Origin of the sequence: Streptomyces spiramyceticus (assembly GCF_028807635.1) — a bacterium.
GTDB lineage: Bacteria > Actinomycetota > Actinomycetes > Streptomycetales > Streptomycetaceae > Streptomyces > Streptomyces spiramyceticus.
Genome location: NZ_JARBAX010000001.1, coordinates 2,090,680 through 2,148,350 on the forward strand (window position 1 = coordinate 2,090,680; position 57,671 = coordinate 2,148,350).

Sequence of the window (57,671 nt, forward strand, 5' to 3'; positions counted from 1 at the left end):
TGGGACGCCACCTGGAAGCACGTGTCGGACGTCGCCGAACTCACCAGGGCCATGGGCGCGGAGCATCTCGTCGTCATCCCGTCCTTCTGGCGCGACGACAAGACCGGCGAGGTACTGGAGGACCGCACCCTCACGCCCGCGCAGTGGCGCACGCTCGCCGCCCAGACGGAGCGCCTCGGGCGGGAGGTGCGCGAGCGGTACGGGCTGAAGATCGTCGTACACCCGCACGCGGACACGCACATCGACAGCGAGAAGAACGTCACCCGCTTCCTGGACGCGACCGACTCCGGCCTGGTCTCGCTCTGTCTGGACACCGGGCATTACGCGTACTGCGGCGGGGACAGCGTCAAGCTCATCGAGACGTACGGCGAACGGATCGGCTACCTGCACCTCAAGCAGGTGGACCCGGAGATCCTCGCCGACGTCGTCGCGAACGAGGTGCCGTTCGGGCCCGCCGTCGGGCGGGGTGTGATGTGCGAGCCGCCCGGCGGGGTGCCGGCGCTGGAGCCCGTACTGGCGGCGGCGCGGCGGCTGGACGTCGACCTGTTCGCGATCGTCGAGCAGGACATGTATCCCTGCCCGCCGGACAAGCCGCTGCCGATCGCACAGCGCACCCGCAACTTCCTCCGTTCCTGCGGCGCATAAAACGTCGCAGAACATAGAAGTCGCGTCACACATGTCTCTGTTACGCGGGGCTTCCGTCACAGATCTTCTACAGCCCCTCTCCCGCCATCACTCAGTGTCGTTCAACGGGCACAGGCTGATTGATCGCCAGCGTTCGCGCCTCAGCCCCCCCGACAGCCTCTCCGGCTGCCGCTGCGGCGCACGCAGGGAGGTGCCATCGATGACTGACCGAAGGCTCTGGTCCTACAAGGAGATTGCAGCGCACATCCGGGTCCAGCCGGACACGGTGCGTTCGTACCGCAAGCACGGACTGCTCCCCACGCCCGACCACGTGGAGAGCGGCAAGCCGTACTGGTTCGCGGACACCATCCGTACCTGGGTTTCACTCCGACCAGGCAACAGAGGCGCCCGGAGAGAGTGAGCGGGCCACAGGGCCCTGTGACTGACGGGCAGGTACGGGGCCCTGACCGTAATGGAGTTGTCCGTGCGGATTCGGCGTGCCGAGAATCGCCGGATGACCGAACAGCCGACCGCAGACTTCTCCGTCAAGCCCACCCTCACCGGCGACAAGGTGCTGCTGCGCCCCTTCACGGCGGACGACGTTCCGGCGATGGGAGCCGTTCTCGACGACCCCGAGGTGTGCAAGTACACCGGCTCACCGGCCGGGGACCTGACCCCCGAGCAGCTGCGCTCCTGGTACACGACCCGCAACGACAAGGACGACCGGCTCGACCTGGCCGTGGTCGACCTGGCCATGGGCGCGTGCGTCGGCGAAGTGGTGCTGTACGAGTGGGACGCACCCAACCGCAGTTGCAACTTCCGCACCCTGATCGGCCCGAACGGCCGCGACCGCGGCCTCGGCACCGAGGCGTGCCGCCTGATCGTCCGGCACGGATTCGAACAGCTCGGCCTGAACCGGATCGCACTGGGCGTCTACAACTTCAATCCCCGGGCCCGCCGGGCGTACGAGAAGGTCGGCTTCGTTTCCGAAGGCATCGAGCGCGAGGCGCTGGTTCACGAGGGCGAGTGGGTCGACGCGACGTACATGTCGATCCTGGCCAGGGAGTGGGCGGTCCACCGCGGCCGACCCGTGGCCGACGACGCTCGCATTCATACCCCCTAGGGGTATAGTGTCTTCAGTATCAGAAAGTCACGGCATCCCCGTGGCTTTCCGGGGCACCACGACTGCGTACGCCTTCGAGAGGGAGAACGACATGACCGCCGAGACCGAGACGAAGACCGAGGCCACCGCGACCGGCTCCTGCTGCTCGCCGTCCGGCTCATGCCACGACAGCTCGGCGCCGGAGGCCGGATCGGGCACCGTCACCACCGTCTACCAGGTGAGCGGGATGACCTGCGGCCACTGCGAAGGCGCCGTCTCCGGCGAGGTCTCCGAGATCGCCGGCGTCACCTCGGTGAAGGCCGTGGCCTCCACCGGCCGGGTAACCGTGATCTCCGAGGGCCCGCTGGACGACGAAGCGGTACGCGCCGCCGTGGACGAGGCCGGGTACGAGCTGGTCGGCCGCGCCGCCTGAGCCGCGCCCGGCAGTACGCCTCACCACCCTCGCCACCCTTCGTACTCTCGCACTCCTCGCACCCCTTCGGCCGGGCCGTACCTGACCAGCCCATACTGGTCTCCGTACGGCCCGGCCTGCTGAACGTCGCGGCGGCGTCGGCCACCGCCGATCTCGGGCTCGCGATGGGCACGGGCACGGACGCCGCGATCGAGGCCGGCGGTCTCACACTCGTACGTGGAGATCTGAGGGTGGCGGCGGATGCGATCCGGCTGTCGCGCAGAACCCTGGCCACCATCAGGGGCAACCTCTTCTGGGCCTTCGGCTACAACGTCGCGGCCGTTCCGCCGGCGACCGCCGGGCTGCTCAACCCCATGATCGCGGGATGTGCGATGGCGTTTCCCTCCGTCTTCGTAGTGACAAACAGCCTCCGGCTGCGTACCTTCACAGGACGCACACAAAGTGACTCAGGTCACTGAGATTTGAGGGTAACCATTTGGCCGGCTCGCGAGTCTAAGTGGGCGATGCCAGAACGTCTTGGGGGACGTTCAGGGAATGTCTTGGGGGACATTTCCGGGCAAGCGTTGGCCGGGGCACGTGCACCGGGGAGCTTTGAGCGGCCCTCCCGTACGTACGCGTCCCGGCAGACCGCGTGGAGCTTCTGTGCAGCCAGCAGACGCCCGGCCGGATCCCGTGGGGGGAATCCGCTCCGGGAAACGGGAAGCGCCCCGTATCGTCGACCCGTGGGGGGATCGGCGGCGGGGCGCTTTCTTTTCAGCTGCGGAAGCTGTGGGTGAGGGTCAGCGGCCCTCGACCGGGACGAAGTCGCGCAGGACCTCGCCCGTGGCTGTGTCGGCCCGGGGGATGACCCCCGGACCCCCAGCAGTGGGTCAGCGGCCCTCGACCGGGACGAAGTCGCGCAGGACCTCGCCCGTGTAGATCTGGCGCGGGCGGCCGATGCGGGAACCCGGCTCCTTGATCATCTCGTGCCACTGGGCGATCCAGCCCGGGAGACGGCCCAGCGCGAAGAGCACCGTGAACATCTCGGTCGGGAAGCCCATGGCCCGGTAGATCAGGCCGGTGTAGAAGTCGACGTTCGGGTAGAGCTTGCGCTCCACGAAGTAGTCGTCCGCCAGCGCGTGCTCTTCGAGCTTGAGCGCGATGTCGAGCAGCTTGTCGTCCTTGCCCAGGGCGGAGAGAACGTCGTGCGCCGCAGCCTTGATGATCTTCGCCCGGGGGTCGAAGTTCTTGTAGACGCGGTGCCCGAAGCCCATGAGCTTCACGCCGTCTTCCTTGTTCTTCACCTTGCGGATGAAGTTGGTGACGTCGCCGCCGTCGGCCTGGATGCCTTCCAGCATCTCCAGCACCGACTGGTTGGCACCGCCGTGCAGCGGGCCCCACAGCGCGCTGATGCCGGCGGAGATCGAGGCGAACATGTTCGCCTGCGAGGAGCCGACCAGACGCACGGTGGAGGTCGAGCAGTTCTGCTCGTGGTCCGCGTGCAGGATCAGCAGCTTGTCGAGCGCGGAAACGACGACCGGGTCCAGGTCGTACTCCTGCGCGGGGACCGAGAAGGTCATGCGCAGGAAGTTCTCGACGTACCCGAGGTCGTTGCGCGGGTAGACGAAGGGGTGACCGATCGACTTCTTGTAGGCGTACGCCGCGATCGTCGGAAGCTTGGCGAGCAGGCGGATCGTCGAAAGGTGACGCTGCTTCTCGTCGAACGGGTTGTGGCTGTCCTGGTAGAACGTGGACAGCGCGCTGACCACCGACGACAGCATGGCCATCGGGTGCGCGTCACGCGGGAAGCCGTCGAAGAACCGCTTGACGTCCTCGTGCAGCAGCGTGTGCTGGGTGATCTCATTCTTGAAGGACGACAGCTCGTCGACCTTGGGGAGCTCACCATTGATCAGAAGGTAGGCCACCTCAGCGAAGGTGGAGTGCTCGGCCAGCTGCTCGATGGGGTAACCGCGGTAGCGCAGGATGCCCTGCTCACCGTCGAGGTAGGTGATAGCGGATTTATAGGCGGCTGTATTGCCATATCCGCTGTCGAGAGTCACAAGACCGGTCTGAGACCGGAGCTTCCCGATATCGAAGCCCTTGTCGCCGACGGTGCTGTCGATCACCGGGTAGGTGTACTCGCCATCGCCGTACCGCAGTACTACAGAGTTGTCGCTCACGTCATCCCTCACCGACGTAGTGCCTCTTCTTCGAGGTGCCCTGACTGTCTCTACCATCCCCCATTTGGCTCAGCAGAGTGCACTCGGGGTCGGCCATTAGGCCCATTCACGGCACTCAGTGCCGCCAACCTGCTCATCCTGCCCCCTTCGCCCCAGTTACCGGAAGTCCAGGATGATCTTTGCCCCCGATGGTCCCCTTATGAGCCGTTTTGTAATCCGCCTGTCAGCCGGTGATCGAGCGCAGTACACCGTCTGCCCGCCGAAACCGTGCGGACCGCCTGGCCGATCGCCTTGCGGGAGCCGACCAGGACGACGAGCTTCTTGGCCCGGGTGACCGCCGTGTAGAGCAGATTCCGCTGGAGCATCATCCAGGCCCCGGTTGTCACCGGAATCACCACCGCCGGATACTCGCTGCCCTGCGAGCGGTGGATGGTCACGGCGTACGCGTGCGCCAGCTCGTCGAGCTCGTCGAAGTCGTACGGAACCTCCTCGTCCTCGTCCGTCAGCACCGTCAGGCGCTGGTCGTCCAGGTTGAGCGAGGTGACCACGCCCACGGTGCCGTTGAAGACCCCGTTCTGTCCCTTCTCGTAATTGTTGCGAATCTGCGTCACCTTGTCTCCGACGCGGAAGACCCTGCCGCCGAACCTCTTCTCCGGAAGATCGGGCCTCGCGGGGGTGATCGCCTGCTGGAGCAGCCCATTGAGCGTGCCCGCGCCCGCCGGGCCGCGGTGCATGGGGGCCAGCACCTGGATGTCGCGGCGCGGATCGAGGCCGAACTTCGCGGGGATGCGGCGGGCCGCCACGTCCACCGTGACCCGCCCGGCGTCCTCCGTCTCGTCCTCGACGAAGAGGAAGAAGTCCGGCAGGCCCTGAGTGATCGGCTGCACACCGGAGTTGATGCGGTGCGCGTTGGTGACGACGCCCGACTGCTGGGCCTGGCGGAAGATCCTGGTGAGACGGACCGATGGAACCGGGCCGCCGTCCGCCAGCAGGTCACGCAGCACCTCGCCCGCGCCGACCGAAGGCAGCTGGTCCACGTCCCCGACGAGCAGCAGATGCGCGCCCGGCGCGACCGCCTTCACCAGTTTGTTGGCGAGGAGCAGGTCCAGCATCGACGCCTCGTCGACGACCACCAGATCCGCGTCGAGCGGCCTGTCCCTGTCGTACGCCGCGTCGCCGCCGGGCCTGAGCTCCAGCAGGCGGTGCACGGTGGACGCCTCGGCCCCGGTCAGCTCCGCGAGGCGCTTGGCGGCCCTTCCGGTGGGTGCGGCGAGCACCACCTTGGCCTGCTTGGCGCGGGCCAGCTCGACCACCGAGCGGACGGTGAACGACTTGCCGCAGCCCGGACCCCCGGTGAGCACCGCGACCTTCTCGGTGAGCGCCAGCTTGACCGCCGCCTGCTGCTCGGGCGCCAGCTCCGCCCCCGTACGGTCCGCGAGCCAGGCCAGCGCCTTGTCCCAGGCCACGTTCCGGAAGGCCGGCATCCGGTCCTCCTCGGTGCGCAGCAGGCGCAGCACCTGTGCGGCCAGGGAGATTTCGGCGCGGTGGAACGGCACGAGGTAGACGGCGGTGACGGGGTCGCCGCCGTCCGCGGCCGGGACCTTTTCCCGTACGACGCCTTCCTCCGCGGCCAGTTCGGCCAGGCAGTCGATGACCAGGCCCGTGTCGACCTGGAGCAGCTTCACCGCGTCGCTGATCAGCTGCTCCTCGGGGAGGTAGCAGTGGCCCTGGTCGGTGGACTGCGACAGCGCGTACTGCAGCCCGGCCTTCACCCGCTCCGGGCTGTCGTGCGGGATGCCGACGGCCTGGGCGATGCGGTCGGCGGTGAGGAAGCCGATGCCCCAGACATCGGCGGCCAGGCGGTAGGGCTCGTTCTTTACTATCGAGATCGAAGCGTCGCCGTACTTCTTGTAGATGCGCACCGCGATGGAGGTCGACACCCCCACACCCTGGAGGAAGATCATGACCTCCTTGATGGCCTTCTGTTCCTCCCACGCCGCACCGATCAGCTTCGTACGCTTGGGGCCGAGTCCCGGGACTTCGACCAGGCGCTTCGGCTCCTGCTCGATCACGTCGAGCGTGTCGGTGCCGAAGTGCTCGACGATGCGGTCCGCGATCTTCGGGCCGATGCCCTTGATCAGGCCGGAGCCGAGGTACCGGCGGATGCCCTGGATCGTGGCGGGCAGCACGGTCGTGTAGTTCTCCACGGTGAACTGCTTGCCGTACTGGGGGTGCGAGGCCCAGCGGCCCGCCATGCGCAGCGACTCGCCGGGCTGCGCGCCGAGCAGCGAACCGACGACCGTGAGGAGATCGCCTCCGCCGCGGCCCGTGTCGACACGGGCGACCGTGTACCCGGTCTCCTCGTTGGCGTACGTGATCCGCTCCAGGACTCCCTCGACCACCGCGGAGGAGGTGGAGGCCTGTGCTGGGACCGCTGTTGGACTCGACATGTTCTGAACGCTACCGCCGGGGTCCGACACAGCGGGCTGCCTGTGGACAACTCCGCTCCGGCCGTCCGGTCCGGAAGCCAAGGAGGCCCGGTCCGTCGACCGGGCCCCTCAGATCCCCCTCCGTCTCAGGCCTCCCCGAAATCCCCCCGGATCCCACCCCGGAAGCCCTGATGCCAAGTACGACACTCACCGTGGCCGGAGGGTTGCACGCCGGATGCAAGTATTTTCAGATACGCGTCAGATAGCGGTCGGCGACCTCCGCCAGGACGTCGGCGCCGTCCCTCGCCCACAGGCCCTCGTTGAAGATCTCGACCTCGATCGGACCTTCGTAACCCGCCGCGTCCACCTGGTCGCGGAACCAGCCGAAGTCGACCGCCCCGTCCCCCAGCTGCCCCCGGCCCAGCAGCACGCCCGCCGGCAACGGCGTGATCCAGTCCGCCAGTTGGAACGCCGCGATACGGCCCCCGGCGCCCGCCCGCGCGATGTCGCCGCCGACACGGTCGTCCCACCACAGGTGGTAGGTGTCCACGACCACCCCCACCCGGTCCGCCGGAAAGCGTTCAGCCAGTTCGAGCGCCTGGCCCAGCGTCGAGACCACGCAGCGGTCCGAGGCGAACATGGGATGCAGCGGCTCGATGGCCAGCCGTACGCCGCGGTCGGCGGCGTACGGCGCCAGTTCGGCCAGCCCCTGTGCGATGCGTTCGCGGGCGCCGTGCAGGTCGCGGCTGCCCGGCGGCAGGCCGCCGGAGACCAGGACCAGGGTGTCGGTGCCGAGGGTGGCCGCCTCGTCGACGGCCCGGCGGTTGTCGGCCAGCGCCGGGGCCCGGTCGTCGCCCGTGAGGAAGCCGCCCCGGCACAGGCTGGTCACCTTCAGGCCGGCGTCCCGCACGAGACGTGCGGCGCGCTCCACGCCGTACTCCTGGACGGGCGCACGCCACAGACCCACGCCAGGTACGCCCGCCTTTACGCAGCCCTCGGCCAGCTCGGGCAGCGACCACTGCCTGATGGTCTCCTGGTTGAGACTGAGCCTGGAAAGGTCCTTCACTGTTCCACTCCGTACGTGCTGAGCAGGGATTTCATGCGGGCCTCGGCGAGTGCCGGGTCCGGGAACAGGCCCAGGCCGTCCGCCAGTTCGTACGCCCGCGCCAGGTGCGGCAGCGACCGCGCCGACTGGAGGCCTCCCAGCATCGTGAAGTGCGACTGGTGGCCGGCCAGCCACGCCAGGAGAACGACGCCGGTCTTGTAGAAGCGCGTCGGCGGCTGGAAGAGATGGCGCGACAGCTCGACGGTCGGGTCGAGCAGCTCGCGGAATGCCGAGGCGTCGCCCATGTCCAGGACACGGACCGCCTCGGCCGCCAGCGGGGCGAGGGGGTCGAAGATGCCCAGCAGCGCGTGGCTGAAGCCGTGGTCGTCGCCCGCGATCAGCTCCGGGTAGTTGAAGTCGTCGCCCGTGTAGCAGCGCACGCCCTTCGGCAGGCGGCGGCGCAGGTCGATCTCGCGCCGGCCGTCCAGGAGCGAGATCTTGATGCCGTCCACCTTGTCGGGATGGGACGTGATGACCTCCAGGAAGGTCTCGGTGGCGGCGTCCAGGTCCGCGCTCCCCCAGTAGCCCTCCAGCGCCGGGTCGAACATCGGGCCCAGCCAGTGCAGTACGACCGGCTCGCTCGCCTGGTGCAGGAGGTGGCCGTACGTCGCCAGGTAGTCCTCGGGGCCCTTGGCGGCCGCCGCCAGCGCGCGTGATGCCATGAGGACTGCGCGGGCGCCGGTCGACTCCACGAGCGCCAGCTGTTCCTCGTACGCCGCCGTGACTTCCGCGAGGGTGTGCGGGCCCTGCGTGAGCTGGTCGGTTCCTGCGCCGCACGCGATCGCCCCGCCTACCGTCGCCGCCTCCGCCGCCGAACGCCGGATCAGCTCCGCCGCGCCCGCCCAGTCCAGGCCCATCCCCCGCTGTGCGGTGTCCATGGCCTCGGCCACCCCGAGGCCGTGCGACCACAGGTGCCTGCGGAAGGCGAGCGTGGCGTCCCAGTCGACGGTGGCGGGCCCGTCGGGCGACGCGTCGGCGTGCGGGTCGGCGACGACGTGCGCGGCCGAGTAGACCGTGCGGGAGGCGAGGGGGGCGCCGTGGGGCGGGAGGGCCAGGGGCGTTGTGCGCGGTTCGTACGTACCGTGCGGGAGCCTGATCGTCACAGCGACAGCTCCGGTACGTCGTAACGGCGGCCCTCTGCGGAGGACTTGAGGCCGAGCTCGGCCAGCTGTACGCCGCGTGCGCCCGCGAGGAGGTCCCAGGTGTACGGCTCGTCCAGTGCGACGTGGCGCAGGAAGAGCTCCCACTGGGCCTTGAAGCCGTTGTCGAAGGTGTCGTTGTCGGGGACTTCCTGCCACTGGTCACGGAAGGAGTGCGTGACCGGGAGGTCGGGGTTCCAGACCGGCTTGGGGGTCGTACTGCGGTGCTGCACACGGCAGTTGCGCAGGCCGGCCACTGCGGAGCCGTGCGTTCCGTCGACCTGGAACTCGACGAGCTCGTCGCGGTTGACCCGTACCGCCCAGGAGGAGTTGATCTGCGCCACCGCGCCGCCCTCCAGCTGGAAGATGCCGTACGCCGCGTCGTCGGCGGTGGCGGCGTACGGCTTGCCCTTCTCGTCCCAGCGCTGCGGGATGTGGGTCGCGACGTGCGACTGGACGGTCGCGACCCGGCCGAACAGCTCGTGCAGTACGTACTCCCAGTGCGGGAACATGTCCACGACGATGCCGCCGCCGTCGTCGGAGCGGTAGTTCCACGAGGGGCGCTGGGCGGACTGCCAGTCGCCCTCGAAGACCCAGTAGCCGAACTCGCCCCGGACGGAGAGGATCTCGCCGAAGAAGCCGCCGTCGATCAGGCGCTTCAGCTTGAGCAGGCCCGGGAGGAAGATCTTGTCCTGTACGACGCCGTGTTTGATGCCGGCGTCGCGGGCCAGGCGGGCCAGTCCGAGGGCGGCGGTCAGGCCGGTTGCCGTCGGTTTCTCCGTGTAGACGTGCTTGCCCGCCGCGATGGCCCTTCTCAGGGCCTCCTCGCGGGCGGAGGTGACCTGGGCGTCGAAGTAGATGTCGATCGTGTCGTCGGCGAGGACGGCATCCAGGTCTGTGGACCATTCGGTGAGGTCGTGGCGGGCGGCCAGGTCCTTGAGGGCGTGTTCGCGGCGGCCGACCAGGACCGGCTCGGGCCACAGGACCGTGCCGGTGCCATCGCCCAGGTCCAGGCCGCCCTGCTCGCGGATCGCGAGGACGGAGCGGACGAGGTGCTGGCGGTAGCCCATCCGCCCCGTAACGCCGTTCATGGCGATGCGCACTGTCTTGCGTGTCACGAATGTTCCCTCCGTACGGCCATAGTAAGCGCTTTCTACACGTTGTGAAGCTAGCCTGCGGAGAGCTGCTCGCACAAGACCCGGAGGACGACCAGATGACAGTGACCTTGGCGGACGTGGCGGCCCGCGCCCGGGTGTCGCCTGCCACCGTCTCCCGTGTGCTGAACGGCAACTACCCGGTCGCCGCCGCCACGCGGGAGCGGGTGCTGCGCGCGGTCGACGAACTCGACTACGTCCTGAACGGGCCCGCGAGTGCGCTTGCCGCTGCGACGTCCGACCTCGTCGGGATCCTCGTCAACGACATCGCCGACCCCTTCTTCGGGATCATGGCCGGGGCCGCGCAGTCCCAGATAGGCGGCCTTGAGGGGGCGGGGGCGGGGCGTGCGGGCGGCGAGAAACTCGCCATCGTCTGCAACACGGGGGGCTCGCCGGAGCGCGAGCTCACCTACCTCACGCTGTTGCAGCGACAGCGGGCCGCGGCGGTGATTCTTACCGGGGGCGCGATCGAGGACCCGGAGCACTCGGCGCTGGTCGCCGCGAAGCTGGCGAAGCTGGCGGACGGGGGTGCGCGGGTGGTGCTGTGCGGGAGGCCGCCGCTGGCTGAGGGGGCCTCTGGCCCCGGCCCGGTGGTGGCTGCGCTTGCCTTCGACAACCGGGGCGGGGGGCGACGGCTCACCGGGCATCTGACGGCGCTGGGGCACCGGAGGATCGGGTACGTGGCCGGTCCTGAGGAGCGTACGACGACACGGCACCGGCTGGAGGGGCACCGCGAGGCGATGGCTGCGGCGGGGTTGCCCGAGGACGACGGCCTGACGGTCCACGGGCCGTACGACCGCCGTAGCGGGTACGACGCGACGCTGGAACTCCTGCGCCGCGACCCGAGACTTACGGCGGTGGTCGCGGCGAACGACACGGTGGCGCTGGGGGCGTGCGCGGCGCTGCGGGACCGGGGGCTGCGCATCCCGGACGACGTATCCGTCGCGGGCTTCGACGACCTCCCCTTCGCAACGGACACCGTGCCCGCCCTCACGACGGTACGGCTGCCGCTGTACGAGGCGGGGGCGCGGGCGGGGCGGCTGGCAATGGGGAGGGAAGCGGCGCCACCGGGAGGCATCGCGTCGGTTCCGGCGGAGCTGATGGTGCGGGGGTCTACGGGGGTGGCGCGGGGCTGAGCCGGGGCGTGGCCTGCCGGTCTTTGAGCCGGCGCCGGTGGTCGTGGTGCGGGGGTTGGCTTGCGCCGGGTGGGTCCGTGCGGGGTTTGGCTTGCGCCGCGTGGATCCGTGCGGGGTTTGGCTTGCGCCGGGTGGGCTCCGTGCGGGGCTTTGGCTTGCGCCGCGTGGGCCCCGTGCGGGGTCGGGCCGCTCCGGGGGCGCCATTCGGGACTGCATGATTTAGCTGCGGTGCGGGGGCTGCGTGTGCGAGGCCAGTAATTCGCGCACAAATCACGCTTTACGTCCCGAACAGCGCCCCCTGCGCGTCCCGCCCCCTCGCGCCGGTGGGTGGTGCCGACGCCGCTTGCCTGGCGGGGTTTCGGCCGGGGGTCCCGGGGGTTGTCCCCCGGGCAGGCACAGCACGTCCCGAACAGCGCCCCCTGCGCGACCCGCCCCCTCGCGCCGGTGGTCCATCCGGCCCCGCTCGCCGGGGTGCCACCCCCGTATCACCTGTGCCGTCGACCGGCGCCGGTCGGTGTTGGCGACGTACAGAGGGGGACGGGGCCGTAGGGAGTGGTGTTCGGGACGTAAAACGTGATTTGTGCGCGGGACGCCGGGAGGCTTTCGGTGACCCGGGATCGCAGCTAAATCATGCAGTCCCGAATGCCGCTCCCGTAGGCCCCGGCCCCCGGCACCACCACCGGCCGCCCCAGCACCAGCACCCCGCACCACCACCGGCTCCCGCAACGCCCCCGCCCCGGCAGCACAGAGCCTTCGGCCGCACGCCGACCTACGTCGCCGCCAGCGCCTCCGCCAGTCCCCCGAACAGCCCCGCCTGCGCCGCCCCGCTCGCCGGGAGCTCCGGGTTCCAGGGGAGGACCTGGGCGTTGCCCAGGTGGGCGGGGTCGAGGGGGGAGGCGTTCGTGCGGGTGTCGGCGAGGACCACGCGGGGGGCCAGCGCGGCCGCCTCCCGCCAGGTGACCGTCGACCAGTTCGCGCCGCCCTCCGCAGGCGGGTCCAGCAGGCGTACGCCGAGTTCGGCCAGGGCGCGCAGGTCCGGCCAGGCATGGGGCCTGGCGAGGTGGACCTGGTCGTCGCCGGCCGGGGAGAGCGCCAGCACCGGGGCCTTCGCGGCGACCGTACGGAGGCGCTCGCGCGCGGCGTCGAGCGCGACCGGGGGCTCCGCGCCGCCGAGGGACGCGGCCAGCTCGGCGAAGCGCGCCCGGATCTCGTCCAGTGAGCGCCCCTGCCCCACGTCGAGTACGACGACCGGAACCTGCTCCTCCAGACGCTTCGCCGCGTCCGGCGCGATGCCGTACACCTGACCGCCGCCGTAGCTGACGGCGACGACCAGGTCGGTTCCGGCAGCCAGAAGCCGGTCGGGATCGAACGCACCGCCCGCGCCGAAGTACGTCACGTCGCCCACCGGGAGCGTGCCCGCCTTCGCCCGGTCGGGGGCCTCACCGTCGTGGTACGAGCCGAAGATGCCGAGGGGGCGCAGGCCGTGGTCCCAGAGGGTCGCGCCGGCCTGGATGTACGCGACGACCCGCGTCGGCCGCTGCCCGGCCGACGCCAACTGGCCGCGGTCATCGGTGAATTCCCATATCTCTGTCATGGCCGGAGTCCTGCCCCGTGGGGGGCTTCCGTACGCGACCGCTCCGGCATACCGTTGACTCAGTCAAGGAAATGCCGGAGTGGATCATGGCTGTTCAGGAAATCCGCGCGTTCAACCGCTTCTACACCAACCTCATCGGCGCGCTCGATTACAGCCGCCACCTCTACACGCCGTACACGCTGACCGAATCCCGCGTCCTGTACGAGCTGACCCACTCCCCGCATACGGACGCGGCGGACCTGCGCACCCGCCTGTCGCTGGACGCCGGTTACTTGAGCCGGCTGCTGGCCAATTTCGAGCAGGACGGGCTGATCGAGCGGAGCCCGTCCGAGGAGGACGCCCGGCGCCGGCGTGTCAGCCTGACAGCGAGGGGCCGGGAAGCGGCGGCCCTCCTCGACGAGCGCTCGCGCGAAGCCGTCGGCTCGCTGCTGTCCGGCGTACGGCCGGAGGAGCGCCCTCGCCTTACCGCGGCGATGCGCACAGTCCGGGAGATTCTCAGCAGCAGTACGCCGCACGCCCCCGAAGCGCCGGTGCTGCGCGACCCCGTGCCGGGCGACCTCGGCTGGATCGTGCAGCGGCACGGCGCGCTGTACGCCGCAGAGTTCGGCTGGAACGCGGACTTCGAGGGCCTCGTCGCCCGTATCGTCGCGGACTTCGCCCAGGACCACGACCCCCACCTGGAGCGCGTCTGGATCGCCGAGCTCGACGGCCGGCCGGTGGGTTCGGTGATGTGCGTACGGGACGACGCCCCCGGCACCGCCCGGCTGCGCCTCCTGCTGGTCGACCCCTCGGCGCGCGGCCACGGCCTGGGTGAACGACTGGTCCGAACGGTCGTGGACTTCGCATACGAGGTGGGGTACCGGGAAGTCGTGCTGTGGACGAACGATGTGCTGACCGCCGCCCGCAAGATCTACCAGCGCGCCGGATTCACACTCGTCGCCGAGAAGCCGCACCGCTCGTACGGAGCGGACCTGGTGGGCCAGGACTGGCGGCTCCCCCTCCAAGAAGGAGCATCGAAGTGAAGTACGCGTTCTCCACACTCGGGGTGCCCGGCATGCCGATCAGCGACGTACTGCGCCTGGCGACCGGAACCGGCTACGCCGGCGTGGAGCTGCGCGCCCACCCCGAGGAGCCGGTCCACTCCGGCATCGGAGCGAGCGAACGCGCGGATGTGGTGGGCGAGTTCGACGGGGCTGGCGTCGAGATTCTGGCTCTGGCCGGGTACGTCCGGGTGGCGGCCCCCGGCGACGACGCCGCCGTGCACGAGGAACTCGACGGCCTGCTGATCCTCGCCCGCGACCTCGGCGCCCCGTACGTCCGCGTCTTCCCCGGCGGAGGCGACGAGCAGAGCCAGGAGGAGGCCGACGCGACGGCGGCGCGGCGCCTGGGCCGGGCGGCCGAAACCGCCGCCGACATGGGCGTACGCATCCTGCTGGAAACCCACGACTCCCACCGCACGGGCGCGGCGGCCTCCCGCATCCTGGGCCCGGTCGGCCACAAGAACGTGGGCGCGCTGTGGGACGTCATGCACACCTGGCTGGGCGGCGAGACTCCGGCGGCAACCCACGCCGTACTCGCCCCACACCTCGGATACACCCAGGTCAAGGACATCGCATCGGCGGACGACACGACTCCGCTCGCGCTGGGGACCGGCGTGCTGCCGCTCGGCGAGTGCGTCGCGCTGCTCGACGACGACGACTGGCTGTGCTGGGAGTACGAGAAGCGGTGGTATCCGGAGGCGGCGGAGCTGCCGGGGCTGCTGGCGGCCGGGCGGAAGTATCTGGAGCGGCTCGCCGGACACCGGTCAGGCTGACGACTTCTCGGGCACGACCGGCGCCGGCACGATCACCGGCGCAGGGGAAGGGGTCCTCCCCAGCGAGGCCAGCGCCACCCCGCCCACCAGCAGCACCGCCGCGCACCAGCGCAGGGGGCTGATGCACTCGTCCAGCAGCAGAGCCCCCGATGACATCCCGAAGACTGGCACCAGGAGGGAGAACGGGAGGTAGTGCTGCTTACGCATGGCGCGGAGTGCTCGATCTGTCCCGGCGGCGGCCACTGCAAGCGGCGGGCTGCGTCACACTCGCGAGTGAATGCGGTAGGAATGCCTTCCTACCGAGCGTACGGTGAAGAAATGACCGCAAGGAAGCTGTCGATCTCGGTTCCGCCCGAGGTCGAGGAGACGATCAAGGCGGCGGCCGAGGAAGAGGGCAAGCCGGTGTCCACCTGGCTGGCCGAGGCCGCGATCGAGAAAGCCCGGGCAGCCACGCTCCGCGCCGACGCAAGGGCCGCAGCCAGCGAGCTGGTGGCCGAGTACGAGACCGAGCACGGAAAGCTTCCCGAGGAATCCCGGCAGCGCGCCCGCCAGTTCCTCTTGGAAGCCGGCCTGCTGGACGACGAGTCCTGGCGGGCGGCCGGATAGTGCGCGCGATCGTCTACGACACAGGCGCACTGGTCGCTGCCGAGCGCCGCAACGCGGACTTCATCGCCCTGCACGACGAGCTGACCGCAGCCCGCATCCGTCCGATCGTGCCCGTGGTCGTACTCGCCCAAGCTTGGCGCGGCGGACCGCAGCACCAGATCTCCCGTGTCCTCAAAGGCTGCGACGTCCTCCCCGACGACCAGCGCACCGGGCGTGCCGCCGGCGTGGTCTGTGGAGCTTCGGCCACCTCCGACGTCGTGGATGCGATCGTCGTTGCCACCGCCGTCCAGCATCAAGCCGCCGTGGTGACCAGCGATCCCGGTGATCTGACGCATCTGGCCGACGCGATCGGCGTCAAGATCAGGCTGTTCCCCATCTGATCGGACACCCCCTGCGCACACCATCCGCACCATTTCGCGAAATCCCCGCCCGCAGGGAACCCTCCGCGCGCCCCCTCCGTCCAACCGGCGTACTGCCGGTGAATCTCCGCAGAGCGGTGTCGGCTCTCGCTGCTGGCTGCGATCGCTGACCCCCTCTCCAACCGCCTGCGGCCGGCAGCGCAGTCGCCGCCGGTGCGCCCCCCTCCAAATGCGCCGGTGGCGGCTTCAACTTTGCGCGGCGCCTTGACCTGGCAGTTACTTTCCGGATATCCGTGACTCCTTGGCAGTTTCCTTCAACTCCCTTGTCGAGTACGGCCGGAAGGAGCTCACGTGCACCACCACCGCACATCCAGAGGCACCTCCAGACGCACCCTGCTCATCGCCACAGCCACGGCCGCTGTGGCCGCCGCGACCACAGCCGCCGCCCCCACCGCCTCCCCCGTCGCCTCTGACAGCGCCTCAACTCGCGACCGTCTCAAGCGCCTCATCTCCCGCATGAGCCTGGAGGAGAAGGTCGGCCAGCTCTTCGTCATGCGCGTGTACGGGCACTCCGCGACCGAGCCCGACCAGGCCGACATCGACCTCAATCTCAAGGAGATGGGGGTCAGGACCGCCGCCGAGCTCGTCGCGAAGTACCACGTCGGCGGCATCATCTACTTCGCCTGGGCGCACAACACCCGCGACCCGCACCAGATCGCCGACCTCTCCAACGGCATCCAGCGGGCAGGGCTCGCCCAGCGCACGCCCCTCCCCCTCCTCATCTCCACCGACCAGGAGCACGGCATCGTCGCCCGCGTCGGCAAGCCCGCCACCCTCGTGCCCGGCGCGATGGCGCTCGGGGCGGGCGGGTCGACCCGTGACGCGCGCAAGGCGGCGCGGATCGCGGGGGCCGAGCTGGCGGCGATGGGCATCGTGCAGAACTACGCGCCCGTCGCCGACGTCAACGTCAACCCCGCCAACCCCGTCATCGGCGTACGGTCCTTCGGGGCCGACCCGCAGGCCGTTGCGGGCATGGTCGCCGCGCAGGTCAAGGGCTATCAGGGGGCCGGGATCGCGGCCACGTCCAAGCACTTCCCCGGGCACGGCGACACCAAGGACGACAGTCACTACGCCCTCCCCACCATCCACCACACCGCCGAGCAGTGGGAGCAGCTGGACGCCCCGCCGTTCCGCGCCGCTGTCGCCGCCGGCATCGACTCGATCATGACCGCGCACATTGTGGTGCCCGCGCTCGACCCCGCCAAGGACCCGGCCACGCTCTCCCGGCCGATCCTCACCGGCGTACTGCGCGAGCGGCTCGGCTACGACGGAGTCGTCGTCACCGACTCCCTCACCATGGCGGGCGTACGCCAGAAGTACGGCGACGACCGGGTGCCCGTCCTCGCGCTCCTCGCCGGGTGCGACCAGCTGCTGAACCCGCCGGACCTGCCCGTCGCCTGGAACGCCGTCCTCAAGGCCGTCAAGGACGGCGAGGTGAGCATGAGCAGGTTGGAGGAGTCCGTCCTGCGGATCCTACGGCTCAAGGCCAAGCTCGGGCTGTTCCGCGATCCCTATGTGTCCCACGAGGGAGTCGACCGGACCGTGGGCGTGCGTTCGCACCTCGCCGCGGCCGACCGGATCGCCGAAGGCACCACCACCCTGCTGGCCAACACCGGCGGGCTGCTGCCGCTCAGCCTTCGCACCCACAACAATGTGCTGGTCGTCGGGGCCGATCCCGCGTCCCCCTCCGGGAGCACCGGGCCGCCCACCACCGTCATCGCCGGCGCGTTCACCGAGCTGGGCTTCAACGCCACCGCCCTGTCCACCGGGATCACGCCCACCCAGGCGAAGATCGACGAGGCGGTCGCCGCCGCCAAGGGGAAGGATGTGGTGGTAGTGGGGACGTACAACGTGTCCGCGACCAGCCCGCAGCGCACCCTCGTCAGTGCGCTCGCGGCCACCGGGGTGCCCGTCGTCTGCCTCGCCATCCGCAATCCGTACGACATCGCCCGGCTCAGCGGGTTCGCCGCGAGTGTGGCGGCGTACTCCTGGACCGACGTGGAACTCCGTGCGGCGGTCCGGGTCATCGCCGGAAAGATCCGCCCCGAGGGGAGGCTGCCCGTACCGATACAGCGCGCGGACGATCCGGCGAAGGTGCTGTATCCGGTCGGGTACGGGCTGACTTATTAGGCGTACGCCCCGTACGCCGAACCACCACCGCACCACCGGCGCACCACCCCCGATAGGCGCAAAGCCCCCCGCGCGTCTGGCGTGCGCCCGCTCCGGCGGGTCACGCTGTGTGGACGTATCGGGGGGTTCGGCATGCGGATGGATCGGTTCACGGGGGTGGTGTGTGCCCTGTTGCTCGCGGTGGTGACGTCGCTGACTGCTTGTCAGAGGGCGTCCGAGGGAGGCGGCGGCGGTTCCGGCGGCGCGCTCGCCGGCACGGTCACGCCGTCGGGGTACGGCGCGACTTTCCTCGGCATCGACGAATGCAGCTCGCACGGGTCGCTGCGCGGACGCGACTTCCGCGAAGTGCCCTGCGCCAGTGAGAAGGCCGCCGCCCGGGTCCTGGCCCGGCACGAGGGGCGGCCCGGCGGCGAGCCCGTCGGCGGGTCGGCGTGCCCGGCCCGTACGGACTTCGTGCTGCACATCTCGGAGAGCCGGCCCGCCTTCGACGAGGACGGCGACGGAGCTGTGGCGCGCGGATTCGCCTGCATGCGCAATCTGGAGGAACCGCATCCGGGCGACCCGGGCAGGGGCGGCGGCCCGCGCACCGTCGTCGGGGACTGCGTCTACACCGCGAGCAAGGGGCAGGTGAAGGAGACGCCGTGCGACGGGTCGGGCGAGAAGGCCCCGCAGTTCAGGGTGGCGGCCGCGGTGCAGCGGCGGGCGCAGTGCCCGCCTCCCACGCAGTTGTACGTACAGCTGGGCGGGGAAAAGGCGGTGGGCTGCGCCCGTCGCGTGTGAGACACCACAACGACGACGGGCACAGCCCACGGTGCAAGGAGGAGCGTTACGGCCTCAGGGTCTGCTCGCGCTGCACGTCACGCTTGTCGAGCTTCGCGTCGAAACCGGTCAGCCTCTTGGCCTTCGCCGGGTCCGCCTGGACGGCGGCCGGGGCCACGCCCGCCCATTCGAGGATCGCCGCGGTCGCCTTCGCCTTCTCGGCGGGGGCGAGGCCCGCGACATTGGCGCCGTGGTTGGCGCCGGGCGCGGTGTAGACGTAGGAGTCGCGCGCGCCCTTGCCGAGGCGGAACGGCTCGGCGCTCCACGGGTCGTTCTGCCCGTTCACGAACTGCATCCGTGTGGCGTTGTGCCGCACCCAGCTGTCCACGTCCCGCATCGCGCTCGGGCTGAACTTCATCGGGATGTCGCGCGGCACGTAGACGCGCGGCTGGAAGAAGTCCGGGCCGTACTTCATGAGGCCGTCGAGGTGCGGGTACTTGACCTGCGGTGCGCCCAGCTGGGTGCCCGCCTGGTAGTAGTACGGCGTGTACGTCGCCAGGCTCTGGTCGCTGTAGGCGGAGAAGCCGGAGATCGCGTCGACGTAGTCGTAGATCACCTGGTCCGAGGAGTCCGCGGCGGGTACGTCCGCGCAGTCCGCCGCCCGGCTGTACTGCCAGAAGGCCCACACGAAGTCGAGAACCGTGGACTCGTACGCCTTGTCCAGGCTGCCGACGGTGTCGAAGGAGGCGTTGTTGGCGTCCGCCCACTCCTTGACCTTGGCGCTCAGCGGGCCACGCCGCTCAAGTGCCTCGCGCTGTACGGCGTTCAGGGCGTCGCGGCACTCCTTGGTGCCGACGTTGCGGAAGAAGCGGTCGTACGCCGCGTCCTCCTTGTTCACCACGTCGTTGGGCGCGACGTACGCGACGACGCCGTCCATGTCGCGCGGGTAGAAGCGCTCGTAGTACGTCGCGGTCATGCCGCCCTTGGAGCCGCCGGTGGAGATCCACTTCTTGGAGTAGATCTTCTTCAGGGCCTTGAAGATGCGGTGCTGGTCGCTCGCGGCCTGCTTGATGTCGAGCTTCGACCAGTCGGCCGGCGACGGCCGGGACGGGGTGAAGAAGCGGTACTCCATCGACACCTGGTTGCCGTCGATGATCGCCGTCGGCTCACTGCGCCGAGGGGTCGTCGAGACGTTGTAGCCACTGGTGAAGAAGACCGTCGGGCGGCTGGTGTCCTTGTGCAGCAAGGTGATCCGCTGCTTGAAGGTGCCCTTGGACGGGTCCCGGTGGTCGACCGGCTGGGTGTAGTTCAGTACGAAATAGCGATAGCCGGTGTACGGCTTCTCCTCGACCAGGCTCATGCCCGGTATCGCGAGTATGCGTTCCTTGATGTCCGGCTCTGCGGCGGTGGTGACCGCCCCGGCCGGCGCGGCGCCGCCGATTCCCACGGTGCCTATGAGCACCACTATCGACAGCAGCCATCTGAGCGCCTTGCGCCCCATTCGCCCTCCCCTGTAGTCACAGACGACGGGGCGAACCTAGCCGGGCAACTCCCTTACCACCAGGGTCAGCAGAGAATCCAGCCAGTGGAGACCTTCCTGACGCCGATCGAACCCTCGGCCCGTACACACCGGTTGAGGGCGTAGACCTTCACCGGGCCGGCCCGGTGCGTGAAGTGGCCGCTGTCCTTGGCGGTGCGGCTGCCGCGCGCCTGGACGGTGACGGACATGTGCCGTCGCACACCGGGGCTCTTGGAAACGGTCATGGCGCAGACGTAACGACGGCTCTTGTAGATGCGCAGTTCGCCGGTCGCGAAGGAGACCGTTTTCACCTTGCGGCCGGCGCATGTCGAAGCTGCGGCCTCGGCGCTCCGGGCGCCGGGGCCCGCAAGGGTCAGGCCTGCGGCCGCGATCAGGATGGCAAGTCCATATATGCCGTATTTCAAGTGTTTTCTCATCGCCCCACCGAACACTCGTGTCCCCTTCCCCCACATGAGCGTACGTGCGTACGGACGCACAAGAGGCACGGTGCGGTTGCAGCTGAATTCGTGGCGGAATTCGCCGCGAAATGTGCGCCGCCGGCGTACTCAGACGGCCGCGGGCTCGTCCTCGCCCACGAAGGTGCGCCACAGCCGGGCGTACGTCCCGTCCAGCGCCAGCAGTTCGTCGTGCGTGCCGTCCTCGACGACCCGACCGTGGTCCATGACCACCACCCGGTCCGCGCGCGCCGCCGTCGTGAGGCGGTGGGCGACGACCAAGGTGGTGCGGCGGCCGGTGAGGCTGTCCGTGGCCTGGTTGACCTGCGCCTCCGTAGCCAGGTCCAGGGCGGCGGTCGCCTCGTCGAGGAGCAGGACGTCGGGGTCGACGAGTTCGGCGCGGGCGAGGGCGATGAGCTGGCGCTGGCCCGCGGAGAGGTTGCGGCCGCGTTCGGCGACTTCGTGGAGGTAGCCGCCGTCCAGCGTCGCGATCATGTCGTGCGCGCCGACCGCCCGGGCCGCCGCCTCGACCTCGGCGTCGGTCGCTTCGGGCCGCCCGTAGGCGATCGCGTCGCGGACCGTACCGGCGAAGAGGTACGCCTCCTGCGGTACGACGCCCAGGCGGTGCCGGTACGCCGTGATGTCGAGGTCGCGCAGGTCGGCTCCGTCGGCCGTGATGCGGCCCTTCGTCGGATCGTAGAACCGCGCGACCAGCTTGACCAGGGTCGACTTGCCCGCGCCGGTCTCGCCGACGAAGGCGACGGACTGGCCGGCGGGGATGCGCAGGTCGATGCCGGTGAGGGCCTCTTCCTCGTCGCCGACCCCTTCCTTCACATACGTGAAATGCACGTCCTCGAAGGCGATTTCGCCGCGCAGCGACGGGACGGCCTTCGGCCTGTCGGCGTCGCCGGTCGACGTCGGCTCCTGGAGGAGCTCCTGGATGCGCCGCAGCGAGACGGTGGCCTGCTGGTAGCCGTCGAAGACCTGGGAGAGCTGCTGTACGGGCGCGAAGAACAGGTCGATGTAGAGGAGGTAGGCAACCAGCGCACCGGTGGTCAGCGTGCCCGCGTCCACCCGCCCCGCGCCCACGATCAGCACCGCCGCGGCGGCGACGGACGACAACAGCTGCACGAACGGGAAGTACACCGAGATCAGCCACTGACCGCGCACCCGCGCCTGCCGGTAGCTCGCACTGCGCTCCGCGAACCGCACAGCGCCTGTGCGCTCACGCCGGAACGCCTGGACGATGCGCAGCCCGGACACGGACTCCTGGAGGTCGGCGTTGACGAGACCGACCCGGTCGCGTGCCAGCTCGTACGCCGCCACGCTCTTCTTCCGGAAGAAGTACGTGCCGATGACCAGAACCGGCAGCGTCGCGAAGACGACCAGCGCCAGCTGCACATCGATGACGACGAGCGCGGCCATGATGCCGAAGAAGGTGACGAGGGAGACGAAGGCCGTGACGAGCCCGGTCTGCAGGAATGTCGACAAAGCGTCAACATCGGTCGTCATGCGGGTCATGATGCGGCCGGTCAGCTCGCGCTCGTAGTAGTCCAGACCGAGCCGCTGGAGCTGGGCGAAGATCTTGAGGCGGAGCGCATACAGAACACGCTCGCCGGTCCGCCCCGTCATCCGTATCTCGCCGGTCTGCGCCGCCCACTGCACGACCACGGACAGCAGCGCGAGCCCGGCGGCCGTCCAGACCGCGCCGAGCGCGAGCTGGGTGACGCCTTCGTCGATGCCGTGCCGGATCAGGATCGGCAGCAGCAGCCCCATCCCGGCGTCGAGGGCCACGAGGAGCAGGCTGAACAGCAGCGGCAGCCCGAAGCCGCGCAGCAGGCGGCGCAGGCCGTACGACTCCTCCGGCTGGACGGCGCGGGCCTCGTCGACGGCCGGAACGTCGTCGGCGGGCGGCAGCGCGTCGACCTGGGCGAGGAGCTCGGGGGTGGCCGGCATGCCGGGCGCGTGGTCGGTGGCCTTGTCGGGAGAGCTCTCGTCGCGCACCCACAGGTCGGGCGTGATGCCGCGCTCGGCGTCGAACTCGGCGTCCAGTTCGGCCTGCACGGTCCGGTCCTCGGCCGGTTCCGGAGCCTTGAGGAGCGTGTGACCGGGCGATACGCCGCCGAGCTCGTCGGGGTCGGTCAGCAGCCGCCGGTAGAGCGCCGAGCGCTGCTGGAGCTCGTCGTGCGTGCCGATGTCGGCGAGGCGGCCGCCGTCGAGGACTGCGATGCGGTCGGCGAGGTTGAGGGTGGAGCGGCGGTGGGCAATGAGCAGCGTCGTACGCCCGGCCATGACGGACTTCAGCGCCTCGTGGATCTCGTGCTCGACCCGGGCGTCGACGGCGGACGTGGCGTCGTCGAGGAGGAGGAGCCGGGGGTCGGTGAGGATGGCGCGGGCGAGGGCGATGCGCTGGCGCTGGCCGCCGGAGAGCGTCAGGCCGTGCTCGCCGACGGTCGTGTCGTAGCCGGCCGGCAGCTCGGAGATGAAGCGGTCGGCCTGGGCGGCGCGGGCGGCGGTCTCGATCTGCTCGTCCGTAGCGTCGGGGCAGCCGTAGGCGATGTTGGCCCGGACGGTGTCGGAGAACAGGAAGCTGTCCTCGGGTACGAGCCCGATGGCGGCCCGGAGCGAGTCCAGGGTGAGCTCGCGGACGTCGTGCCCGCCGACGAGGACGGCCCCGCGCGACACGTCGTAGAAGCGCGGCAGGAGGAGCGAGATCGTGGACTTTCCGCTGCCGGACGAGCCGACGACGGCGACGGTCTCGCCGGACCGGATCTCCAGCGAGAAGCCGTCGAGTACGGGCCGCTCGTCGTCGTAACCGAAGCTAACGTCGTCGAACTCGACGGTCGCCTCGGCATCGGCCGGAAGTTCCTTGGTGCCGTCCGCGATGGACGGCTCGGTGTCGATCAGCTCCAGTACGCGCTCGACACCGGCCCTCGCCTGCTGCGCGACGGTGAGCACCATGGCCAGCATCCGGACCGGCCCGACGAGCTGTGCAAGGTAGGCGGAGAAGGCGACGAACGTACCGAGAGTGATCTCGCCGCGCGTGGCCAGCCAGCCGCCGAGCGCCAGCATCGCCACTTGCCCCAGGGCGGGCACGGCCTGGAGGGCCGGGGTGTACCGGGAATTCAGTCTGACGGTGCGCATCCGCCCGGCGAAGAGCCGCCGGCTGACCTCGCGCAGCTTGCCGGTCTCCTGGTCCTCCTGCCCGAAGCCCTTGACGACGCGTACGCCGGACACGGCGCCGTCGACGACGCCCGCGACGGCGGCGGCCTGCCCCTGGGCGTACCAGGTGGCGGGGAAGAGCCGGACGCGACTCAGCTTGGCGATGAACCACAGGGCGGGGGCGACGGCGAGCGCGACCAGGGTGAGCAGCGGCGAAAGCCACGCCATGATCACGAGGGAGATCAGGAAGAGCAGGAAGTTGCCGATGGTCATGGGCAGCATGAAGAGCAGGCTCTGGATCAGCTGAAGGTCGCTGGTGGCGCGGCCGACGACCTGCCCGGTGGACAGCTCGTCCTGCCGTCTCCCGTCGAGCCGGCTGATCGTCCCGTACATCTCGGTACGGAGGTCGTGCTGGACGTCGAGGGCGAGGCGGCCGCCGTAGTAGCGGCGGATGTACGTGAGGACGTACACGACGACGGCTGCGGCTATCAGGAGCCCGGTCCAGACGGCGAGCGAGCGCGAATGGTCACCGATGACGTCGTCGATGACGATCTTGGTGATCAGCGGCACGAGGGCCATGACCGCCATGCCGCCGAGCGACGACCCGAGCGCGAGGACGACATTGCGCCGGTACCGCCAGGCGTACCCGGCCAGCCGCCGTGCCCACCCTTGATCTGCCGCCGACGCCACTGATGCCTCCCGATCGTCCTGCTCTACCGGAAGGCACCAACGCGGCTGGGGGCCGTTTTCATCCCGCTGCAACAAAGACGGGTCTCTGGTCCTAGGACCCGTACGAACTCGTCAGCCCTGCGGCACGGCCGGGATCACCTCGCGCGGTGCTTCCGTCGGGGCGTAGAGCGTCGAGGCGCGGGCCGTCGGGTTGAGGGCCTTGTGGACCGCCCGGGACACGGCCTGGATGGTGTTCACGCCGTCGTCCATGGTCTCGTTGTCCTGCGTGAGGATCGTGATCGCGTAGTTGTGGCCGCCGCCCGTGAACGCACCGATGGAGTGCACCCGCCAGCCGTACGTGGCACGGGGCAGCCAGCCGTTCTTGACCTGGATGGTGGCGGTGGCCGGGGCGCCGGCGGGAGTGCCCCAGCGCTGGGAGGAGATGACCTTGCTCATCAGGCCGAGGGTGTACGACCGCGAATTGTCGCTCAGGACGGTGTTCTTCGCGGTGAGCAGGGCAAGCAGCTTCTGCTCGTCGCGTGCGGTGATCTGCGTGAGTCCCCAGTAGCCGCCGGTGCCGGGGACGGTCTGTGTCATCCCGGCGGCCTGCAGGAACGCCTTGATCTTGGTCATGCCGAGCTGTCGCCACAGTGTGCTGGTGGCGCTGTTGTCCGACTTGGTGATCATGGCGGTGGCGAGCCTGGTCTCGGTGGACGTCAGGTAGCGGTTGGTCTTCTTGGCGTCCCACAGCAGCACGGCGAGGACGGTCACCTTGACCACGCTGGCGGAGTCGTACTTCTGGGTGGAACGCAGGGTGCAGGTGGTCTTGGTGGTGCGGTCGTACAGCGAGATCGCCGTCGTGGACTTCCGTCCCTTGAGCGCCGCGGTGATGTCCGTGGTCAGCTTGGCCGCCAGCCCCGCCTTGCCTGATGTGCAGGCCACCGTAGGCGTGGTGGCGGCAGCGGCGGGCGCTGCGGCGGCGGCGGGCACGAGTACGCCCACGGCCAGAACTGCGGCGATCGTGCCCCGGGTTATTCGGTTGTGCGTCATAGTGTGGCTTCCGTCCCCTCGTGGTTCTTGTACAGATGACACGTCGGAGACGGAAAGGTTGTACGGGACGCGGGAGCAGGACGCCTATGGACGGCCATGTCTGGTACACGGCATACGGCTCCAACATGCATATGGACCGCCTGTCGTTCTACATCGCGGGCGGTCGTCCGCCGGGAGCCTCCAGGACCTACCCAGGGTGCCGGGATCAACGTGCCCCGGAAAGATCTGTCCCGGTCGAGCTGGACGGCGCACTGTACTTCGCCACGGAGTCTCCGGTGTGGACCGGTGGGAGGGCCTTCTACGATCCCGGGGCGAAGGGGCGGGTATTCGGCCGGGCGTATCTGGTCACGGTTGAGCAGTTCGCGGACATCGCGGCCCAGGAGATGTACCGGGAGCCGGGCGGCGGCCTCGACCTGACCGAGGCGCTGAGCCGCGGCAGGGCGACGCTGGGAAGCGGTCGCTACGAAACGCTCATTCACCCGGGCGTGCTGGACGGCTTACCGATGCTCACCTTCACGGCTCCGTGGAGCATCGGCGAAGTCGAGTGGAACAGGCCGTCCGCCGACTACGTGCGGTACCTGTCCGCAGGGCTGCTTCAGGCGGGTGCGTGGGACGCGACCACCATCGCGTCCTATGTCGCAGCTTGCCCGGGAGCCGCCGGGCACTGGAGCGCGCGCGAGATCGCGGATCTCATCTCGTACTGACGGACGTACGGGGTCTGCTGATGGGAGATCAGGCGGCGAACGGTAGCCTGCATCGGTCAACATCGTGTTGACCTTCTGTCGTGCCGTCAACCATCGGGGTCACTCAGTCATGTCCGCACCGCCGCCGCCCTACCAGAATCACCCTCCGCAGCAGCCGTACGGCTATCCGCAGCCGCAGCCCGGGCCGCAGCAGCCGCCGCGAGGGCCGCAGAGGCAGGGGCAGCAGACGCACCCAGTGCAGGCGCTGTTCGCCGTCCTCATTGTCCTGGCGATCTTCGGCGGTGGGGCCTGGTACGTGTACGACTACAACACCAATCCCAACGGCGGCAAGGCCAAGGAGCAAGCCGCCGTGGACGCGCAGAACGAGAAGAACAAGAAGCACGAGCCGAAGGCCGGCGACTGCGTCAAGGTCCAGGACCCCAAGGGCGATCCGCTGCCGACGATCGTCGACTGCGGCTCCCCCGAGGCGGAGTACAAGACGGGCGACACGCTGTACGGCGCCGCCATGGAATGCGGGGCGAAGTTCGACTACGGCATTCAGTACTCGAACCACCCGGGCGGCGACTACACGCTGTGCTTCACCAAGGTCTGAGGTCCGGCCTTCGGCCCGCTTTCCGGCTTCCGGCCGTCGCCCGCAGGAGCGGGCGGCGGCCGGAGCTGTTTCCGCGCAGGCTCAGAGGTGCGTCGGGGCGAACATCCGCAGCAGGGCCGGGAGTACGACCACCGACGGACCCGGGGCCGACAGTGCCTTCGCCAGGTCCTCGCTCAGCGACTCCGGCGTCGTACGCATCGCCGGTACGCCGAAGGATTCGGCCAGGGCGACGAAGTCGGGGCGGGCGAGTTCCGTGCCCGTGGCCTCGTCGAAGGCGTCGGTCATGTACTCGCGGAGGATGCCGTAGCCGCCGTCGTCCACGATCAGCCAGGTGACCGGAAGGTTGTGCTGGCGGGCGGTGGCCAGTTCCGCGATGGAGTACATCGCGCCGCCGTCGCCCGACACCGCGAGCACCGGCGTCGTCGGGTCGGCCGCCGCAGCGCCGATCGCCGCCGGGAAGCCGTAGCCGAGGCCGCCCGCGCCCTGCGCCGAATGCATGGTGTTGGGGTGGCGGGGGTCGAAGGCGGACCACGCCCAGTACGCGAGGATCGTCATGTCCCAGAAGCTGGGGGACGTGTCAGGCAGCGCCTCGCGGACGGACGCCAGCACCTGGCGCTCCAGGGTCAGCTCCTGGGCGTCGATACGGGCCCGGACCTTCTCCCGCACCTCGGCCGCGCGCTCCGCGGCCGTCGCGTCCTCGCGGGGTTCCACCGTCTCCAGCAGCGCCGACAGCGCCAGGCGAGCGTCGGCGTGGATGCCGAGAGCCGGGTGGTTGGACTCCAGCTTGCCGAGGTCCGCGTCGATCTGGATCACGCGGCCGCGCGGCTTGAACGTGTAGTAGTTCGAGGAGAGTTCGCCCAGGCCCGAGCCGACGACCAGGAGGACGTCCGCGTCTTCGAGGAAGTCCGTAGTGTGGCGGTCCTCCAGCCACGACTGGAGCGAGAGCGGGTGTTCCCAAGGGAACGCGCCCTTGCCGCCGAAGGTGGTGACGACCGGTGCGTTCAGCGTCTCGGCGAGTGCGAGCAGCTTTCCGGAGGCGTCGGAGCGTACGACACCACCGCCCGCGATGACTGCGGGGCGGGCGGCCGTCGACAGCAAGTGGGCTGCCACCGCGGTCAGTTCGGGGCGCGGCGCCAGCTCGTGCGGGGTCGCGTCCATCGCCGTGACGCGGGGGAGAGTCGTCTCCGCGAGGAGTACGTCCTGGGGGATCTCGATCCACACCGGGCCGTGCGGGGCTGTGAGGGCCGATTCCCAGGCCTCCGCGATCGCCGACGGGATCTGCGAAGCCGTACGGACCGTGTGGACCGACTTCACGATGTCGCGGAACGACGCCTTCTGGTCGCGGAGTTCGTGCAGGTAGCCGTGCCGGCCGCCGCCGATCCCGGCCGACGGGACCTGGCTGCTGATCGCGAGGACGGGCGCCGATGCCGCCGCGGCCTCCTGGAGCGCGGCGAGCGACATCAGGGCGCCCGGGCCCGTGGAGAGGAGCAGCGGGGCCGCCTCGCCGGTGATGCGGCCGTACGCGTCGGCGGCGAAGCCCGCGTTGTTCTCGACGCGCAGGCCGACGTACGACAGCGAGGAGCGGCGCAGCGCGTCGAACATGCCGAGCGCGTGCTGGCCGGGGAGGCCGAAGACGGTGGTCGCGCCGAGTCCGGCCAGGGTCTCGACGACCAGGTCGCCGCCGTTGCGCCCGGCGGGAGGGTTCAGCGCGGCCTCGGTCTGTGCGGCGGTGGGGCGCAGCACCAGGTCGTGGTCGTGGGTCACTGCGACGAGCCCGCCGTCCTCGCCGCCGCGATCTGCCGGGACATGATCGTGGTCAGCTCGTACGCCGTGTGGGAGGCGGCGACGGAGGTGATCTCCGCGTGGTCGTACGCCGGGGCGACCTCGACGACGTCGGCCGAGACGAGGTTGCAGGAGGACAGACCCCGCAGGATCTCCAGGAGCTCGCGGGAGGTCATGCCGCCCGCCTCCGGGGTGCCCGTGCCGGGCGCGTGGGCCGGGTCGAGGCAGTCGATGTCGATGGAGATGTACAGCGGGCGGTCGCCGATGCGCTGGCGGAGCTGGTCGGCGACCTCGTCGGCGCCGCGCCGGTAGACGTCGGAGGAGGTGACGATGCCGAAGCCCATCTTCTCGTCGTCGGTCAGGTCCTGCTTGCCGTACAGCGGGCCGCGGATGCCCACGTGGGAGAGCGCCTCGGTGTCGAGGATGCCCTCTTCGACGGCCCGGCGGAACGGCGTGCCGTGGGTGTACTCGGCGCCGAAGTACGTGTCCCAGGTGTCGAGGTGCGCGTCGAAGTGCAGCAGGGCGACCGGGCCGTGCTTCTTCGCGACGGAGCGCAGGAGGGGAAGCGCGATGGTGTGGTCGCCGCCGAGCGTCATCATGCGGGCGCCCGTGCCGAGGAGGTCGTCGGCCGCGGCCTCGATCGTCTCGACGGCCTCGTTGATGTTGAACGGGTTGGCGGAGATGTCACCGGCGTCCGCGACCTGGGCGAGCGCGAAGGGCGACGCGTCCTGCGCCGGGTTGTACGGGCGCAGGAGGCGCGACGCCTCACGGATCGCATTGCCGCCGAAGCGCGCGCCGGGGCGGTAGGAGACCCCGGAGTCGAAGGGCACACCGACGACGGCGACGTCGGCGGTGCCGACCTCGTCGAGGCGGGGCAGCCGCGCGAACGTCGCGGGGCCCGCGTACCGCGGGATGCGGGAGGAGTCGACGGGGCCGCGCGGCTGGTTCTCGCTGCTGCTCATGTGAAATGCCTTCTTCCGGGCGCTTCGTTGCGCTTCATTGCGTTTTTTGCTGTTCGTTGCGTTATACGACTTTAGCCGGGTGTGGGGACGTACTCGGACTCGGCCTCGGGCTCGGGTTCCGCCCCGCGCCCCGCCAGCCGCTCGCGCCAGGCGGCCAGCACCGCGGCGTCGGTCGGGCGGGTGGCCAGGCTGGCGACGACGTACGCCGCGAGGGACAGCAACAGGCCGTAGTAGACGGGCTCATTGGCAAGGATGCCGTACACCGCCATCAGGCCGACGACCGCGACTCCGCCGACGGTCACGGACGCCAGGGCGCCGTACACCGTGCCGCGCTTCCAGAGGAGACCGCCGAGGATCGGTACGAGCAGGCCGCCGACCAGGAGGTTGTAGGCGACGGTGAGGGCCTCGACGACGTTGTTCAGCATGATCGCGATGCAGATGACGGCGATGCCCATGATCAGGATGAAGGCGCGGTTGCCGCGCACCTCGTCGTGCGCCTCGCCGCCCTTCTCCCCCGGTACGACGGCGCCGCGCAGCCGCGACCAGATGTCGTTGTTGGCGACGGTGGCGCAGGCGATCAGCGCGCCGGACGAGGTCGACATCACGGCGGCCAGCGCCGCCGCGAGGACCAGGCCGCGGACGCCCATCGGCAGCTCGTCCCTGACGATGGTCGCGAAGGCGTCGTCCGCGTTGGCGAGGTTCGGGTAGAGGACCTTGGCGGCCGTGCCGATGACGGCGCCGGCGAGGGCGTAGACGAGGCAGTACGTACCGGCGACCGTGCCGCCGTAACGGGCGACCTTGTCGCTGCGGGCGGTGAAGACCCGCTGCCAGATGTCCTGGCCGATCAGCATGCCAAAGGTGTAGATCAGCACGTACGTGAAGATCGTCTCGCCGCCGATGCCCAGCGGGTCGAAGTACTCGGTGGGCAGCTTCGCCTTCATCTCGCTGAAGCCGCCCGCCTTGACGACCGCGATCGGCAGGAGCAGGAGCAGCACGCCGATCGTCTTGACGACGAACTGCACCATGTCGGTGAGCGTGATCGACCACATGCCGCCGAGGGTCGAGTACGCGACGACGATCGCGCCGCCGAGGACGATCGACAGGCCGCGGTCCATGCTGAAGATGACGTCGAAGATCGTGGCGTACGCGATGGTCGACGTGACGGCGAGCATGAGCGTGTACGCCCACATGACAACGCCGGAGATGATGCCGGCGCGGCCGCCGCCGTACCGGAGATCCAGCATCTCGGAGACCGTGTAGACCTTCAGGCGGGCGATGCGCGCGGAGAAGAAGATGCTGAGCGCGAGGAGTCCGAGGCCGATGGCGAAGACCATCCAGGCGCCGGAGAGGCCGTACTGGTAGCCGAGGCCGACGCCGCCGATGGTGGAGGCGCCGCCGAGGACGATGGCCGCCATCGTGCCGGAGTACATGCTGGGGCCGAGTCGGCGGCCCGCCACCAGGAATTCGCTCTTGGACTTGGCGCGGCGCATGCCCCACCAGCCCATGGCCAGCATTCCGGCCAAGTAAATGGCGATCACCGTGTAGTCGATGGCCATGGGCCCTCCTTCGCGCAACCTCAGTGGCGTGTCGTGCAGGGATCTCAGGGGAGTCCGGCGGCTCTTGTGCGGGGACATCCGCCCGTACCCGCGGCCGCCGGTCGGCACGACAGTAGGTGGCCGGAAGGCAACGCTGAAGTGTACGTTTCATCCATCCTCACGAGCCCATATGGATGGACCATCCATGCAGGAACCGTCAGCCCCGTCCCCACCGTCCCCACCGTCCCCACCGTCCCCACCGTCCCCGCCGTCCCCGGCGATCCCGCTGGCCGCGCTGCTGGCCCGGGAGGATCTCGGCCTGCGCCGGATCGCGGGCCCCGAGGACGCCGACGTCCACTGGGTGCACACCTCGGAGATGGCCGACCCGTACCCGTACCTGCTGGGCGGCGAGCTGCTGCTCACAGCAGGCGTCCTGCTGACGGACGCCGACCACTACGTGTCGCGGGTCGCTCAGGCGGGTGCGGCGGCGCTCGGTTTCGGCGTGGCGCCGGTGTACGACACGGTCCCTCCGGCGCTGGTCGAGGCGTGCGACCGCTACGGCCTGCCCCTCCTGGAGGTCCCGCCGCCGACCACGTTCACGGCGATCGCCCGCGCGGTGTGGCGCCTGATGGCGGAGGCCCGCCACCGCGAGCTGCGCCGCGTGACCGAGGCCCAGCAGGGCCTGGCGTCGGCGGCGGCCCGCCCCGACCCGGTCCCGGCGGTCCTGAACCAGCTCACGGCGAGGCTGGGCGGCGCATGGGCGGTACTCCTGTCGCCGGAGGGCGCCCCGCTGGCGGCAGCCGGCAGCCCGCCTCCCGCGGAGGCACAGACCGCCCTGACCCGTCTGGCCCACGTGGTGAACCCCTCGGGAAGGGGCGGGGTGGGGGAGATCTCCGCTCCCAGGGCCGCGCCCTCCTCCGCCACCGACGCCGTGGGCGGCACCCACCTCGCCGCCTACGCCCTCACCGGCGGCCAGGACCTCGTCCTCGGGGTTGCCTCCGAGCGGCGTACGGCCGGGGACCACACCATCGCCGGGGTCGCCGTCGTGCTGCTGTCGCTGCTGACCACGCCCCACCAGGGCACGGCCGAGGCCGGCCGCGCCGCCGCGCTGGTGCGGCTGCTGCTGGGGGCGGACCCCGCCGACGTGGCGCCGGAGCTGGGCGCGGGCGAGTGGACCGTGGTGCACGCCAGGCCCACCGGCCCGGGCAGCGGCGCACCCGGGAGCACCGCAGCGGGCGGCCGTCGGGGCCCGCTCGCCGCCGCAGCCCTCGGCGCCGCGCTCGGCAGCGCGCTGGTGGACGCGGCGGAGGACGGCGGGGTGCGGGTCCTGGTGAGCGGAGCCCGCGACATCGCGCCGCAGCCCGGCTGGACGCTCGGCGTGAGCTCCCCCGTCCCCGCGCGCGACCTCCCGGCGGCCGACACCCGCGCCGCCCAGGCGGTACGCCGCGCCGAGGCCACCCGCAGCCCACTGGTGCGCGACCGGGGAGAGCCTGGCGAGGGCGTCGCGTCGCTGGTCGCGCCGGACGAAGCCCGGGCGCACGCCCGCGCACAGCTGGCCCCGATCGCGGAGACCCCGGCGCTCACCGAGACACTGCGCACGTGGCTGTCGCTGCACGGGAGCTGGGACCGTACGGCCGTCGCGCTGGACGTGCACCGCAATACGGTCCGCCAGCGCATCGCCCGCTGCGCGACCCTCCTCGGGGCCGACCTCGACGACGCGGACGTACGGATGGACCTCTGGTTCGCGCTGCGCTGGCTGTGACGCGTACGACCGTCCCGCACCCTCGACAGTCTCGGTGACCAACCGGTAACTTATGAATGAGCAAGCGCTTAGACAATGCAGCAGAAGCCAGAGGGAGGGCGTGACCCGTGCGCCGTAGCGTGTACAACGAAGACCACGAGGCGTTCCGGGAGACCATCCGGGCCTTCATCGAGGCCGAGGTCGTCCCGGTCTACGACGAGTGGTTTGCGGCGGGCCAAGCGCCTCGCGACTTCTACTACAAGCTCGGTGAGCTGGGCGTCTTCGGGATCAACGTTCCCGAGGAGTTCGGCGGCGCGGGCCTGGACACCCACAAGTTCGAGGCCGTCCTCTACGAGGAGACCTCGCGCGCGGGCGTCAACTTCGGCGGCTCCGGCGTTCACGTCCTGCTCGCCCTGCCGTACATCAAGATGCTCGCCACCGACGAGCAGAAGAAGCGCTACCTGGAGAAGTTCGTCTCCGGCGAGGAGATGTGGGCGCTGGCGATGACAGAGCCGGGCACCGGCTCCGACGTCGCGGGCATGAAGACCACCGCCAAGCTCTCCGAGGACGGCACGCACTACGTCCTCAACGGCGCCAAGACCTTCATCACCGGTGGCGTCCACGCCGACCGCGTGATCGTCTGCGCCCGTACGTCCGCCCCGACGGCCGAGGACCGCCGCTTCGGCATCTCCCTCTTCGCCGTGGACACCAAGTCCGAGGGCTACTCCATCGGCCGCAAGCTCGACAAGCTCGGCCTGCGCACCTCCGACACCGCCGAGCTGGCCTTCGTCGACGTCAAGGTCCCGGTCGAGGACCTGCTCGGCGAGGAGAACAAGGGCTTCTACTACCTCGGCGCCAACCTGCCCTCCGAGCGCTGGGGCATCGCCTTCGGCGCCTACGCGCAGGCCAAGGCCGCCATCCGGTTCGCCCAGGAGTACGTGCAGGAGCGCACCGTCTTCGGCAAGCCGGTCGCCCACTTCCAGAACACCAAGTTCGAGCTTGCCGCCTGCCAGGCCGAGGTGGACGCCGCCGAGGCCGTCGCCGACCGCGCCCTGGAGGCCCTGGACGCCGGTGAGCTCACCGCCGCCGAGGCCGCGAGCGCCAAGCTCTTCTGCACCGAGGTCGCGCACCGCGTGATCGACCGCTGCCTCCAGCTGCACGGCGGCTACGGCTACATGAACGAGTACCCGATCGCCCGCCTGTACGCCGACAACCGCGTCAACCGCATCTACGGCGGCACCAGCGAGGTCATGAAGTCGATCATCGCCAAGTCGATGGGCCTGTAAGTGCCAGAGGCTCTGGACGCTCTGCTCGATCTGCTCGACCTGGAGCAGATCGAGCAGAACATCTTCCGGGGACAGTCCCGCTCGGCCGTCGTCCCCCGCGTCTTCGGCGGCCAGGTGGCCGCCCAAGCGCTGGTCGCGGCGGGCCGGACCGTCCCCGAAGTTCCCCAAGCTCTCGGCTCCGCTCGACCAGGGGAGGCCCCAAGCCTGGTCCACTCCCTGCACGCGTACTTCCTGCGCGCCGGGGACCCGGGTGCGCCGATCGTCTACACGGTCGACCGCATCCGCGACGGCCGCTCCTTCACCACGCGCCGCGTCGTCGCCGTCCAGCACGGGCAGCCGATCTTCCACTTCTCCGCGTCCTTCCAGACGTACGAGGACGGGCTGGAGCACCAGTACGACATGCCGGCCGCGCCGGAGCCGGAGACCCTGCCGACGGCCGCCGAGATGCTGCCACGGCACCTCCCGGCGGACGTGGCCGCGCGACTGATCGAGGCGCGGGCGGCGGTGGACCTGCGGTACGCCGACGTGCCGCCGTGGGGCTCCGCCGGGGAGCCGCGCGCGCCGCGCTCGCAGGTCTGGTTCCGTACGAACGGCAAACTCGCCGACGACCCGCTCCTGCACGTCTGCCTGGCCACCTACGTCTCCGACATGACGCTGCTCGACTCGGTGCTGCTGGCCCACGGGCGCGGCGGCTGGGCGGTGGGCGACGTGGTCGGGGCCTCCCTCGACCACGCGATGTGGTTCCACCGGCCCTTCCGGGCGGACGAATGGCTGCTGTACGACCAGGAGTCGCCGTCGGCGTCGGGCGGACGGGGTCTGGGCCAGGCCAGGATCTACACGCAGGACGGGCGGCTGGCGATCACCGTCATCCAGGAGGGCGTGGTCCGCGTCCCTAGGCGATGAGTCCTGCCGCATCGAGCAGATACTCCGTCAGGGGCTCGTAGTACCGCGGGTCGACGACATGGTCGTCGAGCGGAACGGCCACCTGAAGGGTGCCTTCCGCCTCGCCGATGAAAAGGGCAGGGTCGTTGCAGTCGGCGTACCCGACGGAGTCGATCCCGCGCTGCCCCGCGCGCCCGGCCCAGCCGTGGTCGGCGACTACGAGGTCGGGCAGCGCGCTGTCCTCGGCCTCCAGGGCGTCCAGAATGGCGTTCATCGGCTCCGGAGAATGGGTGTGCCACAGGGTGGCGCCGCGCTCGAAGAGAGCGACGTCGGCGAACTGGACGACGTACCCCTCGTCCGCGACGAGCCCGCCCGGAATCCGCACGATGTCGCACCCGGCGGCCCGCAGCCGGGCCGCAGTCCTGCTGTGTACGTCGATCAGCGCGCCGGGGTGCCCGGTGGCGAACAGCACCCGCTGCTTCCCGGCGGCGGCCTTGCGCAGCCGGGCGGCCATCCGGTCGAGGGCGTCGACGGTCAGCTCGGGGTCGATGGTGTCCTGCCCGACGCGGTGCTCGGGGTCGTCACTTACGCCGCAGCGCTCCGCCATGACGGCGAGGACGTCCTGCTCGTCGGCCCACCTGTCCCCCAGCTCCAGGCCCAGCCAGTAGTGGCGGTCGCCGTTGGCGAGCTTGCGGTAGTGGGAGAGGTTGTTGTCGCGGGGGGTGGCGACGTCTCCGGCGATACGGGTGCGGACGAGGTGGTCGACGAGGGCGGCACGGCTGGGTATCGGCATGAACCCATTGTGCCGTCAGGCGAGCACGGCGCGCTGGACGCTGGGCCGAGGCCCCCACCTCCGGCCCGTCGGCCCCCCTCCGGACGGAGTCCGGGAGGCGCTCCCTCAGCCGACCCCCGCCGGAGCCAACGCCCCGAACGCCCCGTGCGCAAGCCTCCGCAGCAGCCCCTCCATCGCCGCCCGCCCCGGCAGCCCACTGCCGTAAGACCCGAGGTGCGGCGTCGAGTTGAGCAGCCCGAACACCGCGTGCACCGCCGACCGCGCCTCGGCCTCCGGTACATCCGGATTCAGCTCCCGCACCACTGCCACCCACAACTCGACGTACTGGCGCTGAAGCTGCCGCACCCTCTTGCGGTCACTGTCCCTGAGGCGGTCCAGTTCACGGTCGTGCAGGGTGATGAGGGGGCGGTCGTCGAGGGCGAAGTCGATGTGGCCGTCGATGAGGGAGGCGAGGACGGCCTCCGGGCTGCCGTCGGCCGCCTCCGCCGCCGCGCGCTGCCTGCCGCCGTCCAGCAGCCGCTCACTGATGCCGACGAGCAGCTCGGCGAGCATGGCGTCCTTGCCCGGGAAGTGGCGGTAGAGACCGGGGCCGCTGATCCCTACGGCGGCGCCTATCTCGTCGACGCCCACACCGTGGAAGCCGCGTTCGGCAAAGAGGCGCGCGGCCTCCTTGAGGATCTGCTCGCGGCGGGTCGGAGCCGCGACGCGGGCGGCGGCGTTGGTGCTCATGCGTCCATTCTAAACCGGCAGGTTAGCGGGCGTTAACCTCTGCGAAACAGGCCCTCCAACCAGCACCCTACGGCCGCCCGCCGACCGTCACCGCCCGCAGCACCCACTCCACAGGCCCCAGCCGGTACCGGCGCATCAGCCGGCCACTGAGGGCGAGCTGTGCGCCGTACAGGACGAGCGCCCCGCACACCACAGCCGCGGCGCCCACCCGGCCGTACAGACCGAGGCCGTAGCCGGTGAAGACCAGCGCCATGACGAGCGACTGGCTCAAGTAGTTGGTGAGCGCCATCCGCCCGGCGGGAGCCAGCCGGGCGGCGACGCGGCCGCCGCGACGGGTGCGCAGCCACAGCAGCAGGGCACTGGCGTACGCGGCGGAGAGGGCCGGTGCCGTGATCATGCCGACGGCCGAGGCGAGCAGTTCCCAGCGCCCCGGGAGGGGGCCCGTAACCCCCGCCGCCATGAAGAGCGCCCCGGGCAGGCCGACACACAGGCCGATCACGCACAGGCGGCGCAGGCGGGCCGGGGTGGCACGGCTGATCCACTCCCGCTTGCCGGCGGCGAAGCCCGCCAGGAAGGCGGCGACGACGAAGCCGCCCATGAGCACCGCCGCGACGAGGTACTCGGGCCAGGCTCCGACATTCGCACCGACGACGTCGGCGAAGCCGCCACGGTAGGCAGCGGTGAGCCGCGCCGCTTCGGCACCCATTTCGGCGTCCATCTCGGCCTCGTACGAGGGCCCGCCGAGCAGCCCGAGCAGGCCGACGAGCAGCAGCAGGCAGCCGGCGACGGCGAAGACCCAGATCGCGGCGGTGCGCGCGGCGGCGGGCGCGGCGCGGCGGGCGGCGAGCAGGAGCAGACCGAATACGGCGTAAATCATCAGGATGTCGCCGGTGTAGAGGAATGCCGCGTGCAGCAGGCCGAGGACGAACAGGCCGAGCAGGCGACGTGCCATACGGGGCGCGAAGCGGGCACCGGCGCGCTCGGCCGAGCCGATCTGGAGCGTGAAGCTGTAGCCGAAGAGGAAGGAGAAGAGCAGATAGAACTTGGCCTGCGCGAAGGCCACCACCAGCCATTCGGCGACACCGTCGGCGCCGGAACCTGCGGCACTGCCGAGGCCCGCGGCGTCCAGCCCGGACATGGTCATGACGTTGACCAGCAGAATGCCGCCCAGCGCGAATCCGCGCAGGGCGTCGACCTCCAGGAGGCGCCGCCCGGAAGGCGTAGGCGTGGGCGTGGGCGGATGCACCGGCCCCGTTGTCGTTGTCTCGTGGGCCATACGCCCGTCCCCCGTGTGCTGTTCGGTCGGATATCGCGACCGGAGCATGACAGTCGGCCCGCCCGGGGCGCGTCGCTCCACAGCACGAAAAGGGGTCATCCCGGAGGACGAAATCCATCGGCAAGGTTCACCCTGGACAGGGAGGTTAGCGCTCGTTAACCTGAAGGAGGGCGTTAACGCTCATTAACATCACATCGACCGGGCAAGGGGGCTCAGGAGATGCGGCAGGCACCGGTGCTTTCCAGCACCGCCGATCCGGCAGCCGAGGCATGGCGGGCCAATGAAGCGGCCCATCAGGAGCTCGTGGACGGACTGCGGAACAGGCTGGCCGCGGCGCGGCTCGGCGGCGGTGAGAAGGCCCGTGCCCGGCACACCGCACGCGGCAAGCTGCTGCCCCGCGACCGCGTGGACGCGCTCCTCGACCCCGGGTCGCCGTTCCTGGAGCTGGCTCCACTGGCAGCCGAGGACATGTACGGCGGGGCCGCCCCGGCGGCCGGGGTGATCGCGGGGATCGGCCGGGTCAGCGGCCGGGAGTGCGTGATCGTCGCCAATGACGCCACCGTCAAGGGCGGCACGTACTACCCGATGACCGTCAAGAAGCACCTGCGGGCGCAGGAGGTCGCGCTCGAAAACCGGCTGCCCTGCCTGTACTTGGTGGACTCCGGCGGCGCCTTCCTGCCCATGCAGGACGAGGTCTTCCCGGACCGGGAGCACTTCGGGCGCATCTTCTACAACCAGGCCAGGATGTCGGGCGCGGGCATCCCGCAGATCGCGGCGGTGCTCGGGTCCTGCACGGCGGGCGGGGCGTACGTCCCGGCGATGAGCGACGAAGCGGTCATCGTCCGCAACCAGGGCACGATCTTCCTGGGCGGGCCGCCGCTGGTGAAGGCGGCCACCGGCGAGGTCGTCACGGCTGAGGAGCTGGGCGGCGGCGAAGTCCACTCCCGTACCTCCGGGGTCACCGACCATCTCGCGGAGGACGACGCCCACGCCCTGCGGATCGTCCGGAACATCGTCGCGACGCTGCCGGCGCGCGGCGCGCTGCCGTGGTCGGTCGAGCCGGTCGAAGAGCCGAAGGTCGATCCGGCGGGACTGTACGGCGCGGTGCCGGTGGACTCCCGTACGCCCTACGACGCACGCGAAGTGATCGCGCGGGTCGTCGACGGTTCGCGATTCCAGGAGTTCAAGGCGGAGTTCGGGCAGACCCTGATCACCGGTTTCGCCCGTATCCACGGGCATCCGGTCGGCATCGTCGCCAACAACGGCATCCTGTTCTCCGAATCCGCCCAGAAGGGCGCGCACTTCATCGAGCTGTGCGACCAGCGCGGCATCCCCCTGGTCTTCCTCCAGAACATCTCCGGCTTCATGGTCGGCAGGGACTACGAAGCGGGCGGCATCGCCAAGCACGGCGCGAAGATGGTGACGGCGGTGGCGTGCACGCGGGTGCCGAAGCTGACGGTCGTCGTCGGCGGGTCGTACGGCGCGGGGAACTACTCGATGTGCGGCCGGGCGTACTCCCCCCGCTTCCTGTGGATGTGGCCCAACGCCAAGATCTCGGTGATGGGCGGCGAGCAGGCGGCGTCGGTCCTTGCGACGGTCAAGCGCGACCAGTTGGAGGCGCGCGGGGAGTCCTGGGCTCCCGAGGACGAGGAGGCCTTCAAGGATCCGATCCGCGCGCAGTACGAGCAGCAGGGAAATGCCTATTACGCGACGGCGCGTTTGTGGGACGACGGCGTGATCGACCCGCTGGAAACGCGGCAGGTGCTCGGCCTGGCCCTCACGGCCTGCGCCAACGCCCCGCTGCCCGAGCCCGCCTTCGGCGTCTTCCGGATGTGAGTGACAGATGACGATGTTCGACACAGTCCTGGTCGCCAACCGCGGTGAGATCGCGGTCCGCGTCATCCGTACGCTCAGGGAGCTGGGCGTGCGCTCGGTCGCGGTCTTCAGCGACGCGGACGCGGACGCCCGGCATGTACGGGAGGCGGACACGGCGGTCCGCATCGGCCCGGCGGCGGCGTCCGAAAGCTACCTGCGCACGGACCGCCTGCTGGACGCGGCTGCCCGTACGGGCGCGCAGGCCGTCCACCCCGGCTACGGCTTCCTCGCAGAGAACGCGGCCTTCGCGCAGGCCTGCGAGGACGCCGGCCTTGCCTTCATCGGCCCGCCCTCCTCCGCCATCGCCCTGATGGGCGACAAGATCCGGGCCAAGGAGACGGTACGGGCGGCGGGCGTCCCCGTCGTCCCCGGCTCGTCCGGCAGCGGCCTGACCGACGCCGAACTGGCTTCCGCAGCACGGGAGATCGGCATGCCGGTCCTCCTGAAGCCATCGGCCGGGGGCGGCGGCAAGGGCATGCGCCTGACACGGGTCGAGTCCGCGCTGGCGGACGAGATCGCGGCGGCGCGGCGCGAGGCGCGGGCGTCGTTCGGCGACGACACGCTGCTCGTGGAGCGGTGGATCGACCGGCCCCGCCACATCGAGATCCAGGTCCTGGCGGACGCCCACGGCAATGTGATCCACCTGGGCGAGCGCGAGTGCTCGCTCCAGCGCCGCCACCAGAAGATCATCGAAGAGGCCCCCTCGGTCCTCCTCGACGAAGCCACCCGCGCCGCGATGGGCGAGGCGGCGGTCCAGGCGGCGCGCTCCTGCGGCTACCGGGGGGCGGGCACGGTGGAGTTCATCGTCCCGGGCAACGACCCCTCCTCGTACTTCTTCATGGAGATGAACACCCGCCTCCAGGTCGAGCACCCGGTGACAGAGCTGATCACCGGCCTGGACCTGGTGGAGTGGCAGCTGAGGGTCGCGTCCGGGGAGCAACTCCCCTTCTCTCAGAAGGACATCACCTTCACCGGCCACGCGGTCGAGGCCCGTATCTGCGCGGAGGATCCCTCCCGTGGCTTCCTCCCGTCCGGCGGCACAGTCCTGTCCCTGTACGAGCCGCAGGGGTGGGGGTCCCCCCTGTTCGAGCGGAGCCGAGAACTCGGGGGAGGGGTGCGCACGGACTCGGGCCTCACACAGGGCACGGAGGTCGGCAGCATCTACGACCCGATGCTGTCGAAGGTCATCGCGTACGCCCCCGACCGCCCCACGGCCCTGCGCCGCCTGCGCGCCGCCCTGGCGGACACGGTCACCCTGGGCGTCCCGACGAACGCGGGCTTCCTGCGCCGCCTGCTGGCCCACCCGGACGTCGTATCGGGCGACCTGGACACGGGCCTGGTGGAGCGCGACGTGGACGGCCTGATCCCGGACGGCGTCCCGCCGGAGGTGTACGCGGCGGCGACGCTGCTGCGGACGGGGGGAAGCAGCTCCGCCGCCACCGGCTGGGCGGACCCCTTCTCCGCCCGCTCCGGCTGGCGGCTCGGCGGCACCCCGGCCTGGACGGTGCACCACGCCCGCGTACCGGGCCACGAGCCGGTGGCCGTCCGGCTGCGCAGCACCGCAGCGGGCACGGAGATCCTGATCCCCGCCGCGGAGGCGTCGGGCGGCGCGGAGCCACCGGCCGCCGGGGCCAGGCTCGTCGACGTCACCCCGGACCGCCTCACCGTCGAACTCGCCGGCATCACCCACACCTTCAGCCACGCCACTGGCCCGGAGGGCATCTGGCTCGGCCGGGACGGCGACTCCTGGCACGTCCAGGATTACGACCCGGTCGCCGCCGCCCTCAGCGGCAGCGCGCGTTCCGGGGTCGACACCCTCGCGGCGCCCATGCCGGGGACCGTCACCGTCGTCAAGGTGGCGGTCGGGGACCACGTCGACGCGGGGCAGAGCCTCCTCGTCGTCGAGGCCATGAAGATGGAGCACGTCATCTCCGCCCCGCACGCCGGCACCGTCACCGAGCTCGACGTGACACCGGGCTCGACCGTCGCCATGGACCAGGTCCTGGCCGTCGTCGTCCCGGAGACCCCTGAGGAGGAGCTGTGACGCTTCCCATGGCGGTACCGGCAGAAGGTCTGCCGGGCCGTGTACGCATCCACGAAGTCGGCGCACGCGACGGCCTCCAGAACGAGAAGGCGGTCGTACCGACCGAGGTGAAGGCCGAGTTCGTCCACCGCCTCGCCGACGCCGGGCTCCGCACCATCGAGGCGACCAGCTTCGTGCACCCCAAGTGGGTGCCCCAACTGGCCGACGCGGAACAGCTGTTCCCGCTCGTCCAGGACCTGGCGGACGATGTAGCGCTCCCCGTTCTCGTACCGAACGAACGCGGGCTCGACCGCGCCCTCGCTCTCGGCGCCCGCCGCATCGCCGTGTTCGGCAGCGCGACCGAGACCTTCGCGAGCCGCAACCTCAACCGGACCGTCGACGAGTCGCTCGCCATGTTCGAGCCGGTCGTCGCCAAGGCCCGCGCCGACAGGATCCATGTCCGCGGCTACCTGTCGATGTGCTTCGGCGATCCCTGGGAGGGCGCGGTCCCGGTCCGCCAAGTGGTCGGCGTGGCCAAGCGGCTGATGGACCTGGGCTGCGACGAGCTGAGCCTCGGCGACACCATCGGCGTGGCCACCCCCGGCCACGTCCGCGCCCTGCTGGCCGCACTCGGCGAGGCGGGCGTCCCGGCCTCCGCGATCGGTGTCCACTTCCACGACACCTACGGCCAGGCCCTCGCCAACACCTATGCCGCGCTCCAGCACGGCGTCACCACCGTGGACGCCTCGGCGGGCGGCCTCGGCGGCTGCCCGTACGCGAAGAGCGCCACCGGAAACCTCGCCACCGAAGACCTCGTGTGGATGCTCGACGGCCTCGGTATCGAAACCGGGGTCGACCTCGGCCGCCTCACCGCCACAAGCGCGTGGATGGCCGAACGGCTGGGCCGCCCCAGCCCCTCCCGCACCGTGCGTGCCCTGTCCCACAAGGAGTCGTAGCCATGCCCCTCGACCACCGCCTCTCCCCCGAACACGAAGAACTCCGCCGTACGGTCGAGGAGTTCGCCCACGATGTCGTAGCCCCGAAGATCGGCGACCTGTACGAGCGCCACGAGTTCCCGTACGAAATCGTCCGCGAAATGGGCAGGATGGGCCTCTTCGGGCTGCCCTTCCCCGAGGAGTACGGCGGCATGGGCGGCGACTACCTCGCCCTCGGCATCGCCCTGGAAGAGCTCGCCCGCGTCGACTCGTCGGTGGCCATCACCCTCGAAGCCGGCGTCTCCCTCGGCGCGATGCCGGTCTACCGCTTCGGCACGGAGGAGCAGAAGCAGGAGTGGCTCCCCCGGCTCTGCTCGGGCGAGATGCTCGGTGCCTTCGGCCTGACCGAGCCCGACTGCGGCTCGGACGCCGGCGGCACGAAGACCACCGCACGCCGGGACGGCGACGAGTGGGTGATCAACGGCTCCAAGTGCTTCATCACCAACTCCGGCACCGACATCACCGGCCTGGTGACGGTCACCGCGGTCACCGGCCGCAAGCCCGACGGCAAGCCGGAGATCTCCGCGATCATCGTGCCCTCCGGCACCCCGGGCTTCACGGTCGCCGCCCCCTACTCCAAGGTCGGATGGAACGCCTCGGACACCCGCGAGCTGTCCTTCTCCGACGTCCGGGTTCCCCTCGGCAACCTCCTCGGCGAAGAGGGCCGTGGTTACGCCCAGTTCCTGCGCATCCTCGACGAGGGCCGTGTGGCCATCTCGGCACTCGCGACGGGCCTGGCCCAGGGCTGCGTCGACGAGTCGGTGACGTACGCGAAGGAGCGCCACACCTTCGGCCGCCCCATCGGCTCCAACCAGGCCATCCAGTTCAAGATCGCTGACATGGAGATGCGGGCGCACATGGCCCGTATCGGCTGGCGTGACGCGGCGTCACGCCTGGTCCACGGCGAGCCGTTCAAGAAGGAGGCGGCGCTGGCCAAGCTCTACTCCTCCACGGTCGCCGTCGACAACGCCCGCGAAGCCACCCAGATCCACGGCGGCTACGGCTTCATGAACGAGTACCCGGTGGCCAGAATGTGGCGGGACTCCAAGATCCTGGAGATCGGCGAGGGCACGAGCGAGGTGCAGCGCATGCTGATCGCCCGCGAGCTGGGCCTCTCCGGCTGACAACCCCGCCCCGGCGGGCGCTTCGTGCGGCGGCTCCGGGACACCACCGGCTGGACAAGATGTGAGGTTAGGCTAACCTACCCTCGAACTCGTCCCCCGGTGGACCCAGCCGCACGTACGAAAGCAGACACCGTCATGCCTCACGCCCGAGCTTCCCACCTCTCCCGCCGCGGCCTGCTCGCCGTGGGCGGCGCCATCGGCGTCGGCGCCGCGCTGACCGCCTGCGGCAACACCGCCGCGAAAAGCGAGGAGAAGGCCGCCGGGAAGACCGGCCCCTGGTCCTTCAAGGACGACCGCGGCAAGACGGTGAAGGCCAAGGCCACGCCCAAGAACATCGTCGCGTTCACCGGCACCGCGGCCGCGCTCCACGACTTCGGCGTCGAGGTCAAGGGTGTTTTCGGCCCGACCAAGACCGCTGACGGCAAGGCCGACGTCCAGGCCGGCGACCTCGATGTGAACAAGGTCAAGATCCTCGGCAACGTCTACGACAAGTTCAACGTCGAGGCGTACGTCGCCCTCCAGCCCGACCTGCTGGTCACGGCGATGTGGGAGAAGGACAAGCTCTGGTACGTCCCCGAGGCGTCCACCAAGAAGATCCTCGACGTCGGCGCTCCGACCGTCGCCCTGTGGGCCGCCGAGACCACCGTCCCCAAGGCGATCCAGCGCCACGCCGACCTCGCCGAGTCGCTCGGTGCCGACGTCAGGACCAAGAAGGTCACCGAGGCCAAGACCCGCTTCGAGAAGGCCGCCGAGCGCCTGCGTCAGGCCGCCAAGGCCAACCCGAAGGTCAAGGTCATGATCGGCTCCGCGAGCCCCGACCTCTTCTACGTCTCCCTCGCGAAGATGTCCGCCGACACGCTCTACTTCCAGGAGCTGGGCGTGAAGTTCGTCGAGCCGAAGGTGGACGCGGCCGGCTTCTTCGAGAGCCTCAGCTGGGAGAACGTCGACAAGTACCCGGCCGACATCATCATGATGGACAACCGGACCGCGGTCCTCCAGCCGGCCGACATCAAGGACAAGCCGACCTGGACCCGCCTGCCCGCCGTCAAGGCCGGCCAGGTCATCCCGCGCACCACGGAGCCGATCTACTCCTACGACAAGTGCGCGCCGATCCTCGAGGACCTCGCCGAGGCCATCGAGAAGGCCAAGAAGGTCGCCTGACCCGTCCGCCAACTCCCCAAGCAGCACGGCCAGGAGGTCACGAATGACTGCGACAGCCGCCGAACCCGTAACCGCCCCGTTCCGCTTCTTCGGCCTGACGGTCGTGCGGACCCGGCGGCTGAGCCCCTCCCTGGTCAGGGTGGTCTTCGGAGGCGAGGCCCTGCGGGGCTTCGCCTCCGGCGGCCGGGACCAGAGCTGCTCACTCTTCCTGCCGCACCCCGGACAGGCGGAGCCGGTGCTGCCGCCGGAGACGGACCCCGACTGGTTCGCGGCGTACCGCGCGCTGCCCGACGACGTACGGGCCGTCATGCGCTCGTACACCGTGCGCGGCCAGCGCCGCGCCGACGACGGGACGACCGAGGTCGACATCGACTTCGCACTCCACACGGCGGCATCGGACGCGGGCGTCGGCCCGGCCTGCCGCTGGGCGCAGCAGGCGAGTCCGGGTGACCGGGTCGTGGTGCTCGGTCCCTCGCTGGAGGACAACACCGCCGTGCGTTTCCGCCCGCCCGAGGACACCGACTGGGTCCTGATGTGGGCCGACGAGACGGCGTTGCCCGCCGCTGCCGCCGCACTGGAGTGGCTTCCGGCCGGTACGAAGGCCAAGGTTTGGATCGAGGTCCAGCACCCCGGCGACCGCCTGGAGTTGACCACGGCGGCCGACGCGGAGATCACCTGGCTGGTACGGGACGAGGGTGCACCCTCCGCCGTCGACGCGGTGCGCGCGGTGCCTGCCGCCGAGCTGCCCGAAGGCACGTCGTACGCCTGGATCGCAGGCGAGTCGTCGTGCGTACGGGCGCTGCGCCGCCATCTCGTCCAGGAGCGCCGGTTCGACCGCAGGCGCGTGACGTTCGTGGGCTACTGGCGCCGCGGGCTGAGCGAGGAGCAGCTGCGCGAGCGGGCCCGGGCCGAGTCACAGGACGAAGACGCTTAAGCAGTACCCGAGTTACCTGTGTTACCTGAGTTACCCGAGTCACCGTGTTGCCCGAGTTGTCTGCGTTCCCCCTGGGGGGCGAGGGTTCGTTGCGATGTGAACTTAGGTTAGGCTAACCTTACCTAAACACGTCGGGCCCTCGCCCCCCTCTCCTGTCCTGAGGGCGCGACGAATCCCGTACCCGGGAGGACAGTTCATGCGCTCACACCTGCTCAATGACAAGACCGCCGCGCGGTATCGCCGGACCGCCACCGCAGCGGTCGAGCGGGTGGCGGACCAAATCGCCGCGACCGACCGGCCGTTCACCGGCATCACCCCGGACGAGCTCGCCCCCAGGTTCGACTCGATCGACCTCGACCAGCCGCTGGGCGACTCCACCGCCGCCCTGGACGAGCTCGAATCCGTCTACCTCCGCGACGCCGTCTACTTCCACCACCCGCGCTACCTGGCCCACCTCAACTGCCCGGTAGTCATCCCCGCCGTCACCGCCGAGGCCGTACTCTCCGCCGTCAACTCCTCCCTCGACACCTGGGACCAGAGCGCGGGCGCCACCCTCATCGAGCGCCGCCTCGTCGACTGGACCGCGGGCCGCATCGGCTTCACCACCGCCGCGGACGGCGGAGCGGCCGACGGTGTGTTCACGAGCGGCGGCTCCCAGTCCAACCTCCAGGCGCTGCTCCTCGCCCGCGAGGAGGCCAAGTCCGTGGACCCGTCCGACACCTCGAAGCTGCGGATCTTCGCCTCCGAGTGCGGCCACTTCAGCGTCCAGAAGTCCGCGAAACTCCTCGGCCTGGGCCCCGACTCCGTCGTCACCGTCCCGTGCGACCGCGACAAGCGCATGCAGACCGTGGCGCTCGCCCGCGAGCTGGCGCGCTGCGTCGACAAGGGCCTCATCCCCATGGCCGTCGTCGCCACCGCCGGCACCACCGACTTCGGCTCCATCGACCCGCTGACCGAGATCGCCGCCCTCTGCGAGGGATACGGCGCCTGGCTGCACGTCGACGCCGCGTACGGATGCGGCCTGCTGGCCTCCCGTACCCGCCGCCACCTCCTCGCCGGCATCGAGCGCGCCGACTCGGTCACCGTGGACTACCACAAGTCCTTCTTCCAGCCGGTGAGTTCGAGCGCGCTGCTGGTACGCGACGGAGCCACCCTGCGCCACGCGACGTACCACGCCGACTACCTCAACCCGCGCCGGATGGCCGAGGAGCGCATCCCCAACCAGGTCGACAAGTCCCTCCAGACCACCCGCCGCTTCGACGCGCTCAAGCTCTGGATGACGCTGCGCATCATGGGCGCGGACGGCGTCGGCGAGCTCTTCGACGAGGTCTGCGACCTGGCCGCCGACGGCTGGAAGCTGCTCGCCGGCGACCCGCGCTACGACGTCGTCACCCAGCCGAGCCTCTCCACCCTCGTCTTCCGCTACATACCGTCCGACGTCACCAGCCCCGCGGTGATCGACCGCGCCAATCTGTACGCCCGCAAGGCGCTGTTCGCGTCCGGCGATGCCGTGGTGGCCGGGACGACCGTCGGCGGCAAGCACTACCTCAAGTTCACCCTTCTCAATCCCGAGACGACGCTCAGCGACATCGCGGCCGTCCTCGACCTCATCGCCGGCCACGCCGAGCAGTACCTGGGAGAGTCCCTTGTCCACGCCTCTTGATTTCATCGGTATCGGTCTCGGTCCGTTCAACCTCGGGCTCGCCTGCCTGACCGAGCCGATCGACGAGCTCGAAGGTCTCTTCCTCGAAACCAAGCCGAACTTCGAGTGGCACTCGGGGATGTTCCTCGAAGGCGCCCACCTCCAGACGCCGTTCATGTCGGACCTGGTCACCATGGCCGACCCCACGTCGCCGTACTCCTTCCTCAACTACCTGAAGGAATCCGGGCGGCTGTACTCCTTCTACATCCGGGAGAACTTCTACCCACTGCGGACCGAGTACAACGACTACTGCCGCTGGGCCGCGGCGAAGCTCAGCAGCATCCGCTTCAACCAGACGGTCGCCTCGGTCGCGTACGACGACAAGGCCGAGCTGTACGTCGTCACCACCCAGGACACCACCTACCGCGCCCGCCGCATCGTCCTCGGCACCGGCACGCCGCCGTACATCCCGGACGCCTGCCAGGACCTCGGCGGCGACCTCATCCACAATTCCCGCTACGTGGACAGCAAAGAGGCCCTCCAGGCCAAGAAGTCCATCACCCTGGTCGGCAGCGGACAGAGCGCCGCGGAGATCTTCTACGACCTGCTCGCCGAGATCGACGTGCACGGCTACCGGCTCAACTGGGTCACCCGCTCACCGCGCTTCTTCCCGCTGGAGTACACCAAGCTCACGCTGGAGATGACCTCCCCGGAGTACGTCGACTACTTCCACGCCCTCCCGGAGGCCACCCGCTACCGGCTGGAGTCGCAGCAGAAGAACCTCTTCAAGGGCATCGACTCGGAGCTGATCGACGCCATCTTCGACCTGCTCTACCAGAAGAACCTCAAGGGCCCGATCCCCGCCCGGCTCATCACCAACTCCTCGCTCGACACGGCGAGTTACGACGCCGACAGCGCGACGTACACCCTGGGCCTGCACCAGGACGAGCAGGACAAGGACTTCGAGCTGATCACCGAGGGCCTCATCCTCGCGACCGGCTACCGCTACCGCACCCCCGCCTTCCTGGAGGGCGTGAAGGACCGGATCCGCTGGGACGGCCAGGGCCGCTACGACGTCGCCCGCAACTACAGCATCGACACGGCGGGCAGCGAGATCTTCCTGCAGAACGCCGCCGTGCACACCCACAGCATCACCTCCCCCGACCTGGGCATGGGCGCGTACCGCAACGCGTACATCATCGGCGAGCTGCTGGGCTCCGAGTACTACCCGGTCGAAAAGGCCATCGCTTTCCAGGAGTTCGCCATATGAGCAACACGCCGTTCACGGTCCGTCCCCTCGACCCCTTCGCCGACGCCGAGCTGGTGCACGGCTGGGTCACCCACCCCAAGGCCGCCTTCTGGCTGATGCAGGAGGCCTCGCTGCCCGACGTCGAGCGCGAGTACATGGCGATATCGGCGGCCGAGCACCACGACGCCTTCATCGGGCTGCACGACGGCACCCCCGCCTTCCTCATGGAGCGCTACGACCCGTCGAAGGTCGAGCTGGTCGGGCTGTACGAGGCCGAGCCCGGCGACGTGGGCATGCACTTCCTGGTGGCGCCGACCGACACGCCCGTCCACGGCTTCACCCGCGCCGTGATCACCGCCGTCATGGAGACGCTGTTCGCCGACCCGGCGACCGAGCGGATCGTCGTCGAGCCGGACGTACGCAACACCGCCGTGCACGCCCTCAACGAGGCCGTCGGCTTTGTCCCCGCCCGCGAGATCGCCAAGCCCGAGAAGAACGCGCTGCTGAGCTTCTGCACCCGCGCGCAGTTCGAGGCAGCGGTAGCCGTGGGGGTGGCCAAGTGAACCCCGTGTCCCACCTCACGCCAGAGCGCTGGGCGGCCGCCAACCGGCAGCTGATCCGCAAGGGCCTCTCCGAGTTCGCCCATGAGCGCCTGATCACCCCGCAGAACCTCGGCGACGACCGGTACTGCGTCCGTAGCGACGACTCGGCGACCGAGTACCGCTTCACGGCCCGCCGGTTCGCCCTGGACCACTGGCAGGTGTTCCCTGAGTCGATCACCCGGCACCGGGGCAGCGAGCAGCTCCCGCTCGACGCCCTGGAGTTCATCATCGAGCTGCGCAGGGCGCTGAGCCTGAGCGACGAGATCCTGCCGGTCTACCTGGAGGAGATCTCCTCCACCCTCGCCGGTACGGCCTACAAGGCGACCAAGCCCGCCGTCCGCGCCGCCGAGCTCGCCCGCGGTGACTTCCAGGCCGTCGAGACCGGGATGACCGAGGGCCACCCCTGTTTCGTCGCCAACAACGGCCGGCTCGGCTTCGGCGTGGACGAGTACCGTGCGTACGCCCCCGAGGCGGCGAGCGAGATCCGGCTGATCTGGCTGGCGGCCCGCCGCGACCGCACCAGCTTCACCGCCGGCGCGGGGATCGAGTACGAGACGTTCATCCGCGCCGAGCTCGGTGACGCGGCCGTCGACGGCTTCGCCCGCACCCTGGCCGACCAGGGCCTGGACCTGGCCGACTACCTCCTCGTCCCCGCCCACCCCTGGCAGTGGTGGAACAAGCTGTCCGTCACCTTCGCCGCCGAGGTCGCCCAGCAGCGCCTTGTCTTCCTGGGCGAGGGCGACGACGCCTACCTGGCCCAGCAGTCGATCCGTACGTTCTTCAATACGAGCGACCCGGCAAAGCACTACGTCAAGACGGCACTGTCCGTCATCAACATGGGCTTCATGCGGGGACTTTCGGCCGCGTACATGGAGGCCACACCCGCCATCAACGACTGGCTGGCCAACCTGATCGACAGCGACGGCGTCCTGAAGGCGGCGCGCTTCTCGATCATCCGCGAGCGGGCGGCGGTCGGCTACCGCCACCTGGAGTACGAAGCGGCCACCGACCGGTACTCGCCGTACCGCAAGATGCTCGCCGCGCTGTGGCGGGAGAGCCCGGTGCCGTCCCTGACGGGCGGCGAGCGGCTCGCCACCATGGCCTCGCTGCTCCACGTCGACCACGAGGGCGCGTCGTTCGCGGGCGCCCTGGTCGAGGAGTCCGGCCTGGCACCCACCGAGTGGCTGCGCCGCTACCTGGATGCCTATCTGCTGCCGGTGCTGCACTGCTTCTACGCGTACGACCTGGTGTTCATGCCGCACGGCGAGAACGTGATCCTGGTCGTCGAGGACGGCATCGTCCAGCGCGCGATCTTCAAGGACATCGCCGAGGAGATCTGCGTAATGGACCCGGACGCGGTCCTTCCGCCGACGGTCGAGCGGGTCCGCGCCGAGGTCCCCGAGGACATGAAGCTGCTGTCGGTGTTCACCGATGTCTTCGACTGCTTCTTCCGTTTCCTGGGCGCGACGCTCGCCACGGAGGGCGTCCTGGACGAGGACGCGTTCTGGCGGACGGTGGCCGAGTGCATCAGCGCGTACCAGGACTCGGTGCCGGAGCTCGCGGACAAGTTCAAGCAGTACGACCTCTTCACGGACGCGTTCGCGCTGTCCTGCCTGAACCGGCTCCAGCTGCGCAACAACAAGCAGATGGTCGACCTCCAGGACCCGTCGGGAGCGCTCCAGCTCATCGGCACGCTCGACAACCCGATCGCGCGCCACGCACGCGCCTGACCGGGACGAACAGCGGGCGGGCGCCCGTGTCCAAGGCCCTCACGGACGCCCGCCGCACCATCTCTACTCCGCAGGCCAGGGCACCTTCGACGACCGGTGGTAGTCGATCCCCAGCGCGGAGAACCGCGGCCCCTGCGCCGCGAGCCGCACCTTGTACTTGCTCCAGTCGTGCGTCGACGCGGGCGACCAGCCGATCTCGGCGATGCCCGGCAGCCTCGGGAACGCCATGAATTCGATGTGGTCGTTGGTCGATACGGTCTCCGACCACATCGGCGCCTCGACACCCAGGACGGACTCGGCAGGCGCACCCGGCAGATACGTCTGCGGGTTCCAGTCGTACGAGCGGTCCACCTCCACATAGCCGGCCCAGGACAGCCCGAGCGGCGTGCTCTTGTCGTACTTCATGTCGAGGTACGCCCGGTCGGCCGGCGACAGCACCAGCCTGGCCCCGTTCCTGGCGGCCTTGGCGACCTGCGCCTTCTCCGCCGCGGGCGTCTTGTCGAGGCCCCAGTACTGGGCGACGGCGCCCTTGACCGGCTTGGCGCCCGTCAGCTGGTGCCAGCCCATCACCGTCTTGCCGTACTTGCCGACGATGGCCTGTGCCTTGTCCATGAAGGCGACGTAGTCGTCGTGCGAGGTGGAGTGCGCCTCGTCGCCGCCGATGTGGATGTACGTGCCGGGTGTCATCGCGGCGATCTCACGCACCACGTCGTCCACGAAGTCGTACGTGACGGCCTTGGGCACGCACAGCGAGCTGAAGCCGACATTCGTCCCCGTGTAGAGGGGCGGCGCGACGCCGTTGCAGTTGAGTCGGGCGTACGAGGCGAGCGCCGCGTTGGTGTGTCCCGGCAGGTCGATCTCGGGGACGACCTCCAGGTGGCGGGAGGCGGCGTACTCCAGGATCTCCTGGTAGTCGGCCTTGGTGTAGTAGCCGCCGGGGCCGCCCCCGACCTGTGTTGAGCCGCCGTACGTCGCGAGCCGGGGCCAGGAGTCTATGGCGATGCGCCAGCCCTGGTCGTCGGAGAGGTGCAGGTGCAGCTTGTTGACCTTGTACAGGGCCATTTGGTCGATATAGCGCTTGACCTGCGCGACGGTGAAGAAGTGCCGCGACACGTCGAGCATCGCGCCCCGGTAGCCGTAGCGCGGCGCGTCCGTGATGGTGCCGCCCGCCACCGTCCACGGCCCGTCCTGCACGGTGTCCTTCTCGACCGCCGCCGGCAGCAGCTGACGCAGCGTCTGCACGCCGTGGAACAGGCCGGCGGGCTTGCGGGCGGTGATGGTGACGCCGTCCTGGCCGGACTCCAGCGTGTAGCCCTCGTCGCCGAGGGAGTCGGCCCCGGAACCGAGCCGCAGCCAGATGCCGCCCGGCTCACCCCATTCATCCCATTCGTTCCACTCGGAGACGGGCAGGGCGTAGCCGGTGGAGGGGCGCAGGATGTCTGCCAGATAGGTGCCGATCTGCCACGCCTCGCCGGAGTCGGCTTCGACCTTGATCTGCGTCCGCTTCGTAAGGGTGTACGAAGGCCCGCCCTCGGAGACGGAGGCGGGCGCCGGAATCACTTGGCCCAACGGTCTGGCCGCTGCGGCGCTTCGAGCGGCGGCGGGCGAGGCCGCGAAACTCGCGGCACCGGCTGCGACGACGAGCAGCAGCGGTGCCAACAAGAGAGGAAGCGTTCTGCGTTGACTCACGGGCGGGTCCCTTCGGCGGGGCTTCGCAACTGTGGTGTTGTGCAGACGAACGGTCACCATGGGTATCGCGCGCCTCACTTCGGGGTCAAGGTGTAGACCACTTCTCCGCGGTCGGACTTGAGGTTTCCCCCGCGAGCGGATGGGAGAATCCCCCGCATGGCCGAAGTCATCCAGAAAGACGGGACGTGGACCTTCGACGGGGACACGGTCCGGATCGTGCCCGGCAGCGACAAGGGGGTGAGCCTGCTACGGAAGCACCTCGGCGAAATCGCGGTACCGCTGGGTGCATTGGCGGGCGTCTTCCACGAGCCCGGCAAGAAGTCGGGGAGGCTGCGCCTGCGGCTGCGCGACGGTGCCGACCCGCTGCTCCAGATCACCGGCGGAAAGCTGGAGGACGGTTCCGACCCGTACCGGCTGACCGTGGAGAACGACCGCACCGGGGTCGCCGAGTACTTCGTCGACGAGGTGCGCAACGCACTGCTGATCGAGCAGGTGGGCACGGGCCCGGTCGACAGCTATCTGCTGCCGGGGCCCGCCGCGCCGATAACGGTGGGCGCAGGTGACGCCACCGTCACCTTCGACGGCGAGCGGATCCGGCTGGAGTGGAACTGGAAGACCGAGGAGTCGAAGTCGTCGGGCGGTGTCAGCACGATCGCGCTCGCCGACGTGACGGCAGTGGAGTGGCTGCCCGCGATCGGCCTGGAGAACGGCTACCTCCGCTTCGTCGTGGCGAACGCCTCGACGAAGGCCCCGCCCAAGTACGACCCGCACGCCGTCGACCTGTGGGGGTTCAAGAAGGACCCGCTGATGGCCCTGGTCGCGGCGGCCGTCGTGGCCCGGCTGCCGCACCCGCGCGCGCCGCGCGCGCCCGAGGCCCCGGCTCCGGCGGCGCCTGCGCCGGCCGCCGGGGACGATCACGACGTGCTGCTGCGCAGGCTGCGCGAGCTCGGCGAGCTGCACCGGGCCGGAATCCTCACGGACGAGGAGTTCACCACCGCCAAGCAGGCCGTCCTGAAGCGCCTCTGATCGCGATCATGGCGATTCCTGCCCGATTCCGGGCAGAATTCTTGCGAAACCCTTGGCGACCCAGCAGTATCAACGGGTGCTCGAACGCCGAACGTCCAGCTCGTCGCACGACGACCTCATTGACCACCTGGTCCGCAGCACCGCGCTACCGCGCGGTGAGGCCGCCCGGGTGGTGCTCGACGTACTGGCGTACTTCGACGAGACGACCGAGGAATTCGTCCGCCGCCGCCACCGCGAAATGCAGTCCGGCGGCCAGGTGAACGAGGCGATCTTCGAGCGGATCGCGGCCGAGCTGCCGCACCGCGCCGTGGCGCCGCCGGAGCTCTCGCTCCGTCAGCTGCGCCGCATCGTCTACGGCTGATGCGGCCGAGCACACACAACGACTGAGGGGTAGAGACTTTATGTGCGGGATTGTCGGTTATATCGGCAAGCGTGACGTTGCTCCGCTGCTGCTGGAAGGCCTCCAGCGGCTGGAGTACCGGGGATACGACTCGGCGGGCGTCGTGATCAACAGCCCGAAGGCCAGTGGCCTGAAGATGGTCAAGGCGAAGGGCCGCGTCCGCGACCTGGAGGCCCGCGTCCCCAAGCGCTTCACCGGCACCACCGGCATCGCCCACACCCGCTGGGCCACCCACGGCGCCCCGAGCGACGAGAACGCCCACCCGCACCTGAACGCCGAGAACAACGTCGCCGTCGTGCACAACGGCATCATCGACAACGCCTCCGAGCTGCGCGCCAAGCTGGTCGCCGACGGCGTCGAGTTCCTCTCCGAGACCGACACCGAGGTGCTCGTCCACCTCGTGGCCCGCTCCCAGGCCGATTCGCTGGAGGAGAAGGTCCGCGAGGCGCTGCGCCACGTCGAGGGCACGTACGGCATCGCTGTCATGCATGCCGACTTCTCCGACCGCATCGTCGTCGCCCGCAACGGCTCGCCGGTCGTCCTCGGCATCGGCGAGAAGGAGATGTTCGTCGCCTCCGACATCGCGGCGCTCGTCTCCCACACCCGCCAGGTCGTCACCCTCGAAGACGGAGAGATGGCCACCCTCAAGGCCGACGACTTCCGTACGTACACCACCGAGGGCTCCCGTACGACCGCCACGCCGACCACCGTGGAGTGGGAGGCCGAGTCGTACGACATGGGCGGCCACGACACGTACATGCACAAGGAGATCTCCGAGCAGGCCGACGCCGTGGACCGCGTGCTGCGCGGCCGCATCGACGACCGCTTCTCCACCGTGCACCTGGGCGGCCTGAACCTCGACGCCCGCGAGGCACGCGGCATCCGCCGGGTGAAGATCCTCGGCTGCGGCACCTCGTACCACGCGGGCATGATCGGCGCCCAGCTGATCGAGGAGCTGGCCCGCATCCCCGCCGACGCCGAGCCCGCGTCCGAGTTCCGCTACCGCAACCCGGTCGTGGACCCCGACACCCTCTATGTCGCCGTCTCCCAGTCCGGTGAGACGTACGACGTCCTGGCCGCCGTGCAGGAGCTGAAGCGCAAGGGCGCCCGCGTCCTCGGCGTGGTCAATGTCGTCGGCTCGGCGATCGCCCGCGAGGCCGACGGCGGCATGTACGTGCACGCCGGCCCCGAGGTCTGTGTCGTCTCCACCAAGTGCTTCACCAACACGGTGGTCGCCTTCGCGCTGCTCGCGCTGCACCTGGGCCGTATCCGCGACCTGTCGGTCTCGGACGGCAAGCGGCTCATCGCGGGCCTGCGGAAGCTGCCCGGCCAGATCGCCGAGATCCTGGAGGGCGAGGACGAGATCAAGAAGCTGGCCGAGGAGTACGCCGGCGCCCAGTCGATGATGTTCATCGGCCGTGTGCGCGGCTACCCGGTGGCGCTGGAGGCCTCCCTCAAGCTGAAGGAGATCTCGTACATCCACGCCGAGGCGTACCCGGCCTCCGAGCTCAAGCACGGCCCGCTCGCGCTGATCGAGCCCGCACTGCCGACGGTCGCGATCGTCCCCGACGACGATCTGCTGGAGAAGAACCGCGCGGCGCTGGAGGAGATCAAGGCGCGCAGCGGCCGGATCCTGGCGGTCGCGCACCGCGAGCAGGAAAAGGCCGACCACACCATTGTGGTGCCGAAGAACGAGACCGAGCTGGACCCGATTCTGATGGGCATTCCGCTCCAACTCCTCGCATACCACACGGCGTTGGCCATGGGTCGCGACATCGACAAGCCGCGCAACCTCGCCAAGTCGGTGACGGTCGAGTAATTCCCGTACGCCCCTAGCAAAAAAGGGGCGGTCCCGTCGTGCGCGCCACCTGCGCACGACGGGACCGCCCTCCTGCCTGCCGGCAGCCCACAAGCCGGCATATGGCTGCTGTCAGCCGGTGGCCGTCACCCCCCGACCGGCAGCGCGGTGCGGCAGTGCGGTGGGCCACTTGGCCAGCGCGGCCGTGGCCCCGTACCAGGCGGCGAGGCCGCCGAGCGCAGCCACCCAGCCGCCGGCCTTCGTCAGTGCGTCGGCGTCGGCGAACTGCGCGACGCCGAGGAGCAGGAGGGAGAGGAACAGAAGCCCGTACATGCCCCGCTCCAGCATTCCGCTGCCCGACGCCCCCAGCGTGAGGCTGAGCGCCAACAGCGCCCACAGCAGCAGGAAGAGGCCCGCGGCGTCGTTGGAGACGTTGGGCTCACCAGCGCCCATGCCCCAGGTGAACCAGAAGGCACCGAGCCCGGCGAAGGCGGTACCGGCGAACGCGCTGCCCGCGCGGAATTCGAAGAGCCCGGCCACGAAGAGCGCGATGCCGCCGACGAAGAGTGCGAGCGAGACGGCGTCGGCCGCGGTCACGCCGTCGATGACACCGGTGTGTCCGATGCCGAATGCCAGCAGAGTCAGTCCGAGTGCGAGGTGTCCGAGGATCGAGGTGGTACTTCCCGCAGAGACGCCATTGTCCACGGCGGGGCTCCCTTCATGCACGGTGTGCTGTCCCAGTGATCCTTGTGTACCCTTCACAAGCGCACAATCCACCTCTACGCACGGGTAGATTTGTCGGCTGTCAAGCGCGGATTGCAGCCATCCCACTGGGGACCAGGGGGAGTTGGGGTTACGGAATCACAATCACGGGGCGCTGAGCGCGCCGTGCGAGCCGCCCGGCCACCGAGCCGAAGATGCGTCCCACGATGCCGTGCGTCGACCCGACCACGATCGCGTCGGCCGAGTACTCCTGGCCGACTTCCTCCAGCTCGTGGCAGATGTCGCCGCCGCGCTCGACGAGGATCCACGGCACTTCGGCGAGGTAGTCCGCGCAGGCGAGCTCCAGGCCGAGCACCTCGGTGCGATGATCCGGTACATCGACGAACACCGGCGGTTCACATCCCGCCCACACGGTGGTCGGCAGTCTGTTGGCCACGTGGACGATGATCAGACCGGAGCCCGACCGCACCGCCATGCCGATGGCGTACGAAAGCGCCCGCTCGCTCGATGTCGAGCCGTCGAAGCCGACGACGACACCGTGCTGGAAAGCGGGATCGCACGAATGACGTGTTTGTTCCACCGCGCGGAGGTCGTCCATGGGATCGACGACCTGCTTGCGGTCCGCGGGTTCGGGGGTTTCGTGACCGGCCATGGGTGTCTCGGCGAAGAAGTCCTCTGGGGAGGGGTCGCTTTTATTGGGCAAACAGTGGCAACGAGCGGTGGAGCCTGTGTCCGGGAATCATCTTCCCAAGCCCATACCCCCAAGGGTACGGCGACACTCCTCTCCTGCCCAGAGCCCGCCGTCCCTCACGCGGCGTCCCAGGGAGCATGCACGAGCCCGGCCCGTAAGGCAATGGCGGTTGCCCCTTACAGACGTCCCTCTGGCGCCCCTGGCGACCCACAGACGGCACGGAGTGACTCCTGACACCTTCCGCCCGTTAGCTACGCGCCCACCCGCGTA

48 protein-coding genes and 2 pseudogenes (1 of these 50 running past the window's edge) are annotated in these 57,671 nt (G+C 70.0%); 30 read left to right on the top strand and 20 right to left on the bottom strand.

Going from position 1 to position 57,671, the window contains the following annotated elements; genetic code table 11:
- The 5 genes and pseudogenes from PXH83_RS09360 to PXH83_RS09380 all read left to right on the top strand — a co-directional run.
- Positions 1–645 carry the 3' portion of a sugar phosphate isomerase/epimerase family protein gene (locus tag PXH83_RS09360; RefSeq protein ID WP_274558770.1) on the top strand. It extends 267 nt beyond the left edge of the window, so only the last 645 of its 912 coding nucleotides appear in the window; its start codon lies off the left edge, out of view; the stop codon is at positions 643–645.
- Positions 646–844: 199 nt separating this feature from the next.
- A complete protein-coding gene (locus PXH83_RS09365; RefSeq protein ID WP_274558773.1) occupies positions 845–1,045 on the top strand; it encodes a helix-turn-helix transcriptional regulator in 201 nt (66 codons plus the stop codon).
- A gap of 93 nt (positions 1,046–1,138) precedes the next feature.
- Positions 1,139–1,747 (top strand): GNAT family N-acetyltransferase, encoded by a 609-nt coding sequence (locus tag PXH83_RS09370; protein WP_274558775.1) that lies wholly within the window; start codon positions 1,139–1,141, stop codon positions 1,745–1,747.
- 91 nt (positions 1,748–1,838) lie between these two features.
- Positions 1,839–2,159 (top strand): heavy-metal-associated domain-containing protein, encoded by a 321-nt coding sequence (locus tag PXH83_RS09375; protein ID WP_274558777.1) that lies wholly within the window; start codon positions 1,839–1,841, stop codon positions 2,157–2,159.
- A 119-nt stretch (positions 2,160–2,278) separates the two neighbouring features.
- Positions 2,279–2,617: pseudogene (locus PXH83_RS09380) on the top strand (heavy metal translocating P-type ATPase); the annotation flags it as partial.
- 411 nt (positions 2,618–3,028) lie between these two features.
- Here the strand turns inward: PXH83_RS09380 and PXH83_RS09385 are convergent.
- From PXH83_RS09385 to PXH83_RS09405, 5 genes are all read right to left on the bottom strand, one after another.
- Positions 3,029–4,318, bottom strand: coding sequence for a citrate synthase (locus PXH83_RS09385; RefSeq protein ID WP_214928798.1), 1,290 nt, complete (start codon positions 4,316–4,318; stop codon positions 3,029–3,031).
- 197 nt (positions 4,319–4,515) lie between these two features.
- Positions 4,516–6,768, bottom strand: coding sequence for an SF1B family DNA helicase RecD2 (gene recD2, locus PXH83_RS09390; RefSeq protein WP_274558783.1), 2,253 nt, complete (start codon positions 6,766–6,768; stop codon positions 4,516–4,518).
- Positions 6,769–6,994: 226 nt separating this feature from the next.
- Positions 6,995–7,813 carry a sugar phosphate isomerase/epimerase family protein gene (locus tag PXH83_RS09395; RefSeq protein WP_274558786.1) on the bottom strand — a complete coding sequence of 273 codons (819 nt, stop codon included), beginning with the start codon at positions 7,811–7,813 and terminating at the stop codon, positions 6,995–6,997.
- The gene (locus tag PXH83_RS09400; protein WP_274558788.1) at positions 7,810–8,955 is read right to left on the bottom strand and encodes a dihydrodipicolinate synthase family protein; all 1,146 of its coding nucleotides are present in this window, start codon (positions 8,953–8,955) and stop codon (positions 7,810–7,812) included. Before PXH83_RS09400 ends, PXH83_RS09395 begins: the two co-directional genes overlap by 4 nt.
- Positions 8,952–10,109, bottom strand: coding sequence for a Gfo/Idh/MocA family protein (locus PXH83_RS09405; RefSeq protein ID WP_274558790.1), 1,158 nt, complete (start codon positions 10,107–10,109; stop codon positions 8,952–8,954). Before PXH83_RS09405 ends, PXH83_RS09400 begins: the two co-directional genes overlap by 4 nt.
- Positions 10,110–10,204: 95 nt before the next feature.
- Between PXH83_RS09405 and PXH83_RS09410 the strand changes: the two genes are divergently transcribed.
- Positions 10,205–11,281 carry a LacI family DNA-binding transcriptional regulator gene (locus PXH83_RS09410; protein WP_274558793.1) on the top strand — a complete coding sequence of 359 codons (1,077 nt, stop codon included), beginning with the start codon at positions 10,205–10,207 and terminating at the stop codon, positions 11,279–11,281.
- A gap of 769 nt (positions 11,282–12,050) precedes the next feature.
- On the opposite strand, the gene PXH83_RS09415 is transcribed toward PXH83_RS09410, so the two are convergent.
- A complete protein-coding gene (locus tag PXH83_RS09415) occupies positions 12,051–12,875 on the bottom strand; it encodes a substrate-binding domain-containing protein (protein WP_274558795.1) in 825 nt (274 codons plus the stop codon).
- Positions 12,876–12,961: 86 nt separating this feature from the next.
- Between PXH83_RS09415 and PXH83_RS09420 the strand changes: the two genes are divergently transcribed.
- The gene (locus PXH83_RS09420; protein WP_274558797.1) at positions 12,962–13,897 is read left to right on the top strand and encodes a bifunctional helix-turn-helix transcriptional regulator/GNAT family N-acetyltransferase; all 936 of its coding nucleotides are present in this window, start codon (positions 12,962–12,964) and stop codon (positions 13,895–13,897) included.
- On the top strand, positions 13,894–14,688 hold the full coding sequence (locus PXH83_RS09425; RefSeq protein ID WP_274558799.1) for a sugar phosphate isomerase/epimerase family protein: 795 nt from the start codon (positions 13,894–13,896) through the stop codon (positions 14,686–14,688). The genes PXH83_RS09420 and PXH83_RS09425 overlap by 4 nt, the downstream gene beginning before the upstream one ends.
- Here the strand turns inward: PXH83_RS09425 and PXH83_RS09430 are convergent.
- Positions 14,680–14,874: pseudogene (locus PXH83_RS09430) on the bottom strand (EamA family transporter); the annotation flags it as partial. The gene PXH83_RS09425 and the pseudogene PXH83_RS09430 overlap by 9 nt on opposite strands.
- A gap of 132 nt (positions 14,875–15,006) precedes the next feature.
- Between PXH83_RS09430 and PXH83_RS09435 the strand changes: the two are divergent.
- The 4 genes from PXH83_RS09435 to PXH83_RS09450 all read left to right on the top strand — a co-directional run bounded on the left by PXH83_RS09435 (position 15,007) and on the right by PXH83_RS09450 (position 18,623).
- A complete protein-coding gene (locus PXH83_RS09435; RefSeq protein ID WP_274558801.1) occupies positions 15,007–15,294 on the top strand; it encodes a hypothetical protein in 288 nt (95 codons plus the stop codon).
- Positions 15,294–15,674 (top strand): PIN domain-containing protein, encoded by a 381-nt coding sequence (locus tag PXH83_RS09440; protein WP_274558803.1) that lies wholly within the window; start codon positions 15,294–15,296, stop codon positions 15,672–15,674. The genes PXH83_RS09435 and PXH83_RS09440 overlap by 1 nt, the downstream gene beginning before the upstream one ends.
- Before the next feature lie 330 nt (positions 15,675–16,004).
- Positions 16,005–17,843: a glycoside hydrolase family 3 protein gene (locus PXH83_RS09445; protein ID WP_274558805.1), complete on the top strand. Its 1,839-nt coding sequence runs from the start codon at positions 16,005–16,007 to the stop codon at positions 17,841–17,843.
- 132 nt (positions 17,844–17,975) lie between these two features.
- Positions 17,976–18,623, top strand: a complete 648-nt coding sequence (locus tag PXH83_RS09450) for a hypothetical protein (protein WP_274558807.1) — start codon at positions 17,976–17,978, stop codon at positions 18,621–18,623.
- Between the two features lie 46 nt (positions 18,624–18,669).
- On the opposite strand, the gene PXH83_RS09455 is transcribed toward PXH83_RS09450, so the two are convergent.
- From PXH83_RS09455 to PXH83_RS09470, 4 genes are all read right to left on the bottom strand, one after another.
- Positions 18,670–20,103, bottom strand: coding sequence for a S28 family serine protease (locus PXH83_RS09455; RefSeq protein ID WP_274558810.1), 1,434 nt, complete (start codon positions 20,101–20,103; stop codon positions 18,670–18,672).
- 65 nt (positions 20,104–20,168) lie between these two features.
- A complete protein-coding gene (locus tag PXH83_RS09460; protein WP_274558812.1) occupies positions 20,169–20,558 on the bottom strand; it encodes a hypothetical protein in 390 nt (129 codons plus the stop codon).
- A gap of 129 nt (positions 20,559–20,687) precedes the next feature.
- Positions 20,688–24,428: an ABC transporter ATP-binding protein gene (locus PXH83_RS09465; RefSeq protein ID WP_274558814.1), complete on the bottom strand. Its 3,741-nt coding sequence runs from the start codon at positions 24,426–24,428 to the stop codon at positions 20,688–20,690.
- 111 nt (positions 24,429–24,539) lie between these two features.
- Positions 24,540–25,457: a serine hydrolase gene (locus PXH83_RS09470; protein WP_274558816.1), complete on the bottom strand. Its 918-nt coding sequence runs from the start codon at positions 25,455–25,457 to the stop codon at positions 24,540–24,542.
- 86 nt (positions 25,458–25,543) lie between these two features.
- Here PXH83_RS09470 and PXH83_RS09475 point away from each other — a divergent pair, with 86 nt between their 5' ends.
- Together PXH83_RS09475 and PXH83_RS09480 are read left to right on the top strand one after the other, a co-directional pair.
- Complete coding sequence (locus PXH83_RS09475) at positions 25,544–26,161, top strand: histone deacetylase (protein WP_274558819.1); 618 nt, start codon at positions 25,544–25,546, stop codon at positions 26,159–26,161.
- A 109-nt stretch (positions 26,162–26,270) separates the two neighbouring features.
- Complete coding sequence (locus PXH83_RS09480) at positions 26,271–26,753, top strand: LppU/SCO3897 family protein (protein WP_274558821.1); 483 nt, start codon at positions 26,271–26,273, stop codon at positions 26,751–26,753.
- Between the two features lie 81 nt (positions 26,754–26,834).
- Here PXH83_RS09480 and PXH83_RS09485 read toward each other — a convergent pair whose 3' ends face one another.
- From PXH83_RS09485 to PXH83_RS09495, 3 genes are all read right to left on the bottom strand, one after another.
- Positions 26,835–28,517, bottom strand: a complete 1,683-nt coding sequence (locus PXH83_RS09485) for a thiamine pyrophosphate-binding protein (RefSeq protein ID WP_274558822.1) — start codon at positions 28,515–28,517, stop codon at positions 26,835–26,837.
- Complete coding sequence (gene speB, locus PXH83_RS09490) at positions 28,514–29,497, bottom strand: agmatinase (protein WP_274558823.1); 984 nt, start codon at positions 29,495–29,497, stop codon at positions 28,514–28,516. Before speB ends, PXH83_RS09485 begins: the two co-directional genes overlap by 4 nt.
- A gap of 71 nt (positions 29,498–29,568) precedes the next feature.
- Positions 29,569–31,053 carry a sodium:solute symporter family protein gene (locus PXH83_RS09495; protein ID WP_274558825.1) on the bottom strand — a complete coding sequence of 495 codons (1,485 nt, stop codon included), beginning with the start codon at positions 31,051–31,053 and terminating at the stop codon, positions 29,569–29,571.
- Between the two features lie 184 nt (positions 31,054–31,237).
- Here PXH83_RS09495 and PXH83_RS09500 point away from each other — a divergent pair, with 184 nt between their 5' ends.
- From PXH83_RS09500 to PXH83_RS09510, 3 genes are all read left to right on the top strand, one after another.
- Entirely contained in the window at positions 31,238–32,794 is a 1,557-nt protein-coding gene (locus PXH83_RS09500; RefSeq protein WP_274558827.1) for a PucR family transcriptional regulator, read from the top strand.
- A gap of 107 nt (positions 32,795–32,901) precedes the next feature.
- On the top strand, positions 32,902–34,059 hold the full coding sequence (locus tag PXH83_RS09505; RefSeq protein ID WP_274558829.1) for an acyl-CoA dehydrogenase family protein: 1,158 nt from the start codon (positions 32,902–32,904) through the stop codon (positions 34,057–34,059).
- The gene (locus PXH83_RS09510; RefSeq protein WP_274558831.1) at positions 34,060–34,962 is read left to right on the top strand and encodes an acyl-CoA thioesterase; all 903 of its coding nucleotides are present in this window, start codon (positions 34,060–34,062) and stop codon (positions 34,960–34,962) included.
- On the opposite strand, the gene PXH83_RS09515 is transcribed toward PXH83_RS09510, so the two are convergent.
- From PXH83_RS09515 to PXH83_RS09525, 3 genes are all read right to left on the bottom strand, one after another.
- Positions 34,952–35,734 (bottom strand): phosphatase, encoded by a 783-nt coding sequence (locus PXH83_RS09515; RefSeq protein ID WP_274558834.1) that lies wholly within the window; start codon positions 35,732–35,734, stop codon positions 34,952–34,954. The two genes, PXH83_RS09510 and PXH83_RS09515, sit on opposite strands and share 11 nt — an antisense overlap.
- Positions 35,735–35,839: 105 nt before the next feature.
- Positions 35,840–36,463 carry an SACE_7040 family transcriptional regulator gene (locus PXH83_RS09520; protein WP_274558837.1) on the bottom strand — a complete coding sequence of 208 codons (624 nt, stop codon included), beginning with the start codon at positions 36,461–36,463 and terminating at the stop codon, positions 35,840–35,842.
- Between the two features lie 67 nt (positions 36,464–36,530).
- Positions 36,531–37,739, bottom strand: a complete 1,209-nt coding sequence (locus PXH83_RS09525; RefSeq protein WP_274558840.1) for a DUF418 domain-containing protein — start codon at positions 37,737–37,739, stop codon at positions 36,531–36,533.
- 219 nt (positions 37,740–37,958) lie between these two features.
- Between PXH83_RS09525 and PXH83_RS09530 the strand changes: the two genes are divergently transcribed.
- The 10 genes from PXH83_RS09530 (at position 37,959) to PXH83_RS09575 (ending at position 51,074) form a co-directional block, all read left to right on the top strand.
- The gene (locus PXH83_RS09530) at positions 37,959–39,575 is read left to right on the top strand and encodes a carboxyl transferase domain-containing protein (RefSeq protein ID WP_274558842.1); all 1,617 of its coding nucleotides are present in this window, start codon (positions 37,959–37,961) and stop codon (positions 39,573–39,575) included.
- Positions 39,576–39,588: 13 nt separating this feature from the next.
- Positions 39,589–41,658 carry an ATP-binding protein gene (locus PXH83_RS09535; protein ID WP_274562738.1) on the top strand — a complete coding sequence of 690 codons (2,070 nt, stop codon included), beginning with the start codon at positions 39,589–39,591 and terminating at the stop codon, positions 41,656–41,658.
- 8 nt (positions 41,659–41,666) lie between these two features.
- The gene (locus PXH83_RS09540) at positions 41,667–42,593 is read left to right on the top strand and encodes a hydroxymethylglutaryl-CoA lyase (RefSeq protein ID WP_274562740.1); all 927 of its coding nucleotides are present in this window, start codon (positions 41,667–41,669) and stop codon (positions 42,591–42,593) included.
- 2 nt (positions 42,594–42,595) lie between these two features.
- Entirely contained in the window at positions 42,596–43,756 is a 1,161-nt protein-coding gene (locus tag PXH83_RS09545) for an acyl-CoA dehydrogenase family protein (protein ID WP_214920776.1), read from the top strand.
- Positions 43,757–43,891: 135 nt separating this feature from the next.
- A complete protein-coding gene (locus PXH83_RS09550; protein WP_274558848.1) occupies positions 43,892–44,917 on the top strand; it encodes an ABC transporter substrate-binding protein in 1,026 nt (341 codons plus the stop codon).
- 43 nt (positions 44,918–44,960) lie between these two features.
- A complete protein-coding gene (locus tag PXH83_RS09555; protein WP_274558850.1) occupies positions 44,961–45,851 on the top strand; it encodes a siderophore-interacting protein in 891 nt (296 codons plus the stop codon).
- A 196-nt stretch (positions 45,852–46,047) separates the two neighbouring features.
- Positions 46,048–47,514, top strand: coding sequence for a pyridoxal phosphate-dependent decarboxylase family protein (locus tag PXH83_RS09560; RefSeq protein ID WP_274558852.1), 1,467 nt, complete (start codon positions 46,048–46,050; stop codon positions 47,512–47,514).
- Entirely contained in the window at positions 47,498–48,763 is a 1,266-nt protein-coding gene (locus tag PXH83_RS09565) for a lysine N(6)-hydroxylase/L-ornithine N(5)-oxygenase family protein (protein WP_274558855.1), read from the top strand. The genes PXH83_RS09560 and PXH83_RS09565 overlap by 17 nt, the downstream gene beginning before the upstream one ends.
- The gene (locus tag PXH83_RS09570) at positions 48,760–49,305 is read left to right on the top strand and encodes a GNAT family N-acetyltransferase (protein WP_274558857.1); all 546 of its coding nucleotides are present in this window, start codon (positions 48,760–48,762) and stop codon (positions 49,303–49,305) included. Before PXH83_RS09565 ends, PXH83_RS09570 begins: the two co-directional genes overlap by 4 nt.
- Positions 49,302–51,074: an IucA/IucC family protein gene (locus PXH83_RS09575; protein ID WP_274558860.1), complete on the top strand. Its 1,773-nt coding sequence runs from the start codon at positions 49,302–49,304 to the stop codon at positions 51,072–51,074. The genes PXH83_RS09570 and PXH83_RS09575 overlap by 4 nt, the downstream gene beginning before the upstream one ends.
- 63 nt (positions 51,075–51,137) lie before the next feature.
- Here the strand turns inward: PXH83_RS09575 and PXH83_RS09580 are convergent, their stop codons facing one another.
- Positions 51,138–52,823, bottom strand: coding sequence for a beta-N-acetylhexosaminidase (locus PXH83_RS09580; protein ID WP_274558862.1), 1,686 nt, complete (start codon positions 52,821–52,823; stop codon positions 51,138–51,140).
- Positions 52,824–52,919: 96 nt separating this feature from the next.
- Between PXH83_RS09580 and PXH83_RS09585 the strand changes: the two genes are divergently transcribed.
- From PXH83_RS09585 to glmS, 3 genes are all read left to right on the top strand, one after another.
- Positions 52,920–53,789, top strand: a complete 870-nt coding sequence (locus tag PXH83_RS09585) for a DUF4429 domain-containing protein (protein ID WP_274558864.1) — start codon at positions 52,920–52,922, stop codon at positions 53,787–53,789.
- A gap of 76 nt (positions 53,790–53,865) precedes the next feature.
- On the top strand, positions 53,866–54,150 hold the full coding sequence (locus PXH83_RS09590; protein WP_214920785.1) for a hypothetical protein: 285 nt from the start codon (positions 53,866–53,868) through the stop codon (positions 54,148–54,150).
- Between the two features lie 40 nt (positions 54,151–54,190).
- Positions 54,191–56,008, top strand: a complete 1,818-nt coding sequence (gene glmS, locus PXH83_RS09595) for a glutamine--fructose-6-phosphate transaminase (isomerizing) (RefSeq protein WP_274558868.1) — start codon at positions 54,191–54,193, stop codon at positions 56,006–56,008.
- 111 nt (positions 56,009–56,119) lie between these two features.
- Here glmS and PXH83_RS09600 read toward each other — a convergent pair whose 3' ends face one another.
- Entirely contained in the window at positions 56,120–56,692 is a 573-nt protein-coding gene (locus PXH83_RS09600) for an acetate uptake transporter (protein WP_274558870.1), read from the bottom strand.
- A gap of 148 nt (positions 56,693–56,840) precedes the next feature.
- Positions 56,841–57,362, bottom strand: coding sequence for a universal stress protein (locus tag PXH83_RS09605; protein ID WP_274558872.1), 522 nt, complete (start codon positions 57,360–57,362; stop codon positions 56,841–56,843).
- Between the last annotated feature and the right edge of the window lie 309 nt (positions 57,363–57,671).

Coding starts and splice junctions, on each gene's coding strand:
- PXH83_RS09535 (WP_274562738.1), top strand. CDS start 39,589: ATGTTCGACACAGTCCTGGTCGCCAACCGCGGTGAGATCGCGGTCCGC.
- PXH83_RS09495 (WP_274558825.1), bottom strand. CDS start 31,053: ATGGCCATCGACTACACGGTGATCGCCATTTACTTGGCCGGAATGCTG.
- PXH83_RS09515 (WP_274558834.1), bottom strand. CDS start 35,734: ATGCCGATACCCAGCCGTGCCGCCCTCGTCGACCACCTCGTCCGCACC.
- PXH83_RS09580 (WP_274558862.1), bottom strand. CDS start 52,823: ATGGTGACCGTTCGTCTGCACAACACCACAGTTGCGAAGCCCCGCCGA.
- PXH83_RS09570 (WP_274558857.1), top strand. CDS start 48,760: ATGAGCAACACGCCGTTCACGGTCCGTCCCCTCGACCCCTTCGCCGAC.
- glmS (WP_274558868.1), top strand. CDS start 54,191: ATGTGCGGGATTGTCGGTTATATCGGCAAGCGTGACGTTGCTCCGCTG.
- PXH83_RS09525 (WP_274558840.1), bottom strand. CDS start 37,739: ATGGCCCACGAGACAACGACAACGGGGCCGGTGCATCCGCCCACGCCC.
- PXH83_RS09475 (WP_274558819.1), top strand. CDS start 25,544: ATGGACGGCCATGTCTGGTACACGGCATACGGCTCCAACATGCATATG.
- PXH83_RS09480 (WP_274558821.1), top strand. CDS start 26,271: ATGTCCGCACCGCCGCCGCCCTACCAGAATCACCCTCCGCAGCAGCCG.
- PXH83_RS09435 (WP_274558801.1), top strand. CDS start 15,007: ATGACCGCAAGGAAGCTGTCGATCTCGGTTCCGCCCGAGGTCGAGGAG.
- PXH83_RS09365 (WP_274558773.1), top strand. CDS start 845: ATGACTGACCGAAGGCTCTGGTCCTACAAGGAGATTGCAGCGCACATC.
- PXH83_RS09520 (WP_274558837.1), bottom strand. CDS start 36,463: ATGAGCACCAACGCCGCCGCCCGCGTCGCGGCTCCGACCCGCCGCGAG.
- PXH83_RS09550 (WP_274558848.1), top strand. CDS start 43,892: ATGCCTCACGCCCGAGCTTCCCACCTCTCCCGCCGCGGCCTGCTCGCC.
- PXH83_RS09500 (WP_274558827.1), top strand. CDS start 31,238: ATGCAGGAACCGTCAGCCCCGTCCCCACCGTCCCCACCGTCCCCACCG.
- PXH83_RS09585 (WP_274558864.1), top strand. CDS start 52,920: ATGGCCGAAGTCATCCAGAAAGACGGGACGTGGACCTTCGACGGGGAC.
- PXH83_RS09415 (WP_274558795.1), bottom strand. CDS start 12,875: ATGACAGAGATATGGGAATTCACCGATGACCGCGGCCAGTTGGCGTCG.
- PXH83_RS09530 (WP_274558842.1), top strand. CDS start 37,959: ATGCGGCAGGCACCGGTGCTTTCCAGCACCGCCGATCCGGCAGCCGAG.
- recD2 (WP_274558783.1), bottom strand. CDS start 6,768: ATGTCGAGTCCAACAGCGGTCCCAGCACAGGCCTCCACCTCCTCCGCG.
- PXH83_RS09410 (WP_274558793.1), top strand. CDS start 10,205: ATGACAGTGACCTTGGCGGACGTGGCGGCCCGCGCCCGGGTGTCGCCT.
- PXH83_RS09545 (WP_214920776.1), top strand. CDS start 42,596: ATGCCCCTCGACCACCGCCTCTCCCCCGAACACGAAGAACTCCGCCGT.
- PXH83_RS09560 (WP_274558852.1), top strand. CDS start 46,048: ATGCGCTCACACCTGCTCAATGACAAGACCGCCGCGCGGTATCGCCGG.
- PXH83_RS09420 (WP_274558797.1), top strand. CDS start 12,962: ATGGCTGTTCAGGAAATCCGCGCGTTCAACCGCTTCTACACCAACCTC.
- speB (WP_274558823.1), bottom strand. CDS start 29,497: ATGAGCAGCAGCGAGAACCAGCCGCGCGGCCCCGTCGACTCCTCCCGC.
- PXH83_RS09605 (WP_274558872.1), bottom strand. CDS start 57,362: ATGGCCGGTCACGAAACCCCCGAACCCGCGGACCGCAAGCAGGTCGTC.
- PXH83_RS09375 (WP_274558777.1), top strand. CDS start 1,839: ATGACCGCCGAGACCGAGACGAAGACCGAGGCCACCGCGACCGGCTCC.
- PXH83_RS09460 (WP_274558812.1), bottom strand. CDS start 20,558: ATGAGAAAACACTTGAAATACGGCATATATGGACTTGCCATCCTGATC.
- PXH83_RS09370 (WP_274558775.1), top strand. CDS start 1,139: ATGACCGAACAGCCGACCGCAGACTTCTCCGTCAAGCCCACCCTCACC.
- PXH83_RS09450 (WP_274558807.1), top strand. CDS start 17,976: ATGCGGATGGATCGGTTCACGGGGGTGGTGTGTGCCCTGTTGCTCGCG.
- PXH83_RS09555 (WP_274558850.1), top strand. CDS start 44,961: ATGACTGCGACAGCCGCCGAACCCGTAACCGCCCCGTTCCGCTTCTTC.
- PXH83_RS09540 (WP_274562740.1), top strand. CDS start 41,667: ATGGCGGTACCGGCAGAAGGTCTGCCGGGCCGTGTACGCATCCACGAA.
- PXH83_RS09470 (WP_274558816.1), bottom strand. CDS start 25,457: ATGACGCACAACCGAATAACCCGGGGCACGATCGCCGCAGTTCTGGCC.
- PXH83_RS09455 (WP_274558810.1), bottom strand. CDS start 20,103: ATGGGGCGCAAGGCGCTCAGATGGCTGCTGTCGATAGTGGTGCTCATA.